This window comes from Candidatus Microthrix subdominans (assembly GCA_016719385.1).
Taxonomy (GTDB): domain Bacteria; phylum Actinomycetota; class Acidimicrobiia; order Acidimicrobiales; family Microtrichaceae; genus Microthrix; species Microthrix subdominans.
The window spans coordinates 1-57671 of sequence record JADJZA010000010.1 but is presented as its reverse complement, the minus strand read 5'-3'; the positions used below and the strand labels follow the sequence as shown (position 1 = coordinate 57671).

The 57671-nt window shown below is 68.8% G+C and carries 47 protein-coding genes and 1 pseudogene (1 of these 48 running past the window's edge); 17 read left to right on the top strand and 31 right to left on the bottom strand.

Features of this window, described 5'->3' with window-relative positions:
• The 9 genes in view from IPN02_17750 to IPN02_17710 are tightly spaced (at most 44 nt apart) and all read right to left on the bottom strand, a layout consistent with a single transcriptional unit that may run on beyond the window.
• Nucleotides 1–701, bottom strand: the 5' portion of a protein-coding gene (locus tag IPN02_17750; protein ID MBK9298630.1) for a sulfotransferase. It extends 235 nt beyond the left edge of the window; only the first 701 of its 936 coding nucleotides appear in the window; the start codon lies at nucleotides 699–701; its stop codon lies off the left edge, out of view.
• Complete coding sequence (locus IPN02_17745; protein ID MBK9298629.1) at nucleotides 698–1705, bottom strand: hypothetical protein; 1008 nt, start codon at nucleotides 1703–1705, stop codon at nucleotides 698–700. The genes IPN02_17750 and IPN02_17745 overlap by 4 nt, the downstream gene beginning before the upstream one ends.
• The gene (locus tag IPN02_17740) at nucleotides 1693–2565 is read right to left on the bottom strand and encodes a class I SAM-dependent methyltransferase (GenBank protein ID MBK9298628.1); all 873 of its coding nucleotides are present in this window, start codon (nucleotides 2563–2565) and stop codon (nucleotides 1693–1695) included. The genes IPN02_17745 and IPN02_17740 overlap by 13 nt, the downstream gene beginning before the upstream one ends.
• A gap of 44 nt (nucleotides 2566–2609) precedes the next feature.
• Nucleotides 2610–3968, bottom strand: a complete 1359-nt coding sequence (locus IPN02_17735; GenBank protein MBK9298627.1) for an acyltransferase — start codon at nucleotides 3966–3968, stop codon at nucleotides 2610–2612.
• A complete protein-coding gene (locus IPN02_17730; GenBank protein ID MBK9298626.1) occupies nucleotides 3965–5098 on the bottom strand; it encodes a hypothetical protein in 1134 nt (377 codons plus the stop codon). The genes IPN02_17735 and IPN02_17730 overlap by 4 nt, the downstream gene beginning before the upstream one ends.
• Nucleotides 5098–6411, bottom strand: coding sequence for a glycosyltransferase (locus tag IPN02_17725; GenBank protein ID MBK9298625.1), 1314 nt, complete (start codon nucleotides 6409–6411; stop codon nucleotides 5098–5100). Before IPN02_17725 ends, IPN02_17730 begins: the two co-directional genes overlap by 1 nt.
• Before the next feature lie 4 nt (nucleotides 6412–6415).
• Entirely contained in the window at nucleotides 6416–7258 is an 843-nt protein-coding gene (locus IPN02_17720) for a glycosyltransferase (protein ID MBK9298624.1), read from the bottom strand.
• Nucleotides 7255–8730, bottom strand: coding sequence for a VWA domain-containing protein (locus tag IPN02_17715; GenBank protein MBK9298623.1), 1476 nt, complete (start codon nucleotides 8728–8730; stop codon nucleotides 7255–7257). The genes IPN02_17720 and IPN02_17715 overlap by 4 nt, the downstream gene beginning before the upstream one ends.
• On the bottom strand, nucleotides 8730–9680 hold the full coding sequence (locus tag IPN02_17710; protein MBK9298622.1) for a MoxR family ATPase: 951 nt from the start codon (nucleotides 9678–9680) through the stop codon (nucleotides 8730–8732). Before IPN02_17710 ends, IPN02_17715 begins: the two co-directional genes overlap by 1 nt.
• A 154-nt stretch (nucleotides 9681–9834) precedes the next feature.
• On the opposite strand from IPN02_17710, the gene IPN02_17705 reads away from it, so the two are divergent.
• The 3 genes from IPN02_17705 (at nucleotide 9835) to IPN02_17695 (ending at nucleotide 12306) form a co-directional block, all read left to right on the top strand.
• On the top strand, nucleotides 9835–10377 hold the full coding sequence (locus tag IPN02_17705) for a DoxX family protein (protein ID MBK9298621.1): 543 nt from the start codon (nucleotides 9835–9837) through the stop codon (nucleotides 10375–10377).
• 65 nt (nucleotides 10378–10442) lie between these two features.
• Nucleotides 10443–11888 carry an AAA family ATPase gene (locus IPN02_17700; GenBank protein MBK9298620.1) on the top strand — a complete coding sequence of 482 codons (1446 nt, stop codon included), beginning with the start codon at nucleotides 10443–10445 and terminating at the stop codon, nucleotides 11886–11888.
• Between the two features lie 49 nt (nucleotides 11889–11937).
• Nucleotides 11938–12306 carry a DUF488 domain-containing protein gene (locus IPN02_17695; protein MBK9298619.1) on the top strand — a complete coding sequence of 123 codons (369 nt, stop codon included), beginning with the start codon at nucleotides 11938–11940 and terminating at the stop codon, nucleotides 12304–12306.
• Here IPN02_17695 and IPN02_17690 read toward each other — a convergent pair.
• Nucleotides 12246–13604 carry a hypothetical protein gene (locus IPN02_17690; GenBank protein MBK9298618.1) on the bottom strand — a complete coding sequence of 453 codons (1359 nt, stop codon included), beginning with the start codon at nucleotides 13602–13604 and terminating at the stop codon, nucleotides 12246–12248. The two genes, IPN02_17695 and IPN02_17690, sit on opposite strands and share 61 nt — an antisense overlap.
• A 206-nt stretch (nucleotides 13605–13810) precedes the next feature.
• On the opposite strand from IPN02_17690, the gene IPN02_17685 reads away from it, so the two are divergent.
• The 5 genes from IPN02_17685 to IPN02_17665 are packed head-to-tail and all read left to right on the top strand — an operon-like array spanning nucleotide 13811 to nucleotide 20722.
• A complete protein-coding gene (locus IPN02_17685) occupies nucleotides 13811–14788 on the top strand; it encodes a hypothetical protein (protein ID MBK9298617.1) in 978 nt (325 codons plus the stop codon).
• A gap of 58 nt (nucleotides 14789–14846) precedes the next feature.
• Complete coding sequence (locus IPN02_17680) at nucleotides 14847–16706, top strand: VWA domain-containing protein (GenBank protein ID MBK9298616.1); 1860 nt, start codon at nucleotides 14847–14849, stop codon at nucleotides 16704–16706.
• A gap of 40 nt (nucleotides 16707–16746) precedes the next feature.
• Complete coding sequence (locus tag IPN02_17675) at nucleotides 16747–17580, top strand: hypothetical protein (GenBank protein ID MBK9298615.1); 834 nt, start codon at nucleotides 16747–16749, stop codon at nucleotides 17578–17580.
• Nucleotides 17577–19841, top strand: coding sequence for a murein biosynthesis integral membrane protein MurJ (gene murJ, locus IPN02_17670; protein ID MBK9298614.1), 2265 nt, complete (start codon nucleotides 17577–17579; stop codon nucleotides 19839–19841). Before IPN02_17675 ends, murJ begins: the two co-directional genes overlap by 4 nt.
• Before the next feature lie 50 nt (nucleotides 19842–19891).
• Nucleotides 19892–20722 (top strand): PspA/IM30 family protein, encoded by an 831-nt coding sequence (locus tag IPN02_17665; GenBank protein ID MBK9298613.1) that lies wholly within the window; start codon nucleotides 19892–19894, stop codon nucleotides 20720–20722.
• A gap of 33 nt (nucleotides 20723–20755) precedes the next feature.
• Here IPN02_17665 and proB read toward each other — a convergent pair whose 3' ends face one another.
• Nucleotides 20756–21859 (bottom strand): glutamate 5-kinase, encoded by a 1104-nt coding sequence (proB, locus tag IPN02_17660; GenBank protein ID MBK9298612.1) that lies wholly within the window; start codon nucleotides 21857–21859, stop codon nucleotides 20756–20758.
• Between the two features lie 24 nt (nucleotides 21860–21883).
• On the bottom strand, nucleotides 21884–23155 hold the full coding sequence (obgE, locus tag IPN02_17655; GenBank protein MBK9298611.1) for a GTPase ObgE: 1272 nt from the start codon (nucleotides 23153–23155) through the stop codon (nucleotides 21884–21886).
• 121 nt (nucleotides 23156–23276) lie between these two features.
• Here obgE and IPN02_17650 point away from each other — a divergent pair, with 121 nt between their 5' ends.
• A complete protein-coding gene (locus IPN02_17650; protein MBK9298610.1) occupies nucleotides 23277–24554 on the top strand; it encodes an HD domain-containing protein in 1278 nt (425 codons plus the stop codon).
• Nucleotides 24555–24771: 217 nt separating this feature from the next.
• Here the strand turns inward: IPN02_17650 and IPN02_17645 are convergent, their stop codons facing one another.
• The 9 genes from IPN02_17645 to IPN02_17605 all read right to left on the bottom strand — a co-directional run bounded on the left by IPN02_17645 (nucleotide 24772) and on the right by IPN02_17605 (nucleotide 34460).
• Nucleotides 24772–25008, bottom strand: coding sequence for an AbrB/MazE/SpoVT family DNA-binding domain-containing protein (locus IPN02_17645; protein MBK9298609.1), 237 nt, complete (start codon nucleotides 25006–25008; stop codon nucleotides 24772–24774).
• Between the two features lie 86 nt (nucleotides 25009–25094).
• Nucleotides 25095–26024: an SDR family NAD(P)-dependent oxidoreductase gene (locus IPN02_17640; protein MBK9298608.1), complete on the bottom strand. Its 930-nt coding sequence runs from the start codon at nucleotides 26022–26024 to the stop codon at nucleotides 25095–25097.
• Nucleotides 26025–26173: 149 nt separating this feature from the next.
• Entirely contained in the window at nucleotides 26174–27622 is a 1449-nt protein-coding gene (locus tag IPN02_17635) for an adenosylhomocysteinase (protein MBK9298607.1), read from the bottom strand.
• A gap of 79 nt (nucleotides 27623–27701) precedes the next feature.
• On the bottom strand, nucleotides 27702–28757 hold the full coding sequence (locus IPN02_17630; GenBank protein ID MBK9298606.1) for an SIS domain-containing protein: 1056 nt from the start codon (nucleotides 28755–28757) through the stop codon (nucleotides 27702–27704).
• Nucleotides 28754–29002 carry a Trm112 family protein gene (locus tag IPN02_17625; protein ID MBK9298605.1) on the bottom strand — a complete coding sequence of 83 codons (249 nt, stop codon included), beginning with the start codon at nucleotides 29000–29002 and terminating at the stop codon, nucleotides 28754–28756. Before IPN02_17625 ends, IPN02_17630 begins: the two co-directional genes overlap by 4 nt.
• 46 nt (nucleotides 29003–29048) lie before the next feature.
• A complete protein-coding gene (locus tag IPN02_17620; protein MBK9298604.1) occupies nucleotides 29049–30416 on the bottom strand; it encodes a phosphomannomutase/phosphoglucomutase in 1368 nt (455 codons plus the stop codon).
• 56 nt (nucleotides 30417–30472) lie between these two features.
• Nucleotides 30473–33106 (bottom strand): hypothetical protein, encoded by a 2634-nt coding sequence (locus IPN02_17615; GenBank protein ID MBK9298603.1) that lies wholly within the window; start codon nucleotides 33104–33106, stop codon nucleotides 30473–30475.
• A gap of 323 nt (nucleotides 33107–33429) precedes the next feature.
• On the bottom strand, nucleotides 33430–34212 hold the full coding sequence (locus tag IPN02_17610) for a CPBP family intramembrane metalloprotease (GenBank protein ID MBK9298602.1): 783 nt from the start codon (nucleotides 34210–34212) through the stop codon (nucleotides 33430–33432).
• An 8-nt stretch (nucleotides 34213–34220) separates the two neighbouring features.
• On the bottom strand, nucleotides 34221–34460 hold the full coding sequence (locus IPN02_17605) for a DUF3499 family protein (GenBank protein ID MBK9298601.1): 240 nt from the start codon (nucleotides 34458–34460) through the stop codon (nucleotides 34221–34223).
• A 127-nt stretch (nucleotides 34461–34587) separates the two neighbouring features.
• Between IPN02_17605 and ftsH the strand changes: the two are divergent.
• A pseudogene (gene ftsH / locus IPN02_17600) lies at nucleotides 34588–36516 on the top strand (ATP-dependent zinc metalloprotease FtsH).
• A 255-nt stretch (nucleotides 36517–36771) separates the two neighbouring features.
• Nucleotides 36772–37671 (top strand): hypothetical protein, encoded by a 900-nt coding sequence (locus tag IPN02_17595; protein MBK9298600.1) that lies wholly within the window; start codon nucleotides 36772–36774, stop codon nucleotides 37669–37671.
• Here the strand turns inward: IPN02_17595 and IPN02_17590 are convergent.
• The 3 genes from IPN02_17590 to IPN02_17580 are packed head-to-tail and all read right to left on the bottom strand — an operon-like array spanning nucleotide 37668 to nucleotide 43940.
• Nucleotides 37668–38105 carry a hypothetical protein gene (locus IPN02_17590; protein MBK9298599.1) on the bottom strand — a complete coding sequence of 146 codons (438 nt, stop codon included), beginning with the start codon at nucleotides 38103–38105 and terminating at the stop codon, nucleotides 37668–37670. The two genes, IPN02_17595 and IPN02_17590, sit on opposite strands and share 4 nt — an antisense overlap.
• Before the next feature lies 1 nt (nucleotide 38106).
• Nucleotides 38107–39720: a hypothetical protein gene (locus IPN02_17585; protein ID MBK9298598.1), complete on the bottom strand. Its 1614-nt coding sequence runs from the start codon at nucleotides 39718–39720 to the stop codon at nucleotides 38107–38109.
• Nucleotides 39717–43940, bottom strand: coding sequence for a glycosyltransferase (locus tag IPN02_17580; GenBank protein ID MBK9298597.1), 4224 nt, complete (start codon nucleotides 43938–43940; stop codon nucleotides 39717–39719). The genes IPN02_17585 and IPN02_17580 overlap by 4 nt, the downstream gene beginning before the upstream one ends.
• Before the next feature lie 111 nt (nucleotides 43941–44051).
• Here IPN02_17580 and IPN02_17575 point away from each other — a divergent pair, with 111 nt between their 5' ends.
• Nucleotides 44052–45725, top strand: coding sequence for a hypothetical protein (locus IPN02_17575; protein MBK9298596.1), 1674 nt, complete (start codon nucleotides 44052–44054; stop codon nucleotides 45723–45725).
• A gap of 125 nt (nucleotides 45726–45850) precedes the next feature.
• Complete coding sequence (locus IPN02_17570) at nucleotides 45851–46759, top strand: GDP-mannose 4,6-dehydratase (GenBank protein MBK9298595.1); 909 nt, start codon at nucleotides 45851–45853, stop codon at nucleotides 46757–46759.
• Nucleotides 46760–46916: 157 nt separating this feature from the next.
• On the opposite strand, the gene IPN02_17565 is transcribed toward IPN02_17570, so the two are convergent.
• A complete protein-coding gene (locus IPN02_17565; protein ID MBK9298594.1) occupies nucleotides 46917–47405 on the bottom strand; it encodes a helix-turn-helix domain-containing protein in 489 nt (162 codons plus the stop codon).
• A gap of 249 nt (nucleotides 47406–47654) precedes the next feature.
• Between IPN02_17565 and gmd the strand changes: the two genes are divergently transcribed.
• From gmd to cofE, 3 genes are read left to right on the top strand one after another with little or no spacing between them, the layout of a single operon-like run.
• A complete protein-coding gene (gmd, locus tag IPN02_17560; GenBank protein ID MBK9298593.1) occupies nucleotides 47655–48635 on the top strand; it encodes a GDP-mannose 4,6-dehydratase in 981 nt (326 codons plus the stop codon).
• Between the two features lie 25 nt (nucleotides 48636–48660).
• Nucleotides 48661–49596 carry a 2-phospho-L-lactate transferase gene (locus IPN02_17555; GenBank protein ID MBK9298592.1) on the top strand — a complete coding sequence of 312 codons (936 nt, stop codon included), beginning with the start codon at nucleotides 48661–48663 and terminating at the stop codon, nucleotides 49594–49596.
• Nucleotides 49572–50330, top strand: coding sequence for a coenzyme F420-0:L-glutamate ligase (gene cofE, locus IPN02_17550; protein ID MBK9298591.1), 759 nt, complete (start codon nucleotides 49572–49574; stop codon nucleotides 50328–50330). Before IPN02_17555 ends, cofE begins: the two co-directional genes overlap by 25 nt.
• A gap of 10 nt (nucleotides 50331–50340) precedes the next feature.
• On the opposite strand, the gene IPN02_17545 is transcribed toward cofE, so the two are convergent.
• Nucleotides 50341–51777, bottom strand: coding sequence for a carotenoid oxygenase family protein (locus IPN02_17545; protein MBK9298590.1), 1437 nt, complete (start codon nucleotides 51775–51777; stop codon nucleotides 50341–50343).
• 100 nt (nucleotides 51778–51877) lie between these two features.
• On the opposite strand from IPN02_17545, the gene IPN02_17540 reads away from it, so the two are divergent.
• Entirely contained in the window at nucleotides 51878–52885 is a 1008-nt protein-coding gene (locus IPN02_17540) for an SDR family NAD(P)-dependent oxidoreductase (GenBank protein ID MBK9298589.1), read from the top strand.
• A 24-nt stretch (nucleotides 52886–52909) separates the two neighbouring features.
• Here IPN02_17540 and IPN02_17535 read toward each other — a convergent pair whose 3' ends face one another.
• From IPN02_17535 to IPN02_17515, 5 genes are all read right to left on the bottom strand, one after another.
• Nucleotides 52910–53332, bottom strand: a complete 423-nt coding sequence (locus IPN02_17535) for a hypothetical protein (protein MBK9298588.1) — start codon at nucleotides 53330–53332, stop codon at nucleotides 52910–52912.
• A gap of 134 nt (nucleotides 53333–53466) precedes the next feature.
• Nucleotides 53467–54483 carry an NDP-sugar synthase gene (locus tag IPN02_17530; protein ID MBK9298587.1) on the bottom strand — a complete coding sequence of 339 codons (1017 nt, stop codon included), beginning with the start codon at nucleotides 54481–54483 and terminating at the stop codon, nucleotides 53467–53469.
• A gap of 10 nt (nucleotides 54484–54493) precedes the next feature.
• Nucleotides 54494–55372 (bottom strand): hypothetical protein, encoded by an 879-nt coding sequence (locus IPN02_17525; GenBank protein ID MBK9298586.1) that lies wholly within the window; start codon nucleotides 55370–55372, stop codon nucleotides 54494–54496.
• Between the two features lie 62 nt (nucleotides 55373–55434).
• Nucleotides 55435–56496 (bottom strand): hypothetical protein, encoded by a 1062-nt coding sequence (locus IPN02_17520; protein MBK9298585.1) that lies wholly within the window; start codon nucleotides 56494–56496, stop codon nucleotides 55435–55437.
• A gap of 60 nt (nucleotides 56497–56556) precedes the next feature.
• A partial coding sequence (locus tag IPN02_17515) for a glycosyltransferase family 4 protein (GenBank protein MBK9298584.1) occupies nucleotides 56557–57671 on the bottom strand: 1115 nt, incomplete at its 5' end.

The following is a 57671-nucleotide window of genomic DNA, read 5'->3' as shown; positions in this document are numbered from 1 at the left end:
GTGGACTCCGCATCGGCCACCATGTCTTCGTAGCGAACCCGCAGATAGCGGTCGCCGCCGCCCCACAGCGCCTCGGCCCCGAGGTTGGACACGTCGTAGTAGATCGCCGCCGACACCGGACCGCGGCGCTCCATCTCGTGGCCGACGCCAAAGCCGAGCTCCCTGCGGCGGCGACCCCACGAATAGGCGGTGGCCACCGGGTGGCGGACGAGATGGAGGAAGCGCAGGTCGAGTTCCGGTCGGGTATCGAGAATCGAGGAGTAATGCGGTTCCTTGGAGGAGTCGACGATCAGCCGAGCCCCGGTGACCTCGGCCAGGTTGCGGTACAGCGAGACGACTCGCTCGGGGTAGGGACCCAGCCGGGCCGGCAGGCGCCTGCGCAGCCTGGGCACCCCCATCAGCGGCAGGTACCGGCTGTCGTAGCGGCGCCGGAGGGCAAACATCTCGTCGGCGACCTCGGCCAAGGCCGCGGGGCGGCCGCACGTCTCGGGGAAGGTGGCCTCGAGCACAGGGCCCCACACCGGACACCGCCCATGGCGCTCGCCACAGGCGCAGCGACCGCCGGCGCGAAGGGCGAACCACAGCCAGGTCACCTCGCCGGCGGCGACGACGCCGGGGACGTTGCCCAGCATCCGATCGAGCACGGTCGACCCGGTGCGCCCGGTGCCCCCCACGTAGAGGATCGGCACCGGAGCGGTCACGGCGTCGGCGCGCCGCCGGGCTCCAAGGCACCCGGGGTGGGCGCGCCGGACTGCGTGTCGGGGGTGGCGGCGCCTCTGGAGGGAACCGTCGTCTCGGCGCCGCCCCCGTCCTCGGTCCCGTCCTCGGTCCCGTCCTCGGACCCGTCCTTGGACCCGTTCTTGCCGCCTTGTCGCGTGCCGACCGGCTCGGTGCTCAGCGGCACGGCCACCACGTCGTCGATGGCGGAGCCGGACGGGTCCCCGGCCCGGACGAGGACGCCGACGCGCGTGCCCTCGCGCAGCTCGGGCACCACCTGGCGGCCGGACTCGATCCCGTTGACGTACACGATCACGTTCTCACCCTCGGTGCGCACCCCGAGCGTCACCTCACCTTCGGCCAGCGCCGAACCGATCTTTGACGGCTCGGCCCGTCGTCCGTCGACGGTGACGCCCAGCTGCACGGTCCCTCCGGCCGGGGCGAAGGTGACGCCGATGAAGTTGTTGGGCCCCTGATACCGGGTCACCAAGCCGGAACCGGCCACCGGGTCGAAGAACGTCGCCTGCACGAACTGGTCGGACACGCCGGTGTCGAGCAACGCCAGCGCATTACCGCCGCCGACATCGGCATCGACCTTGGCGACCGCGCGGCCGCCCTCGACCGACCACTCGCCGGAGGCGACCTGCCAGGGACGTCCGGTGGCCGAGTTCTCCAGCTTGGCGCCGTCCGCTCGGCTGAACGCGTCGAAGCTGGTGCCCCGCACACGCCCCCCGACCTCCGGTTCGGAGGCCTGCAACGTCGACCGGGTCAGCAGCACTGCGATCACCGCCGTCACCGCCGCCAGGGCAATTGCGCCCCCGATCAACTGATAGAGCCAGGTACGGTCCGGGCCGTCGTCGAGTTGCTCGGGCTGCGCCGGGGTCTCCCCCACCGGCGCGTCCACCGGCGATTCGCTCTGTTCGTGTCCGGTGTCGGCATGGTCGGCGTCACCGTCCACCACCCCCCTGGAGCGCATCAGTAGGGCCATTCTCCCGACGGGTTACCGATGAGCTTGGTCACCGCGCCCAGCTTCAGCGTGATCAGCACCTTCACCAGCTGACACCAGGCGAAGTACGGCAGCTGGCCCAGCTGGCGGCCCAGGTTGGTAATCCGCCGCAGGGGCCCCATCCGGTCACGTCGATACTCCGACATCGACTCGGATCGGCCCACGTAGCGGAACTCGCCCGAGAGGAACAGCACGGCGGCCTGAGCCAGCGTGACGCCTACGGCGTTGAAGCTGTCGTGGATCAGCATCGTGCCGCCGGGAGCCACCCGAGCACCCCAGGCGACGATGTCGTCGCGGGCGGGGGCGAAGCGGTGGGCGCCGTCGATGTAGAGCAGGTCGATCGGGCCCTCGACCTGGTCGAGCGCCCGATCGGAGAACTCGCGTACGTGGTGGACGCGGTCGATCACCCCGGCCGCTTCCAGGTTGGACTTGAAGATCTCGTGATCGGAGGCCGCCTCGTCGGCGTACCCGTCAATCTCGTTGGGACCGCGATCGTTTCCCGCGTGCGGGTCGATCGCCACCACCTCGGTGCCCGACGGGGCGCCGGCGGCAAGAACGATCGTGGAACGACCCTGAAACGACCCGATCTCAACGATTCGCTGACCGGGATCGAGTACCCGCGCCGAGCGCCACAACAGAGCGGCCTGCCCAGGGGTCATCCATCCCCGCACCCCGGCGACCGCGTCGGTCACCTCGACGAAGCGCCCCGGCGCTTGGCGGCCGGTCGAATGCCGATCGACCGGGTCGGTCGGGTTCTGCGCGGCATTCGGAGCATGCTTGGCGTGTGGGGCGCTCGCTGCGTGAGCATCGATCTCTGCGTCCTGGGGGGATGCTGAGGTCATGTGGTTACCTCGAAGGTTGGGGTGGGCTTCATCGTAGCGCCGGCTCAACGCCCTTCGGTCGGGTCGGGGGCGGCCTCGGTCGGCCCGGCCAGGGGCTCAGGCGCGGCAGAGACCGGCTCGGGCTCGGATCGGCCGACGGCCGCTCGCCGAGCTTCGGCGCGCCGGCGCCGGCGGCTTGGGTTGAGGTCCATCGCCGGGCGCTCGACGCCCCAGTAGGTCACCGTGGCGACGACGATGCTCGCAGCGAGGACGAACACCAGCTGCCACCAACGACTGCGTGGCACCTCGCCCTCCAGGCCCATCCGGAAGAACAGCTTGACGAAACCCGGGTGCCACAGGTAGAGGCCATAGGAGATGGCGCCGAGTGAGGCGAACACCCACGAGCGCATCAGGGCACGGATGGCGCCCTTGTTTTGATCACCGAGGGTGAGCGGCAACAGCAACAATCCCGCTCCGAGGCCGTGGGCGCCGTGCCGGGCGAGGGACTGGCCCATCGTCGGGAAGTAGATGAAGTAGTAGCGCAGCTGCACCGCCACCCACACCACCCCGACAACGCTCCCCCAGCAGAACCATGGCCTGTCCGACATCCAACGGATCCACCCCGGCAGCGGTACGCCGCGTGCCTGTGCCGCCGCCAGCGCCGAGAAGAACATGCCGACAGCGAACCAGTCGAGCATCGACGGCATCCACACGAGCGACGGATGGGTCGTGTCCCGAAACGTGATGATCAGCACCTTGACCACCAGCGAAAACACCACCTGAGCGCCGACCATGACGTAGACGCCGATCATGCGGTCGCGCACCGAGGTGCCGAAGGCCTGCGCCACCCGCCGGTACAGCAGCGCCAACAAGGGCAGGACGAGATAGAACGCCATCTCGACGCCCAGCGTCCACGCAGCGAAGATCGCCCAGAACTCCCCGCCGGGCACGTAGATCTGGCCAAAGCCGAACAACGCAACCCAGCCGATGGCGTTGGTCGGCAGCTCGACGTCGGGAAAAACGGTGATGTAGAAGAACAGTGCCACCCAATACAGGGGCACCAACCGCAGCAGGCGGCCGATCGCGTAATTCCTGAGGTTTGGAAATGGGGTGTCGTCGAGCGTCGCCTCGATGAAGGGGCGGAACAACAAGAACCCCGACAGAGCGAAGAAGGTGCCGACCGACATGTGGCCGATGTGCTGGACGAACTGATCGCTGGCGCCCAGGCTGGTGTGAAAGACCCCCAGCGTGTGGGTGCAGATCACCAGAAAGGCCGAGACGAACCTCAGCCCGTTGAGGCCCGGGTAGTACGTCCGGCTGATCACCGGCCGGCCGGTGATCCCAGCCGCCGACGAGTCAGTCGTGCCCGCCCCGCCCGCCCCGCCCGCACCTTGGGCAGGCGGCCGCTCGACGGTGGAGGTCATCGGCCGGTATCGCCGGCGGCGGCCGGCGTTGTGCTCGGTGATGCAGCGGCGGTGGTGGGCGTCGCACCCGGCGAGGCACCACCACCCCCATCACCGGTCGCAGCGCCACCATCGGCCGGACCGGGAATGCTCGGCTGGGGCGTCGCCCCGCCCGGAGCGGCGGGCGCCCCGCCGGTCGGAGCGGCGGGCAAGGTGGTCACCGCACCGGCGGGCGGGTCGGGGTCGACCGCTTCGGGCTGCAACTGGCGAACCGTCGGCTCGGCGAACAGGGCGAAGTCGTCGAACTGTGCACCCCGGGCGGCACGGTCGACGCCGACCAACCCGGCGGACTGGTCGGCCTCGGCAAAGGTGTCGTCGCGCACCCTGGTCGAGATCGAACCGTCCACCCACACGCTGAAGCCGCCGTCTTCGAAGCGCACGGTCACCAGGGTCGCCCCGAAGGCGTTCATCGAGTTCTTCTGGGTTCGTCCCACCTCCTCCGGCTCGCCGTTGACCACCCGGAGGATGCGCAACGATTGCTCGCTCTCCTGCGGGTCGGCGACGACCGCCCAGTAGTCGTCGACCGAGGCGATGCGAAAGGCCAGCCCGGCGTTCACCTGGGGTCTGGTCAGGCGGGCCTGGACCGCCGAGATCGGTACCGCCCAGCCCAGCGCCGCCATGGCGGGAGCGTCTGCGTCGACGTCGATGATCGCCGCCTGGCCGGCGTTGATCCCCCAGATGCCGCCGTAGATCGACCAGCGATCGGCCTCGTAGAACGGGTTGATCGACTCCTTGGAGTCGGCGATGCTGCCAAGTTCGTCGCTGGCGATGCCACGATCGAAGCTGTCCATGCGCACGGTGGTCTCCATGCCGTCGATCACCTCGGGCGGTACGACGTAGGCGTTGATCAGCACCGCGGCGGCGCCGAGCACCAACGCCACAGCGACGACGATCAGAAACTGGCGGTTGAGGAACGGCAGCCGGTCGGACGCGAACAGTTCCCGGGTGCGTTCGCCGAGTGACCGCTCATCGACCGGGTCGACCCCGCCGGCCTCCGGGGAACCACCGACGCCGGTTTCGTCGGCCTCACCATCACCGTCCTCGTCATCGCCCGCTCGGTCGCCCGCATTGATCTGCTCACCGATGCTCATCAGTCCAACGAGGTCCTTTGCTGCGAGGTGCGGAGCGTCTGGTGACCCCCGCTGCGGCGTCGCCCCGCCCCGGGGCCGGGCGCACCGCCAGCGATGCTACGCCGACCGACCGCGTCGGACAGAACGGCCTCGTAGCCGTCGATCGTGCGCTCCCAGGTGAACGTGGCGGCGCGACGACGTGCGGCGGCGCTCAGCCGGCGGCGTTCCAGCGGATCGGCGGCCAGCGAGGCCAGCGCGGCCCGCAGGGCGACCGGATCGCGGCGCGGCACCACGCGTCCGGTGTCGCCCACCACGTCGCCCAGGCCGGGCAGGTCGGTGCTGACCGGCACCAGACCCGCCGACATGCCTTCGAGCAGCACCATGCCGAATGCCTCGAGCTCGTTGACCGACGGCAACACGATCACATCGTGGCTGCGATAGGCGGCCAGAAGTTCGTCGTGGGGCACCCGGCCGGTGAACACGGCGTTGGTCAACCCGAGCCGGGCCGCCCGGTCTCGATAGGTCGCCTCCTCCAGACCGCCGCCCACCAGGGTCGCCTCGACCCCGTCGAGTCCGTCGAGCGCATCGAGCAACACCGGTATGCCCTTGTACGAGCGCATCTGCCCGACGAAGAGCACCCGGAGCGGCCGATGGTGGCCGACATCGCTCCGACGAACGTCGGCATGGTCCGGGTGATCGTCGCCATCCCCCGGGGCGTCATCGTCGATGGGGTCGACGGCATCGACCCCCCAGGGGATGACGTGGGCACCGGGCACCCCTGCGTGGGCCATGATGTCGGCGTAGGTCGGGGACGTCACCACGACCGCGTCGGCCACCCGGGCCAGGCTCTCCTGGGCGGTGTTGACGGCGACCTGCGCCTGGCCGAGCACCGCTCGACCCCGCCCCGCCGCCTCGACCATCACCTGGAAATGATGGGTGTAGACCACCGCCGGCCGACGTCGTGCCAGGGCGATGCGAGCGAGAAACAGCTCGGAACAGAACGGCGACGGCCCATGCAGGCCGACGACGTCGTAGCCGTCGACGAAACGCGCCAGGCGGGCGAAGCGGCGCGCGATGAAGTGCACCCGGTATTCGCCGAAGGTGAGGCCGCGATCGGCCAGGGCCGACACGGCATCCACCCGATGGCCCCGCTCCTCCAGCCCCCTCCGCAGCCGGTCGACCGATCGGGCGACCCCGGAGGTCACCGGGGGCAGTTGCGAGGCGAGGAGCAGGATCGACAGGGGTCGATCAGCCTGCACCGGCTGGTCCTGGGCCGGCGCGTCCCGGGCCGGCTGTCGTTGAGCTGACTGGTCGTGCTCAGCGCGCTCGGTCACGGGGTCAGGGTTCGTTCCGATCGAGGAACTCGAGGCCCTCGACGCGGGGCGTGGGCGGTTGGGGTCCCCAACCCACGCGGGTGCTCCACCACAGCCCGACCAGGTGCTTGATCATGTTCCAGCCCTCGACCAGGGTGCTCTTGGTCTGGCCGTCCTGGCGGGTCTCAAATCGGTAGGGCACGTCGACGAGCACCTCCCACTTCCCCCGCACGAGGATCTCGACCAGCATCTTGTACCCCTCGGGCGCCAAGGCGGCACCGTCGAGCACCTCGGGACGGATGGCGAACAGGCCACCGCCCGGATCCGACGATCGACGGGTCTCCCGGAACATCGCCTGCACCAGCCAGCGCGACCCGACCGACGCCCAGTGACGCCAGCGGTATTCGAGGCCTTCGGCGGAGCCGCCGGCCGCATAGCGGCTGCCGACGGTCACCTGGGCCGGCCCATCGAGCAACGGCGCCACCATCGGCTCGGCCACCTCGGGCGGGTGCTGGAGGTCCCCGTCCATGACGATCACCGCCCGGCCGGCCGCCCGGGCCATGCCCAGCGTGAGCGCCCCGGCCAGCCCACCGTCGCGCCGTCCGGCGGGCCGATGGATCATGCGCACCGGTTCGCCCGCCGCCGAGGCCGCCCGGACCAGGTCGGGCGTGTCGTCGTCGGAGTCGTCGACGAACAACACCTCGTAGCTACGCCCGGTCTCGCTGAAATGCGCCGACAGCCGGGACAGGAGCCGATTGATGTTGTCCCCCTCGTTACGCGTCGGCACGAGCACGGTCACCGCAACATCCCGGAGCCGATTCTCCCCGGCCAAGCTGTTCGTCTGCGCCTCGGCAGCTTCGCCGCTCACGCGAGGTGGTCGACGAATGTTTCGAGCTGGCGCAGGTTTCGACACTCGAAAGCGCCGTCGCAGTACACCGCATAGTCCGACACGATCGAGTCGCCGGTATCCCAGTAGCTCTTGGGCTCGGGGTTCAGCCAGTACAGGTGTCGGGCCCGGTGGGCAATCTCCTTGACGACCCAGCTCTGGCTGGCGTGATAGTTGTTGCGGGCGTCGCCCAGGATGATCACGGTGCTCTTGGGGCTGATCTCCCGGCCCGCACGCTCCCAGAACGCCTCGAAGGCGTGCCCGTAGTCGCTGTGCCCATCCACCCAGACCACGTCGGCCTCGGTGTTGACCCGGTGGATAGCCTCCATGATGTCGTCGGTGCCCTCGAACAGGTGGGTCACCTCGTCGATGCCGTCGATGAACACAAACGAACGGACGCGGCTGAACTGGCCAGACAGGGCATAGACCAGGTGCAGGGTGAAGCGGGCGAAGGCCGCCACCGACCCGGAGATGTCGGCGATCACGAAGATCTCCGGCTTGTGGGGGCGCGGCGGGCGGAACTGCGGGTCGGCGGGTACGCCGCCGGTGCTGAGCGAGTGGCGGACCGTCGAGCGGAAGTCCAGGGGGCCTCGCCGGCCGCGACGCCGCTTGCGGGCCAGGCGCACGGCCAACTTGCGGGTCAACGGGTGGATCGCCTGGCGCAGCAGCTTCAGCTCGTCGCGGCTGGCATGCATGAAGTCGATGTCCTCGGGCAGTGGCTTGCGCAGCGTGCGCGACATCGCCTCGACGCCCCGGTCGGCCACCAGTCCCCGGCGGATCTCCGCCTCGATCTCGCCCTTCAGCGCGTTGATGCGATGCTCGTACTCGTCGGCCTCCAGCCGCGCATCGAGGCTGTTCTGATCCTCGGGGGCGGCCTCCCTGGCCGCCTCGAGCAGCTTGGACAGCACACCGTCGAGGTCGAGCTGGCGCAGCGTGCGATACAGGTAATAGGTGCCGCCGACCGGTCGGCCGGGCTCCATGCCGGCGTAACGTCGCACCGCCTGGCGGGCGACCGCCCGCATCTGCGCCTCGTTGCCCTGCAACAGCGACTGGTACAGCGCCTGGGCCAGCTCCTCGGGGGTCATCGCCTCGCCCCCGGCCCCCCCTGCGCCCTGCTCACCCTCGCCGGAGGGCATCTCCATCTGGTCCTCGAGCTCGGCCAGCGCAGCCGCAGCGTCCTCATCGAGGACGTGGGCGGAGCTGCGGTGGCTGAAGTACACCTCGAAGACGGTCTCGAACACCCGCCAGTGGCTGTGCGTCTTCACCAGCGTGGCCGCCAGGGCGTACTTGAACGCGTCGCGGTCCTCGAGCGGGATGTGCCCAACCGCCTCCATCGCGTCGAGATTTTCGGTGAGGCTCACCGGCAACCCCGCTTCCCGCAGGGAACCGATGAAGCCACCGAGCAGGTCGAGGAACGGCTCGCCGGTGACGGCGAGGGATTCAGTGGGCACGATTAGCCCAGCATCGACTTGGCGGCGGTTTGGCCACCGTCCTTGGCGAATTCGCGGGTGGCCTTGGCGATGTCGGAGTGGTACTTCAACAAGATGTTGGCCGTATCGGTGGCCACCTTCTCGTCGACCTTCTCGACACCGAGCAGCATCAGCGTGCGGGCCCAGTCGAGCGTCTCGGACACCGATGGCGCCTTCTTCAGCTCCAGCTGGCGGATCGAACGAACGATGCGTGCCACCTGGTCGGCCAGCGCCTCGGTGATGCCCGGCACCTTGGTCAACACGATCTCGCGCTCGCGCTCAAGATCGGGGTAGTCGACGTACAGGTACAGACAGCGGCGCTTCAGCGCCTCGGACAGCTCGCGGGTGGCGTTGGATGTGAGGAACACCAGCGGGATCTGGCGGGCGGTGATCGTGCCCAGCTCGGGGATCGACACCTGGTAGTCCGACAGCAACTCCAACAGCAGCGCCTCGGTCTCCACCTCGACCCGGTCCACCTCGTCGATCAGCAGGACCACCGGGTCCTCGGCGCGGATCGCCTCGAGCAGCGGGCGGGTGAGCAGGAAGTCCTCCGAGAAGATGTCCTCCTCCAGCTCACCCCACCCCGACGCCTCGTTGTTGCCTTCGATGCCCGCCGCCTGGATGCGCAGCAGCTGCTTCTTGTAGTTCCATTCGTACAGCGCCTTGGCCTCGTCCAGGCCCTCGTAGCACTGCAGGCGGATCAACCGACTGTTGGTGATTTTGGCCACCGCCTTGGCCAGCTCGGTCTTGCCGGTGCCGGCGGGCCCTTCGACCAGGACGGGCTTGCCCAGGCGGTCGGCCAGATAGAGGATGCCGGCGATCCCGTCGTCGGCGAGGTACTCGACCTCGCCCAGGCGGGCTCGCACCTCGTCGACCGCATCGAAGCGGGGCTCGGTCTTGGGCAGTCCGTCGTTGCGCGCGCTTACCGTCGTCATCGCCGCTCAGACTACCGATCGGCGGGCGAGTCGCCCCCAATCCTTTGATCCTCGGGTTTTGGGGACCCACTCGTCCGGCGAGCCGCCCGTCGGGTGACCGGTTGTCTGCCGACTCGGTCGTTTGGCGACCTGCGGTCGTGGGAACATCGGAACCATGTTGTTGCGACGTATTGCCCGACCCCTGATCGCCGGCGTGTTCATCAGCGAGGGCCTCGCCATCGCCCGCGACCCCGAATCGAAGGTGGAAGCGGCCGCACCGGTGCTGGCCGCAGTCAAGGACATCACAGGCCTCACCGCCGACGACGTCGCCCTGGTCAAGGCCAACGGCGCCATCATGTTCGGCGCCGGAGCCCTGTTCGCCCTGAACAGGCTCCCCCGTCTGTCGGCCATTGCGTTGGCCGGCACCCTGGTGCCGACCACGCTCGCAGGTCACCGGTTCTGGGACGAGGAGTCCAACAGCGAGGCCCGCACCCGGCACCGCATCCAGTTCACGAAGAACGCCTCGATCCTGGGCGGGTTGATGCTGGCCGCCGCCGACACAGAGGGCCGGCCCGGCCTCGGGTGGCGGGCCCGCCGGGCGGCCAAGGACACCGAGCGGATGGTCAACACCGCCCAGCGCGAGGCCAAGCTGGCCAGCTCGCTGGCCCAGGCCAAGATCGAGGCCGCAACCGCACCGGTGGCCGCTGCGTTGAAGTGATGACTCCTCGGCGCATGGTCCCCCGAGGAACGGCCGACTGAACTGGTCGTGGCACACTGGTGCTCATGAGCCGGACTCAGGGCACGGCCCTGCTGGGTGCAGCGGTCGATCGGTTCTGCGCCGGGGTGACCGCCTCGCTGCTGCACGTCACCGAAGCCGGCGACACGGGCGTCGACGTCTCCGACAGCGATCTCGCCGGGGATGTGGCCGTCGAGGCCTACCGAATCGCTTGCGCCTTCATCGACAGCGACGGACGCCACTCCGATGACGAGCTGTTGCCCCTGATCGCCACCTTCGGCGGCCGCTTCGACACCCAGCTCTCGGGCGCCACCCCCGGCCAGGTCCGAGATGCCGCGTTGCTGCGCGGCGCTGCTCGATGGCTGGATCGGCCGAGCGACCTGTTTGAGATCCTGCTCGGCGCCGACCGCGCCGAGGGTTCCGACCACGCGCTCGGCTACTACCGGCACGCCATGGGGATCGCCCACACGATCGTCGCCCTCGACGTGATCAGCACCGAGGGGGAACTGGCCGCGATCGAGCGATACCGGGACACGTTGCTCGCCCGAATCGGACCTGCGCGGTCGTCGGGATCGGCCCCCGTCGGCGGCGACGACCACTCCGACCCGGCCCGGGGTCAGGCGGACCCGGTCGAGCCGGACGGCGCTGCCGAGCCACTCCCCCCGCCGCGCCCGCTCGAGGAGCTGATGGCCGAGCTCGACGACCTGATCGGGCTCGCCGAGGTCAAGGCCGAGGTGCGACGCATCACCGACCTGATCCGGGTCGGCGAGCTGCGGGCCCAGGTCGACCTGCCGGTGGCCGAGCGCTCAAACCATCTGGTGTTCACCGGCAACCCGGGCACCGGCAAGACGACGGTGGCCCGCCTGCTCGCCCAGATCTACCGCACCCTCGGCGTCGTCGAGCGCGGCCACCTGATCGAGGTCGACCGTTCGTCCCTGGTGGCCGGCTTCGTCGGCCAGACGGCACCGCTGGTCACCAAACGCTTCGACGAAGCCGACGAGGGGATGCTGTTCATCGACGAGGCCTACTCGTTGATTCGGGGTTCGGAGAGTGACTTCGGCCGGGAGGCGGTCGACACCCTGGTGAAGCTGGTCGAGGACCGGCGGGACCGGGTGGTGGTCGTCGTCGCCGGATATCCGGACGAGATGACGGCGTTCCTCGACGTCAACCCCGGCCTGCGCTCGCGCTTTCCCCGCACGGTGTTCTTCCCCGACTACTCGACCGACGACTTGGTGGCGATCTTCGAGCTGCTCGCCGACAAAAATGGCTACGAGCTGGCCGACGATGCCCGCAGCCGGCTCGCCGAGGTGCTCGACGCCGTGCCTCGCGAGCAGGGCTTCGGCAACGGCCGGCTGGCCCGCAACCTGCTCGAGGAGACGATGGCGGGCCACGCCGGCCGGGTGGTGGCGCTGACGGACCCCACCCGCGACCAGCTGGCCACCATCGTGGCCGCCGACATCCCCGACGAGCCCCCCGGCCACCGCCGGGGTTAGCTTGCTGTCGAGGGGACGAGCCTTTGACCGAGACGACGGGGGAAGCGCGATGAGCGACCGGGTCTGGATTCGCAGGGCCTACGACGAGCCCACGAACAACGACGGCTACCGGGTGCTCGTCGACCGTGTGTGGCCCCGGGGGGTGTCCAAGGAGGACGCCCAACTCGACGAATGGTGCAAGCAGATCGCGCCGTCCACCGAGCTGCGCAAGTGGTTCGGCCACGATCCAGAGCGCTGGGACGAATTTCGATCGCGGTACCGAGGTGAGCTCGAGGACCGGGACGACCTGGTCGACGCTCTCGTCGAACGCACGACGGACGGGCGGGTCACCCTCGTCTTCGGCGCCAAGGACACCGATCACAACCAGGCGGTCGTCCTCGCCGAGCTGATCGACGAGCGCCGCCGCTCCGCTGGGTGATCGCTGCGGTCGCCGGCATCCCCGGTCCTCGGGTGGGTAGCGGACCTTTGGTGCGCCGGGGCCACCGGCGAGGTCGGACCGATTCGGGCGACCACCGCCGCCGCCAATATCCCCAGGGCGATGGCCACGGAGCGATAGGTGAACCAATAGTGGACCTGGCTGTGGTTCCGGAGAATCTCGTACCAGAGGAGAGGGAGGGCCGCTGGGGTTGCCAAGAGCGCCCGATCCGTCCACCTCACGTCAACCCCTGGGGCGCCCGAGCCGGTGGACCGCCGCCACACCACAACCCCACAGGTCAGCACCAACGCGACCAGAACAAACCTCGAGAGCGGCATCTCCCACCAGGTCTCGACGTTCCGTTGGATCGACGCTAGCCACCGTTGTTCGACGGCGACCTGTTCGCCGTCCACCCGAAGCTGAACCTGCGACGAGATGTTGTCCCTCACCGTGCCGAAGCCCGCGACGAGGCCCGCCAGAACCCATTTGCTGAGCCACATCCAGCCGTATCCGAAGGCCCAGAACACCGTTGCAACGCCCAGCCGTGCGCTCAAGGCTCGCCCACGGTGGACGCCGACGGCCGCTAGTCCGATGAGCGCTGTACACAGAGCCCAGCCGCCAGGGGGCATGGTCAGAAAGTCGGCGAAGACAACCAGGGCTCCGGCGATCATCGAGGCGGTGGCAATTCGACTGATCGATGTGTCTCGGGCCACGACCTCGAACGCACACCAGCTCGAGCCAAGAATGGCCATCACCCCGATCGCATGGGTGAATTCGGTTCCGAGGTCGATGAAGTCCGTCGTGAGAACGAACGGAAGGAACAGCACGGCGGCGGTGACCGCTCCATGGCGACGGACCACCGATCGAGCGAGGCCCGCCATCATTGCGATGAGCGCCATCGTCGACAGCAACCGGAGGCCCGCCAGGCCGACGACGGCCAGCAGCGGGCGGCTGATCACCGCGTAGCCATGCCAGTACCGGTAGTAGTCGTACGATCGCTCGAGCCCGTCACCGGCGAGATACGTGTCGATGCGCTCGGTCGTGCTCTCGCAGTTGCCCAGCGTGGGACTTCTGATCGCCGATTCGAGCGGGTTGGTGCCGATGGGGTTGCCAAGCCCCACGGTGGTCCCGATGCACTCGGTGAACTCGTCGATCTGATTGCCGTACGCAGACTGGTCGTACTGCTCAGGGCTCAATCGGCCGGAGGATTGATCCTCGACCAGTTGGTCGACGATCGGTTTGCTCGGCACCAGGTCCGCCACAACGACGAGGAGCAGACCGATGGCCGGAAGGGCGACCATAAGGATCGCGACCCTGCGGAGAAGGGTGACCCACTCGGCTCTTGATGACGCAGAGCCGTCGTCACTCGCCGGTGCTGACGCCTCTGCGGGTGCCGGAGGCTCAGCGACTTCCATGCTCGGAGTTTGTCATAGGTTGAAGCGTCTCGTGATGGCTGCCCCCTGCCGGCGGCCTCTCGGCCGATCACAGCCGGTAGCATGGTGCGCTCGTGGTCGCACGCATCCTGGCCTTGGTGGCCGCAGTGGGGTTGGTCGCCGGTGCTGTTGCGCTGCGCGGCGCCATCGAGGGCGACGATGCCTCCGCCGGCGACGATGCCCGCATCGCGATCTGGTGCGATCCCCTGCTCGCTGACGCCTGCACCAGCGCTGCGGACGGCGCCGAGGTGGAGATGATCGAGCCGGGCGACGCCTTCAAACGCTTGGCCGACCCCCAGAACGACGGTCCGGCACCGTCGCTGTGGGTGACCGCCGGCGACTGGCCGGCCGCGCTGGCGGCCGCCAACCCCAACACCGAGATCCCCACCTTCGGCGCAGCCACGCCGGCCGCCTCCAGCCCGCTGGTCGTCGCGGCCAAGGGCGCCAACCTGGCCCTGATCGACTCCGCCTGTGGCCAGAAGGTCACCTGGACCTGCCTGGCGGAGTCCGCCGGCCGACAGGCGACCGACCTGGGGGGCTCGGCGCCCTTGGGCGAGTTCCGCCTGGGTCACGTCGTGCCGCCGTCGTCCCTCGGGCTGGCCACGCTGGCCGCGCTGTTGCCGACGGTCGCCGCCGACCCCGACGCCCCCAACCGCGGCGACGTCGACTCCCAGGCCTATCGCGGCCTGCTCGACCGGGTCGACAGCGGCGAGCTCGGCATCGCCACCGGCGCGGCGGTGAGCAAGTTTCTCACCCAGCCGGGCGAGGCCTCGGTGTTCATCGGGCCCGAGGCGGCGCTGGTGACCAAGGCCGAGGCGCGCGGCTTCGAGCTGGTGACCGTCGAGCCCTCCGCAGCGCTGACCGCCCAGGTGGCGCCCCTGAAACGCGACCCCGCAGGCGACGGCGAAGCCCCGTCCGCCGATGCGGCCGCCGGGTTCGCCGGCCGGCTGGGCGACCGCCTGAGCGCCGATGGCTGGGGCGAGCCCGCCCCGGGAACCGGCACCGATCCCGGCGTGCTCGCTGCGCTGCTCGATGCCTGGAACGACCGATGATCCCCCGAGCGGGGACCGAACCCCGACGCCGCCACCCGAAGCCGAACCGGAGGCATCCGTGATCCACGCCCACCGCACCCGTACGACGGCGCCGAGGCGCCGACCCACCGCACGCGCCGGAGCCGGCCTGATTGCGCGCGCCGGAACCGGCCTGATTGCACTGTGCGTCCTCGTCGGCGCCTGCGGGTTTGGCGGCGGCGACGAGGACGCCGCCTCCGACGACGACTGCACCCGCGTGCCCGCTGCGGTCAGCTCGGAGAAGATCCAGCTGATGACCGAGCTGGGCGACGACTTCGCCCGGTCGTGGGACGGGTCGGGCTGCGTTCGCGTCGAGGCCAAGTCGGTCCCCTCCGGTCGGGCGGCGGTGGCGCTGGCCGAGGGGTGGAACGCCGACGAGCTCGGGCCCCAACCCGTGTTGTGGTCGCCGGCGGCCAGCAGCTGGGGGGCGATCCTTAACCAGCGCAGCGCCGAGGCCGACGGCGCGCTCACCGTGCCCACCGACCCGCCCAACTTCATGCTGACCCCGCTGGTCATCGCCATGCCCGAGCCGATGGCCGACGCGCTCGGCTACCCCGACAAGCCGGTCGGCTGGTCCGACCTGTTGTCGCTCGCCACCGAGGAGAACGCCTGGGAGAAGCGGGGCCACCCCGAATGGGGCCAGTTCAAGCTGGGCAAGACCAACCCCAACTTCTCCACCTCCGGCCTGTCGGCGCTCGTCGCCCAGAACTACGCCGCCGCCGGAACCGACAACAACCTGTCGGCCGAACAGCTGAAAGCAAAGAAGGTCGTCGACTTCAACAAGGGCATCGAGTCGTCGGTCGTGCATTACGGCGACATCACGATGACCTTCCTCAACAACTGGTTCCGGGCCGACCAGCGCGACACCGCCCTCACCTACGCCTCGGCGGTGGCGGTCGAGGAGAAGTCGGTGATCGACTACAACGCCGGTAACCCCGACGGCGTGCTCGAGCCCGGGGAGAAGCCGAAGAAGCCCCGCGTTCCGCTCGTGGCGATCTATCCCACCGAGGGCACGCTGTACTCGGACAACCCGTTGTACGTCGTCGGCGGATCGGCGGGCCAGAAGCAGGTGGCCGAGAAGTTCATCGAGTTTCTTCAGGAACCGACCAACCAGAAGAAGGTACTCGGGTTCGGCTTCCGTCCCGGCAACCCCGAGGTGCCGGTCGGCAACCCGATCGTCGCCAAGAACGGGGTTGATCCCGATCAGCCGTCGACCACCCTGCCGGTGCCCGATCCCCAGGTGCTCGACGCCATCCTCGGTGCCTGGGACACCCAGCGAAAGGGCGCCAGGGTGCTGATGATGCTCGACGTGTCCGGGTCGATGAGCGAGCCGGCCCGCGCCGACGATCCGGGCGGGCCGACCAAGCTCGACCTGGCCAAGCAGGCCGCCGCCACCGCCCTGGACCAGTTCAAGGCCGACGACAAGGTGGGCCTGCGCACGTTCACCACCGACGAGGACACCGGCCAGCCGGTGTACGACGACCTGGTCGAGGTCGAGGCGTTGGGCGCCAACGCCGAGGGCCTGCGCACGGCATTGCGAGGGTTGATCCCCCGCAACGGCACCCCGCTGTTCGGTGCCGCCGCTTTGGCGGTCGACGAGATCGAGGCCGGCTACGACCCCGAGCGGATCAACGCGGTGATCCTGTTGACCGACGGCATCAACGAGGACGGCGTGCCCGACGACGACGATGCCCAGTTTGCGCAGCTGACCGATAAACTCCGCTCCAGCACCGAGGGCGAGGCGTCGACGCCCGTTCGGGTCTTCACCATCGCCTACGGTGAGGACGCCTCGACCGGTCAACTTTCGGCCATCGCCGAGGCATCCAACGCGGCGGCGTACGACTCGAGCGATCCCGATGCGATCGATCAGGTCTTCACCGCTGTGGTGTCCAACTTCTAACCCGCTGGACCCTCGACCGACGGAGCTTCGCCAAGCCGCCATGAGTTTTCGTGACCGCTTCTATACCCCGCAGGTGGCCAGGGCGATGACGAGCCCCAGCGGCATCGTCGCCGGAGGCGCGGGCGCTGCGATCGGCGTGCTCGTCGGGCTGGGCCCGGTCGGAGCGGTCATCGGCGCAATCGTCGCCTGGGTGGCGCGCGTCGGCGTCGCAGTGCCCCGTCGGCAGCGGGCGACGAGCAGCCGGATCGACCCGTTCTCCCTGGGCGACCGTTGGAACCGGCTGGTGCGCGACGCCCAGCAGGCCCAGAAAAGCTTCGACCAGGCGCTGCGCGGCACCCCGCCGGGACCGCTGCGCGACCGCCTCGACGAGATCCGCACCCACCTCGTGGAAGGTGTGGTCGAGGTCTGGGAGATCGCCAAGGCCGGTAACGCCGTCGAGTCCGGCCGTTCCCAGATCAACCGTCCCGCCGTCGAGGCGGAGCTGACCGAAACCCGAGCGCTCCGCGCTGCGGAGGACACCCCCAGCCTGGCGGCGACCGAAGAGGCGCTGCTGATGCAGTTGGCGACCGCCGACCGCATGGACGCCACGGTTCGCAACTCCGAGAGCCGCCTGCGCCTGCTGAACGCCCGTCTGGACGAGGCGGTCACCCGGGCGATCGAGTTGTCGGTCAGCCAGGCCGATTCCACCTCGACCGGCGCCCTGCGGGCCGATGTGGCCGGCATCGTCGACGAGATGGAGGCGCTGCGTCAGGCGATGGCCGAGGTGCGGGCGTCGGATGCGACCGTGCCCAAGGAGATCCCCGACCTCGGCGTCGGCGACACGACTCCGCCCAGCGACGCAGCCGGCGAAACACCCTCGGGGAGCGTCGGATGACCACCGGAACCGTTCCCGACGGCGACACGGTTCCGGACGACGATGCCGGGCCCCCCGAGGAACGGCCCGCATCCCGCCGCAGCCGCACCTGGGTGAGCGACGAGGGCTCGCCGATCGGCTGCCGATTCCTCGTGCCACCTCCCCGCGTCGAGGGGGTCGATTGGGTGCCCTCCGGCCTGGTGCGTTTCGCCGGCCGGGAACGGGCCGACCGGCGCCAGAGCGCCACGCCGTCGTCGAGGGCCGGTGCCACCTCGGCGACCTCGTCGTCGATCCGGGCGCCACAGCCCGAGATCGTCGGCCCGATCGGGGTCGGCGATGAGCCCGGGGCCGAGGGTGCCTCGATGAACGACGTCATCCTCAGCGACGATGACGCAGCCGACGACCAGGACATCGAACGGGACGAGGGCTTCACCCCCCTCGGCGGGGTGCCGGTCGAGGAGGACCCCGAGATGATCGCGGCCGGCGAGCGCGACCTGGTGCGAGCGGCCGCCAACCCGGCGCTCGGCACGGTGCTGTCGCGGGCGACCGGGGTGCTGCGCTGGGGCGCGATGGCCTATGCGCTGGGCCGTACCGGCCTGGCCGACGCCTACGGCATCGCCAACAACACGCCCAACATCATCTACGAGCTGGTCGTCGGCGGCGTGCTGTCCTCCACCCTCGTGCCGCTGTTCGTCAACACCCGGCGACGGACCAAGCGGGGCGAAACCGACGACGGCGCCTCGGCGATCATCACCGTGTCGTCGATCGCCCTGGTCGTCCTGTCGGTCGCCGGCGTGCTGGCCGCCCCGTGGATCGCCAAGGCGTACACCCTCGGCCTGGAACCCGCGGCCCGCGCCGCTCAGCTCGAGCTGTCGGTCCCGCTGATGCGGCTGTTCCTGCCCCAGATCTTCCTGTACGGCATCGTCAGCCTGGCCACCGCCGTCCTGCACAGCCAGCACAAGCTGTCGATCCCGGCCTACACGCCGATCGCCAACAACCTCGTCGTCACCGTGATGTTCGTCGCCGCACGCCCGCTCATGGAGCGGGTCGACGCCGGCACAACGTCGTCGCAAGTGCTGTTGTTGGTGCTGGGGATCGGCACGACGCTGGGCGTGATCGCCCAGGCGCTCCCGCTGATCGCCCCGATGCGCGAGGGCGTCGTTCGCTTTCGCTGGAACTTCTCCCCCACCCACCCGGTGGTCAAGCGCCTGATCCGCCTGTCGGGCTGGACGATGGGCTACGTCATCGCCAACCAGGTGTCCCTGTACGTGGTGACCAACCTGGCCAACTCCGGCCCGGAGGGAACGGTCGCCACCTATCAGTACGCGTTCGCCTTCTTCCAGTTACCCCATGGGTTGATCGCCGTCAGCCTGATGACCGCCGTGCTGCCACGGCTGGCCACCGCGTTCGTCGACAGCGACCTCGACGCCTTCCGGGCCAACTTCCGCGAGGGCATGAACGTGCTGTTCACCGTGGTGCTCGCCGCGTCGGCCGGGTACGTCATCGTCGCCAAACCGGTGGTTCAGGTGGTGTTCGAGCGGGGGGCGTTCAGCGCCTCGGGCACCACCGAGACCGCCCGTACCCTCATCGCCTTCGCCGTCGGCCTGCCGGCCTTCTCCGCCTACCTGTACGCCATCCGTGCCTTCCACGCTCGCCAGGACACCCGCACCCCGTTCTGGATCAACGTGCTCGAGAACACCCTCAACATCGTGCTGGCCGTCGTCCTCACCACCCGCACCGCGTCCGGGCTGGCCGTCGCCTTCAGCGGCGCCTACCTGATCGCAGCGGTCATCGCCGTGCTCGTGCTGAACCATCACGTCGGCGGCCTGATCGATCGCAACCTGTTCACGATGATGGGCAAGGCGGCCGTCGCTGCGGTCGCGACCATCGTCGGCGCCCTCATCCCCAGCCTCCCGCCGCTGTCGTCGCTCGACTGGCCGCCGGCACAGCTGCTGTTGCGGGTGACGCTGGGCGGGATCGCCTTCTTCGTGGCCTTGTCGTTCCTGCGCATCGAGGGCCTCGATCGCTACGTGTCGGTGCTGCGGCGCAAGCTGACACCGCTGCTGCCCGGTGGCGTGGAACGCCGGTTGGCCACGCTCGGCCGGGCCCCGGCCTCGCCGTCGACCCAGGTCACCCCGAACCCCGATGCGCCTACCGGCTCGGCGCCCGAAAAGAGTCCGACCCCCAACACGATCCCGGTTCCCGACACCGGCTCGGACCCCGAAACCAGCCCGGACCCCGGCCCCGGCTCGGAATCGACGACCGGCCCCTCGAAGCACTAGTCGGCGCCCTGCGGTTCGGCCCCGCGCCGCCAGGCTCTATGCTCGGCGACGTGTTCAAGTCGATCAAGCGCTTCTGGAAGTACCTGACCGCCAAGCTCAACATGAGCTTCGATGAGAAGGCGGACCCCAAAGTCCAACTGGAACAGGCGATCGCCGAATCCCAGCAGCAGCACAAGCTGCTCGTCGAGCAGGCCGCCTCGGTCATCGCCAACCAGAAGCAGACCGAGATGCGCCTCGACGCTCGGATGAGCGAACTGGAGAAGCTGTCGGCCAACGCCCGTCAAGCGGTGTTGATGGCCGACGAGGCCACCCGCGCCGGCAACGCCGACAAGGCCACCGAGATGACCTCGGCCGCCGAGGCGTTCGCCAACCAGCTGATCGCGCTGGAATCGGAGATCACCGAGCTCAAGGGCATGCACCTTCAGGCAACCGCAGCGGCCGAGCAGGCCAAGACCGCTGTTGCCCAGAACAGCGCCCAGCTGCAGAAGAAGCTGGCCGAGAAGCAGCGCCTGCTCAGCCAGCTCGACCAGTCGAAGATGCAGGAACGCATGAACGACGCGATGACCAACCTTTCGGCCACGGTCGGCGACGATGTGCCCACGCTCGACCAGGTGCGGGAGAAGATCGAGGGGCGCTACGCCAAGGCCCAGGGCATGTCGGAGCTGCAGGGCCAGTCGGTCGAGTCCAAGATGCTCGAGGTGGAACAGGCCACCCGCAACGTCGAGGCCCAGGCCCGGTTGTCGCAGATCCGCAGCCAGCTCGGCCTCGACACCGGCGCGGCCGACACCACCGTCACCGAGGGCGGCGACGCTGCGACCGACGATGCCACCTCCGCCGGGCCCGACGAGGACTCCGGCACCACCCAGACCCCCGCCGGGTAGCTCGACCGGCGGGAACACCCGACCGCAGCGCCCTCAGCCGTCGGGGAGCACGACCAGATCGTCGCGGTGGATCGCCACCGGCGACACGTCGGCCGGCAGCTCGGCGCTGCGGCGGCCCACGACCGAATCGAGGATCTCCGCAGGGATCCGGCTGATGCCCTTGGCGAATGGAACGCCGCTGCGATCGACCACCTCGACCGCGTCGTCAGCGTCAAACCCGCCGCTGGTCGAGACCACGCCAGCAGGCAGCAGCGACGAACCGCCGGACAGCAGTGCTGCGCGTGCCCCGTCGTCCACCATGACGGTGCCGACGGCCCCGACGGCGAATGCGATCCACACCTTGCGCGCTGGCAGCCTGCCCCTGCGGGCCCGCACGGTGGTGCCCACACCGGCGACGCCGGCGACGGCGTCGGCCAGCACCCCCGGCCGCTCGGCGGCTGCGATCACGGTGCGCACACCCGACCAGGTGGCCATCTTGGCGGCGGCCAGCTTGGAGGTCATCCCCCCGGTGCCGCGGTTCGAGCCCGAGCCGCCCGCCAACGCCTCCATCTCCCGGTCGACCTGGGCGATGTCCTCGATCAGCGACGCCGACGAGTCCAACCGGGGGTCGGCGGTTAACAGCCCGGCCTGGTCGGTCAACAGCACGAGAACGTCGGCGGCCAGGGCCTGCGCGAGCAGCGCGGCGATCCGATCGTTGTCGCCGAAGCGCAGCTCGTCGTCGGCCAGGGCATCGTTCTCGTTGACGATGGGCAGTACACCCATCGTCAGCATCGCCTGCAGCGTCGCCCGGGCGTGCAGGTACTTGTCCCGGGCGCCAAAGTCGGCCGGGACGACCAGCAACTGGCCGACGACCGTGTCGTGGGCGTGGGCAAAGATCGAGGCGTAGCGCTCCATCAGGCGCACCTGGCCCACCGACGCCACCGCCTGCAGCGCCCTCGGGTCTCGGGGACGGGCCGCGCCACTCAGGCCAAGGGCCGGCAGCCCCGCAGCGACGGCACCGGAACTGACCAGCACCACCTCGTGGCCGGCACCCCGCACGGTGGCCACCTCGGCGGCCACCGCCTCGATCGCTTCGCTTCGCAGCTCACCGGCCTCGTCGGTCACCGACGAGGTGCCGATCTTGGCGATCACCCTCATGGCCGCACCCTCACGACAGCACCCTCACGCCAGGTCGTCCTCGCCGTATTCAAAGGACATGGTGCCGATGTGCACCAGGTCGCCCTCCTTGGCGCCCGCCCGGCCCAGCGCCCGGTTCACCCCCAGCTTCTTCAGGCGCCGCTGGGCCTCGGCCAGCGCCCCCGGGTTGGTCAGGTCCGACAGGGCGATCGCCCGTCGGGCCTCCCGGCCGATGACGCGCAGCGATCCGTCGAGCTCCCGCTCCACCCGGATGCCCTCGGGTTCGGGCCGGTGGACCACGTATGCGCTCGGATCCTCGCTGGTCTCCCGGGCCTCTTCGACCGCCCGCCGCATGGCCCCGATCAGCTCCCTCGTGCCCTCGCCGGTCACCCCCGACACCGGCAACCAGCCGTCGACGGCGGCCTCCGCTGCAGCGTCGGGTGCCAGGTCGGCCCGGGCGGCCACCCGGATCTTGGCCCGCTCCAGCAACTCGGGTCGATAATCCAACAGCTCGCCGAGCAGCACGCGCTCCTGTTCGTCGCGGTCGGCCTCGTACATGCGGGCCTCCGGCGGGGCGATGTCGGCCATGATCACCAGCACCCGCGCCCGTTCGATGTGACGAAGGAAGGCGTGGCCCAGGCCCCGACCGGTCGCTGCGCCTTCGATCAGGCCGGGAATGTCGGCGACGACCATTTCGAAGCCATCGTCGGTGCGCACAACGCCCAGGTTGGGGACCAACGTGGTGAACGGGTAGTTGGCGATCTCCGGCTTGGCCGCCGAGATCGCAGCGATCAGCGTGCTCTTCCCGACGTTGGGGAACCCGACCAGCGCCACGTCGGCCATCAGCTTCAGCTCGAGGACCAGGAACTGCTCCTCGGTGTGTTCCCCCTGCTCGGCAAAGTCGGGCGCCCGACGCTGGTTGGAGAGAAACCGTGCATTGCCGTGCCCGCCCCGCCCCCCCTCTCCGGCCAGCCAGCGATCGCCGTGGGCGACGAGGTCGGCGAGCACTTCGCCGTCCCGCGAGCGCACGATCGTGCCCTCGGGCACCGGAACGAACAGGTCTTCTCCGCCGGGGCCGTGTTTGCCCTTGCCGCCGCCGTGGCGGCCGCTGGTCGCCTTCCGGTGCGGGTGGTCGCGAAAGGCGAGCAGCGAGGCGACGTTGCGGTTGGCGACAAACCACACGTCACCGCCCCGCCCGCCGTCGCCACCGTCGGGCCCGCCCCTGGGGGTATGGGCCTCTCGCCGAAACGAGACCGCGCCGGCACCACCCTCGCCCGCCTTGACGAACACACCGGTCTCATCAACAAAATCGCTCACCGCACCAGCGTAGGAGCCGACCCGCTCCCGGCCCGCAACGGTCGAGCCCGGCGACGAAAGGTAGACGCGACGACGGAGGCGGCGGGTTGGATGTCACCGCGGCTCCATAGGATCGTCCTCCATGAGCACCTCTTCCACGACGGACTCCCAGCCGTCGATCGCCGACGGCGAACGCACCCGTCGCTGGGCGGCCACGATGGGTGGGCACCGCGTCGCCGCCGATCCCGCCGACACACCGGGCCACCACGCCGACGGCCTCGAAACGGACGCCGAGCAGGTGCGGTCCGCTCACGCGGGCGGCACGCTGCGCATCGCAGCGCCCGACGGCAACCCCTCCCCCACGAAGCGAGCCGACCGCGTCGCCCGCGAACGGGCCGAGCACGCCTGGATGACCGACGGCGCCACCAGGGCGCACGGCGCCGGCGACCGGCTCCGCCCCGAGGAACCCGACGCCGAGCGGACCTGTTTCGAACGCGACCGTGACCGCATCCTGCACTCCTCCGCCTTTCGTCGCCTGGCCGGCAAGACGCAGGTGTTCATCTTCCCCGACGACCACCAGCGCACCCGACTGACCCACGCCCTCGAGGTGGCCCAGGTGGCGGTGGCGATCGCCGGTGCTCTGCGGCTCAACGTGGCGCTCACCGAGGCGATCGCGCTCGGCCACGACTGTGGGCACGGCCCCGGGGGGCACGCCTCCGAGGATGCGCTCAGCCCGTATGTCAGCGAGGGCTACGACCACGCCGTCTGGGGCGCAAACGAGGTGCTTCTACCTCTCAACCTGTGCGCCGAGACGCTCGACGGGGTCCGCAACCACAGTTGGTCACGACCACGGCCGGCCACGCCCGAGGGCCTCGTCGTCAGCTGGGCCGATCGCATCGCCTATACCGCCCACGACTTCGAGGATGCGGTCTCGGCCGGCATCGTCGACCGCTCGGCCCTACCCCAACAGGTCGCGGCCTACGGCGGCGGGGTCCGCTCCGGACAGCTGCGGGCCTTCATCGCCGACGTCATCGAGGTGGGGCGCAGCTGCGGGGTGATCGCGATGACCGGCCAGGCCGCCGATGCCCTCGCTGCCTTCCGTCGCTTCAACTACGACAACATCTACCTGCGGCCGGCTTCGGTGGCGGCGGGCAACTCGGTGGTGAGCATCCTGTCCGCACTGGTCGAGTACTACGCCGACCGTCCGGGAATGCTGCCCGTCGATCTCTTCGGCAACGATGCCGCAGAGCGGGGTCAATCCGGCGCACGGCCGGCGGCCGGCTCGACCGAGGCGACGAGGGCGGCCGTGCGCTGGGTGGGGGGCATGACCGACCGCTACGCCTGTGGTCAGGCTCTTGCCAGGCTCGGCTGGGACCCGGCCAAGCTGCCCACCGGGATCGACACCCTTGGGCTTCGCTAAGCGTGACCGGTGGCGCAACCCCTACCTCACCGGATCATCTCAACCTCAACACCGAGCGTCGCGTACGTCGCTGCAGCGCTGTTGTCTCGGCTGAGGAGGCCCAGCCCATTGTCGAGGGCGGCCAGCGCAACCAAGCCCCTCGAACCTGCCGGCGGGACGTGTGAGCCTGCATGATCAGGGGGACGGCGACGCTCGTATCCACGGCGACTTTCACTCATCATCTCCGTCCCGCATCGATCAGGCCAAGCACCGTGTCATCATCGATGACTGTGTCCGACCCGGCGACCAACTGTCCGTCCACCGTCTGCAACCGAGCCGTCCTGCCTTGGGGAACGAGCTGAAGGCCAGGACCGTACAGGCTGATGTCGACCGTCGAGCCAGCTTCGAGCCCGAGCGCTTCTCGCAGTGGCTTCGGCACGACGAGGCGTCCAACAGCGTCAATGGTTGCTTCCATTCCCCATGACGCTACCAGTCAGTTCCCAATTTCACATGCCACATTTCGGGCCGGGCGGGCCGTGTTGATCACGACGAGGCCACCGGTCAGTCGGTCGGCGTGTCCTCAGGGCCCACCGCGTCGTCGGTGAGATCAACGCCGGGGATCTGCAGTTGTGGGTTCATGCCGGCGAAGGCGCCGCGAGCCCGCTCCGCGGCCATGGCGATCCAGTCGTCACCGGTGAACACCCAGAAGCGACGTTGCAGCACGGCCGACCACACGAGGTCGGCCACGTCGGTCGGTTCCATGCCCGACTCGATCAGCCGGCTGACCACGTCACCCATTCCGCTCGCCGCCGCGTCCCCCTCGCCTGCCTCGGCGAACGATGTCGGCCCGCCGTGCCGCGCCGGCCGGTTTCGGCCGGCCTCGTGGATGCGGGTGCGCACCCAACCGGGGCAGAGCACCGAGGCGCCAACCTCCGGGTGGGTAAACGACAGCTCGTGGTACAGCGCCTCGGACAGGGCCACCACGCCGTGCTTGGCCACCGAATAGGGCGACATGAACGGCGGCGAGGTCAGCCCCGCCATCGACGCGGTGTTGACGATGTGGCCGCCGCCCGATCCGACGATCAGCGGTACGAACGTGCGCACGCCGTAGACGACGCCCCACAGGTTGACCTCCATCACCCATTGCCAGTCGGCCAATGGCACCTCCCAGGAGAGTCCACCCGCCGACACCCCGGCGTTGTTGCACACCAGATGCACGCCACCGAATGCGTCCATCGTGGCCTCCCCGAGCGCCGCAACGTCGTCGGCCGACGCAACGTCGACCGCGATCGGTATCGCACGGGCGCCGCCGACCAGCACGCCATCCTCGGTGAGGTGGGTGGCCACGTCGGCGGCCGCGACCGCGTCGACGTCGGCGACGACCACCGACATGGCCGCCTCGGCGAAGCGTCGGCACAGCGCCGCCCCGATGCCCGACCCGCCGCCGGTGACCACGGCCACCTTCCCCGCCCAATCACTCGCTTCGGTCATCGCTCTCCCCCTCGGCCGGACTGTACCGAACCGACGGTGACCAGGCGGCGAGAAAGCGGCGATCGGAGTCGCATCAAAACGGACGTGACCCGAGAGGATCAACTCTCGGGCCACGCTCGAAACCAGAATCGCCGAAGGCGAAGAGGGTTCTAGTACTTGTAGTGGTCGGGCTTGTAGGGCCCGTCCTTGGGGATCTCCAGGTACTTGGACTGGTCGTCGGTCAGCGTCGTCAGGCGCACGCCGAGGGCGTCCAGGTGGTAGCGGGCGACGTCCTCGTCGAGCTGCTTGGGCAGACGGTGCACGCCCAGCGGGTAGTTCTCAATCGACTGGTGCAGCTCCATCTGGGCCAGCACCTGGTTGGAGAACGAGCAGCTCATCACGAAGCTGGGGTGGCCGGTGGCGTTGCCCAGGTTGAGCAGGCGCCCCTCGGACAACATGATGATCGAGTGCCCGTCGGGCCAGGTGAACTCGTCGACCTGCGGCTTGACGGTCACCCGCTGAATGTCGGAGCTGCGCAGCAGCCCGGACATGTCGATCTCGTTGTCGAAGTGGCCGATGTTGCCGACGATCGCCTGGTGCTTCATGGCGGCCATGTGATCGAGGGTGATCACGTTCTTGTTGCCGGTGGAGGAGATGAAGATGTCGGCGGTGCCGATCACGTCCTCGAGGCGGGCGACCTGGAAGCCCTCCATGGCGGCCTGCAGCGCGCAGATCGGGTCGATCTCGGTGATGATCACCCGGGCGCCCTGGCCCTTGAACGACTGGGCGCAGCCCTTGCCGACGTCGCCGTACCCGGCGACGACTGCGGTCTTGCCGCCGAGCATCACGTCGACGGCGCGGTTGATGCCGTCGATCAGGCTGTGACGGCAGCCGTACAGGTTGTCGAACTTGGACTTGGTGACCGAGTCGTTGACGTTGATCGCCGGGAACAGCAGCTCGCCGGACTCGAACATCTGGTACAGCCGGTGCACCCCGGTGGTGGTCTCCTCGGTGACGCCGTTGATGCCGGCACCGATCTTGGTCCAGCGGTTGGTGTCCTCGGCCAGCGACGCCTTGAGCGAGGCCAGGATGACCTTCCACTCGTCGGGGTCGTCCTCGTCGGCCTCGGGCACCTCACCAGCGGCCTCGTACTTGGTGCCGTTGTGCACGTACAGGGTGGCGTCGCCGCCGTCGTCGAGGATCATGTTGGGGCCACCGGTCTCGGTGCCGGGCCAACGCAGCGCCTGCTCGGTGCACCACCAGTACTCCTCGAGCGTCTCGCCCTTCCATGCGAACACCGGCACACCGTCGGGGGCGTCGGGGGTGCCGTTGGGGCCGACGGCGATCGCGGCGGCGGCGTGGTCCTGGGTGGAGAAGATGTTGCAGCTGGCCCAGCGCACCTCGGCGCCCAGGGCGGTCAGCGTCTCGATCAGCACTGCGGTCTGGATCGTCATGTGCAACGAGCCGGTGATCTGCGCGCCCTTCAGCGGCGCCTCGTCGGTGAACAGGGCGCGGATGGCCATCAGGCCGGGCATCTCGTGTTCGGCCAGCTCGATCTCCTTGCGGCCAAATCCGGCCAGCGAGAGATCGGCAACCTTGTAGTCGTCGGGGGTCAGCATGTAAGTCTCCTCATGATTGCGAATGGGTGCGCAACGACGTCGAATCGCTGCGGGGTTGGTCGGGCAGGCGGCGAACCACCTAGTTGGCCAGGTAGGCCTTCAGGTCGGCGATGGCAGGGATCGGGCCAGGATCGACGCCGGCTTCCACCGCCATCCACAGGCTGACCAGGTCGCCGAACGCTGCCAGATCGTAGAAGCGGGCCAGCGCCGAGTCACCTTTGGCCCGCACCTCGAAGATCTCAGCGACCACTTCGGCGGTGATCTGGGCGAGAAAATCGAAGCGGCGGGCGACGTTGGGGTGCTCACCGTCGTGGCGCAGGTACACCATCGAGTTGACCTGGCGGGTGACGTCGCCGTGTTGGCCCCAGGCGCAGATCTCGTTGTGGCACACCTCGGGGACGCTGCCCCAGTAGGCGGGTGCCTTGGCGTTCTCGTTGACCTGGGCCTTCCAACGGTAGGCGGCAAGTTCGCCGACCCGTCCGCCCCCGTAGATGATCGGCTGGGTGCGCTCGATCCGGCGTGCCAGGGTACGGGCGTCGTTGACGGTGCCCTGCGTGAAGCCGGCGTTGGCCTCCAGCCGTGTGGCGGCCGCCTCGATCGCCGAGTCGACCGCGCCGGCGGTGTGGTCCATCAGGCCCATACGGGTGGCGAGCACGATCGGCGCCAGGCCGACGGCGCCGATCGCCGCACGCGGCAACGGGATACCGTCGGGAAGGCCACAGACCGCGCCCCCAGCGGCAGACACCATCTCACCCAGCCGGCCTCCGGTGGTCACTGCGACCACCGGGGCGCCGGCGGCGATGGCGGCCTCGGTGGCAACGACGGTCTCCTCCGTCCCGCCCGAGAAGGACACCGCCATCACGAGGGTGTTAGGCCCCACGTACGCCGGCAGCTCGTAGTGACGGCTGACGTCGATGGGTACCCGTCCGTGGTCGGTGGCCACCAGCGACACGACATCGCCCGAGATACCCGATCCGCCCATGCCCACCATCAGCAACGAGGTGATCTTGGACGCGTCGGGAAGCCCGTCGACGGCCGACGCGATTTCGACCGCAGCGGCCATCTGGTCGGGCAATCCGAACGCCGCGTCGAACATGCCGACCGTGTCGAGCACCAAGGCGTCGGGCGAGCTCACTGACCGGAGGTTTCGGGGAAGGTGGGCGAGATGCCGTCAGCGTCGATCTTGGCCGTGATGCGTTCGGCCTCGGCGGCGTCGACGGTCTCGGCCTCCTCGATCAACATGATCGGGATGTCGTCGGTGATGTGGTAGCGGCGGGTGAGGCGCGGGTTGTACAACGCGTTCTCATCTTCCAGGTAGTACAGGGGGCCTTTGTCCTCGGGACAGGCCAGCACCTCCAAAAGCACGGGGGAGAGCGCCATGTGGTTGGCTCCTTTCAGGGTCGTCTCAGTGTGATGGAACGGTAGATCACGATTCCTTGCCTCGAATCAGCGTCAAAACCTCGGCGGAATGCTCGGCTACCGCCTCGTCGTCGGCCGCCTCCAGGTTGAGCCGCAACAGCGGTTCGGTGTTGGAGGACCGAAGGTTGAACCACCAATCACCCAAATCGACGGTGAGGCCGTCGAGATGATCGCGGTCGGCACCCATGTAGGCCTCCTCGACCCGGGCCATCGTTCCGATCGGGTCGGCGACCACCGAGTTGATTTCGCCGGATGCGGCGTAGCGCTCGAAGGGTTGGCGCAGCTCCGAGAGGGGTTGACCGCTGCGGGACATTTCGGCGAGAACGACCATGGCGGCAATCAGGCCGGAGTCGGCCCGGTAGTTGTCGGCAAAGTAATAGTGGGCCGAATGCTCGCCGCCGAAGAGGGCGTCGTGCTCGGCCATGACCGCCTTGATGTAGCTGTGTCCAACCCGGGTGCGAACGGCGACGCCGCCCCCCTCGGCGATCACCTCCGGCACCGCCTTCGAGACGATCAGATTGTGAATGATCGTCGCACCGGGGTGTTCGCGCAGCATGGCGGCGGCGATGATCGCCGTCGTTGTCGAACCCGACAGACCCTGGCCCTGCTCGTCGACCAGAAACACGCGGTCGGCATCGCCGTCGAAGGCCAGGCCCACATCAGCACCCACCTCGAGCACCCGGGCCCGGAGGTCGGCCTGATTCTCGGGCTGCAGCGGGTCGGCGGGGTGGTTGGGGAAGCTGCCGTCGAGCTCGCCGTACATCACCTCCAGCTTCGGGTTGAGGCCCTCGAACGCTGCGGGCACGACCAGGCCACCCATGCCGTTGGCAACGTCGGCGACCACCGAGAGGGGGCTGAGGCGGTCGACGTCGACGAAGCTGCGCACGTGGTCAACAAACTGCTCGAGCACGTCGGCGGTCGTCACCAAACCGGGCTCGCCCATGGGCTCGAGGTCGGCGCGAGCGTCGTCGCGAACCCGATCGAGGCCGCTGTCGAGCCCCAGGGGACGCGCCCCGGAGCGACAGAACTTGATGCCGTTGTATCCCGCAGGATTGTGCGACGCCGTGAACATGGCCGCCGGTGCGTCCATCGACCCGCTGGCGAAGTACACCTCGTCGGTGGAACACAGGCCGAGGTCGACGACATCGAGGCCTTGGCTGGTCACCCCGCGAGCGAACGCTGCGACGAAGCCGGGTCCGCTCGGGCGCATGTCGCGCCCGACGAGGACCCGAGACGGGGCCACCTCGCCCTCGGTCCCGCCGATGAGAAACCGGGCGTACGAAGCGCCGATCCGCTCGACCAGCGGCTCATCGAGCTGGTCGGGAACCAGGCCTCGCACGTCGTAGGCCTTAAAGATGCCGTCCAAGTCTGCCACGGGCGGCAACACTAGTGCTGAGCCGGGGTGACGACCCACGTGGCGGGCCGTCGCGATCAGCGGTCGTCCCCCTGCCCGGGGTCGTCGGCGACGTCTGCCGGTGCCTGCGCCTCGACAATCCAATCGGGCGATGGCTCCAACGTGGCGTCGGGGTCACGGCGGCCCGAGGGCCCGGCGGACTCCGGTGTCGCGTCGGGCCCCGGCATTTTGCGGCGGCTCGATGACCCCTTCCTCGTCCACGGCCAGGCGCGTGCGTAGTACCGCCTGGCGGTCGGCGCCCCGGGATCGCTCGTCTCGGCGTCATAGGCGAACTGCCAGGCCCGCCGAAAGCGGGGAAGCTTCAGCGCGAGCAGCGAGACGACGATCACCAGGCCGAGCAGCGACAGCGCCGCGCCCAGCACCTCCACCCAACTGCGCCCGTAGGTCAAGGTGACGTCGTTCTCGGTGGGCACGACGACCATCAGGTTGGGTGCGACGCGATAGGGGCCCTCGGCCCCCTCGGCCCGCCAGTTGGGAAAGTAGCTCATCTTGACCAGGACCGGCTTGCCCACCTCGTCGACGGTGAACGACATCGACTGCTGCTCGACGACGATGTCGCTCACCTCGGCCGGGGTCACCGGTTCGCTCGGCTCGACCCCGTCGCAGACTCGCCCGTAGGGCTCGTCCACGCTCACCTCACCAGGCCGCTTCCCGCAGGACACCCGTGTCCACTCCTTCGGCCCGTCGGCGGCAAGGAACGTGGACCAGGCGCCGGAATCGTTGTACCAAGCGACGGTCGGGTCCAGCCAGGCGTCGTGGTTGGAGGCGACGTCGTCCATCACGACCGGCTGGTGGTCGAGGCCGCTCACCAGCTCGGAGTTGGCCACCTCGAAGATGACCCACGGCTGTTGTTCAACCTCGGTGTCGTCGGCGAGCCCCTGCGAGGGAACCTCCGCCACCTCGGTGAGCATCGCGTCGGGCCCCTCGGTGAGCGCCCGGGCCTGGTCGGTGGCCGCCTTGCTGCGGCTGAGGTAGTACTTCACGCCGTACAGCTGGAGGCGCTTGACGCCCTCCTCGACGTTGAGGCCCTGATAGGGCATGTTGCGCATCGCGCGGGACGGATTGGCGGAGAGGAGCGCCTGGTTGAGGAAGTGGAACGGCGTGGTCATCGACGCCTCGAAGTACAGGCCCTCCATCGAGCCGATACAGCCGTCGGTGAAGTAGGGCAACATCATCGGAGCCATGGGCGTGCCGTAATCACCGAGCTCCTCGTAGTACTCCCACATCGCCCGACCGCAACCCCGCTCCTCGCCGATGCGGCGCATCGTCGTTATCAGGTTGGAGAACTCCGGGTACCGGTCCTTGGCCTCGAGGCCAGCGAAGTTCCAGGTTGCCCAGCTGCTGGCCACGTTGGATTGGGTGGACAGGAAGGGGCCGAACTGACGGCCGTCGAGCTGGGTCACCGAGGTCTGGCTGACGACGACGGTCGAGGCGTTCACGACGGTGGACTTGGCGGTGGGTGGCAGCCCCAACGGGAGCGCGACCGCCAGGAACACCGTGATCACCGATGCTCCGGCGAGCACCCCGGTTGCGGCAGTCCGCCAGTGCGGTTGCGACGCAACGAAGGACGCCAGGGCGCCGATCAGCAAGGTGACGCCCACGGCCGCGAGCAGGTCGAGCGACAGGATGTAGAACGGCAGGACCCGGGCGTTCCAGAACCGTCCCTGCGGCAAAACCAGGAACATGCAGGCGCCGAGGACGGTCCAGACGAGGAAGGTGAGGCCGGCCCGGTTGGCTTTGACGATGCTGAGCACCGCGCCTATGACCGCCAGACCAATGATGATCTGGTGGTAGGGCATCGTGTTGGGAAGCAGGTACTGCCAGAAAGTGGCCGGCTTGTCATCGACAGGCGGGCCGAGCCTCTCCCAGCCCATATCGTTGAGGTAGGCGCGCCGCAGGAAGAACGGCACGATCCAGAACGACGCCAGCAACGTGCCGGACACCCCGACGGTGGCCACCCAGGCGAGCTGACGCCACCCGAAGCGCAGCACCCACAGTGCGAGGGCGCCGGCGATGGCGTAGGACGTCGGAATGACGTGACAGGTGGCGACCAGGCCGAACAGAACGACCGCCAACGACGCATGGCGGCCGGTCTCCAGGCCGCGGGCGACGACGCCGAGGAAGACCAGCGCCAAGGCGAGCGCGATCGAGAACGAAAATTCCCCCGCCATCGTCGACGCCGCGTTGCCGCCGTAGATCGTGAAATGCGAGTCCCAGACGAAGACCAGCGCGGCCATCACCATCATCATCGGGCCGGGAAAGCGCAGCCGCAGCGAGGTGCCCAGAAAGTACGCAGCCCAGGGCATCGCCAGCAGCCCCGACACCGTCACCAGCTTGAACGCGACGTTGGGGTCGAGGTCGATGCACAGCGGGATGATCACCACCGCTGCGACGACCATCGCCGCCCGTGCCAGCCGATGGGTAAAAAGCGACCAGCCGTAGACGAGGGCGCCGACGCTGAGGGCCAGCAGCGGGATGCCCACCAACGGGGGAAGGCCAACGTCGAGTGCGACGATCGCCAGCGCCGGCACGACCATGTAGAAGGTGTAGACGGGGAACCCGGCGTACCAGTCCTGGCTCCAGCCCGACAGCCGGAACGACGCCAACAGGGTGTCCTTCAAGTAGGCGGGGCCCCACACGTGGGCGCCCATGTCCCCACCGGTCGGGGTGGCGCGACCACAGCCCGCCGGCCCGGTTGAGGGACACGAAGATGAAGACGGTCGCCGCCGTCAGCACCGCGTAGTTGGCCGCCTGCGCCGGCGAAAAGCCCCCGGGCCAGCGGCGACCGATCGACGGCTTGGCGGAACGACCGGCGCTCGGGCCGGCGCCACCCGAGCGCCCATCGGCCAGGGGTGTCGGTTCGGACAGACCGGCGTGGTCGGTGAGGTGCCCGGGCGCGGGGGAATCAGCCAGGTCGGTCATCGCCCCATGGTGCCATGACGGCACACCAACTCCTCATCGACGGGCGGGCGAACTATCCGGCCAACAGCGGAGTTGAGACGCCCCACAGCACCAGCAGGCTGCACAGGTTGAACACCCCGTGGGTAACGATGGATGCGCCCAGCCGATCAAATCGCCAGGTGAGGGTGCCGAGCACCACCCCGACCAGCACCAGACCGGGCACCTGGATCAGGTCGGCACCGGAGTTGATGTGGCTGAGGGCGAAAAACACCGCCACCGCCCCGATGCCGATCGCCGCACCCAACGCGCTGCGCCGGTTGACACACGGTGCGGCCGTGCCGCCCGCCAGTTCGACCGCAGTGCGCTGGGCGACGCCGCGGTAGTAAAGCTCCTCGACCAACGGCGCGCCCACCGACACCATCACGACCAGCGTCACCTTGCCGAGTACGCCGGGCGACGCCTCGACCAGCTTGCGGGCCGACTCGGACGGGTCTCCCGAGACACCGACGCTGTCGAGCGCCCGGTACAGCAGGTTCACGCCCCAGTGCAGGCCAAAGCCGGCGACCAGACCGACCAGGGCGTCGGGGGGCTTGAAACCCCAGCGCACGAAGGGCCCGAACCGCTCTCCCTCCCGTCGGGAGATCCAGTACAACCCCCCGACCGTCGCCGCCCAGAACGGCACCTGGGTGATCACCAGGCGTGCCGGGTCGAGCTGTGCGCCCTCGCCGAGGAAGGGCGCTGCGATCACTCCAGCGATCAGCCGCGACCCCAGCCACAGGGCTGCGAGCCAGACCAGACGCGTCAGCACGGGGTCGGGGGTGGGCTTGGCGGCCTCCCGGCGCGAACGTTGGTTCATCGGTTGAGCTAACCGACGGCGAGCTGGGAAACCACGGCATCGCTTCTGCGGCGGTCGACCACGCGCCATCCCTTGGGCACGGTCACGGCGTCGGCGTGCAGCTCGCACAGGTCGTGCACCATCGGATGGGAATCCACCGTGAGGTCGTCCAACCACACCGACCCGGACTCATAGGCATACGACAGGGTGGCCGCTGCCACCTTTGAGCAGTAGGGGCGGGCACATATTCTGCTCCCGGTGCGACTCATGTTCACACCGTACCGGCCGGGGACGAGCAGCTCATGGACCCTCTCGTGACCACGATTACCTGGGATCCCCCACAGTGTGCCGGGGCGTGCGTCGCCGATGGTGGTGGCACCCCGTAGACTGCCTGCGATGCCAGAGCAGACCCGACCTCCGCAGCCCTCAGGCCAGGGCCCCCAACGTCAGGGCTCCGGTGGCTCGTCCCCGAGTGGCTTCCTCGGCGGCAAGCTTCCGAGCTGGTCGATGTTCGTCCTGCTCGCGATCGTCATCGGCTCGGTGTTGTACTTCTCGAGCGCCGAGGCACCCTCCGATGAGCTGCGGTACGACCAGCTGGTCGCCCAGGTCAAGCAGGACAAAGTGAAGTCCATCACCTGGGACAACACCACCGGCAAGATCGAGGGCACCTTCAAGGGCGACGGTGACAAGACCTTCACGTCGACCGGCCCGGCCGAGAACCCGCAGGACCTCGAGGTCCTCCTGAGGGACAACAACGTTGAGTACACCTTCGAGACTCCCCAGCAGAGCGGCCTGTTGTCGCTGCTCTCGATCATCTTGCCCTTCGCCCTGATCCTCGGTTTCTTCGCCTGGATGCAGCGCCGTGCGTCGGGCCAGATGTCGGGCGTCATGTCGATCGGTCGCTCCAAGGCCAAGACCTACTCGTCCGAGCGTCCGGGCACGACCTTCGCCGATGTCGCCGGATACGACGGCGTCAAGATGGAGATCCGGGAGGTCGTCGACTTCCTCAAGGAGCCGGACCGCTTCGCAGCGATCGGTGCCCGCGTGCCCAAGGGCGTGCTGCTGGTCGGCCCGCCGGGCACCGGTAAAACCCTGATTGCCCGGGCGGTCGCCGGCGAGGCCGGGGTGCCGTTCATGTCGGTCACCGGTTCGGACTTCATGGAGATGTTCGTCGGCGTCGGCGCCAGCCGGGTGCGCGATCTGTTCGAATCGGCCCGCAAGGCCGGACGGGCGATCATCTTCGTCGACGAAATCGACTCGATCGGCCGCAAGCGTGGGGCCGGCATGGGCGGCGGGCACGACGAGCGGGAGCAAACGCTCAACCAAATGCTCAGCGAGATGGACGGCTTCGAGGCCACCGAGGGCATCGTCATGATGGCGGCGACCAACCGCCCCGACATCCTCGATCCCGCCCTGCTGCGTCCCGGCCGCTTCGACCGCCAGGTCGTCGTGCCGTTGCCCGAGCTCGAGGATCGACGCCGCATCCTCGAGGTGCACGTCAAGGCCAAGAAGATGTCGCCGGACGTCGACCTCAACCTGGTCGCCCGCGGCACTCCTGGCATGTCCGGCGCCGATCTGGCCAACCTGGTCAACGAGGCCGCCCTCTTCGCCGTGCGCGAAGGCGCCTCCGAGATCCATGCCCACCACTTCGAGGACGCCCGTGACCGGGTGATGATGGGCCAGCGGCGCGAGTCGATGGTGCTCAGCGACACCGAAAAGGAAGCGATCGCCTACCACGAGGCCGGCCACGCGGTGTGCGCTGCGGTGCTCCCCGAAATGGATCCGCTGCACAAGGTGACGATCATCCCGGCCGGCATGGCGTTGGGCGTCACGATGACGCTGCCCGACGAGGAGCGCCACATCCACCGCCAGAACTTCATCGAGGACCGCCTGGTGATGATGCTCGGCGGTCGCACCGCCGAGGAGATCACGTTCGAGATGGTGTCGACCGGCGCCGCCGACGACCTGGTCAAGGCCACCCAGCTCGCCCATTCGATGGTGAAGGAATGGGGCATGTCCGAGCGGGTTGGGCCGATGGCATGGGGATCCCAGGGCGCCGTGTTCCTCGGCGACGACCTGATGAGCACCAAGGAGTACTCCGACGAGATGGCCCGGGTCATCGACGAGGAGACCGAGAAGATCCTGCGTCGAGCCCAGAGCCGATGCCGCGAGCTGCTGCGCACCGAGCGCAACGGCCTGGATCTGGTGGCCCGCCAGCTGCTCGAGCACGAAACGATCGACGGTGCCGAGGTGCTGCGCCTGGTGAAGGTTGGACGCACCGGCGAACCGGGCCACCCGCCCGACCCTGGTTCGGCCCCGCCAGCCGATTACCTCGGCAGCTTCACCGCCAGCGAGCCCGCAAGCGACTCGGTCGTTGGCTCGGGCGATGACCGATCCGACACCCCGTCCCACGACACCGCCGAGGTGCACTGAGGGCTTCGCCGGCAAGGCCAACCTGTCGGCGTACACCACGGGGGCTGTGATGGCGTTCTTCGCGCTTCACGGCGTTCCGCGGCATTCCGGACAACACGGCGCTAGGGTCGCCTCGTCCGGTCAAGAACACTGAGAGAGGCTATGACCATGCGTGTACGAACCCGCTCACCGCTTGTCGGCGCACTGATCGGCGGGTTGGTGGCATTCTCGCTGGTGGCCGCCGGCTGCGGAAACGACACCGACGAAGCGGCCGGTGACGACGTGGTGCAGGAGAGCGACTTCGTGTTCGAATCCGTGACGGCGCCCGGCCAGGGCGCCTTCACCGCTCCCGTCGACGTCGCACCGGACACCGGTCCGGTCTTCCAGGGCTTTGCCGGCGCCCGGCAAGGCGGCGGCTGCGACAAGGAAATGCTGAAGGACGAACTCGATCAGCGCCCGGAGGCCAAGGCCGCCTATGCCGAGGTGTTGGGCATGAGTCAGGACGATGTCGATGGTTACATCGACACCCTGGAGCCGCAGGTGCTGGGCGAGGACACGAAGTTCACCAACCACGGGTTGAACGATCAGGGCAAGCCGTTCCCGGTCGCGTCAAACCTCGAGGCCGGAACAGCGGTGCTCGTCGACAAGGACGACTCGGGCAAGTCGGGCGGCCCACGACCGGTGACCCGCTGCCGGTGTGGCAACCCGCTGCTCCCAGCACCCGAGATCGGCGCCAAGCGGCCCGAGTGGGTCACCACCACCACCGGCGATCCGACGACGTCCTCATCCTCGACCAGCAGTTCCTCGACCAGCAGTTCAACCACCACCAGTTCCTCGTCGACCTCCACGTCGACCTCCACGTCATCGACGACGTCATCGATCCCCGAGGATGAGACCACGACATCTGGTGACACGGACGGCGGCGGTGACAGCGGTGACGGCACGGGGACGGATGGCCCCGCCACCGACACCGGCGGCGTCGTCGTCGACGGCGCGTCCGACCAGGGAACAGCGCCCAACGGGGACAGCCCCGCCACGGACGACCAGGTCACGATCGCAAACGGCTAGCCCTCCGGGCCTTCGATCGCTGCCCGGGCCGCCGCGACCGCGTCCCACAACTGGATCGTCTGCACCGGTCCGAGGAAGCTGTCGACCACCGTGCCGTGCGCATCGGCGATGATCGTGGTCGGCACCCCATCGATGCGGTACTTGGCATGGGTCTCGGCCTGATCTTGCACGGGGACCGCCGCCACGGCGACCTCGGGCGAGTCCAATGGGGCGGCCCGCTCGACGACACCGGCGCAGCTGTCACAGGTCTCCGAGGTGAACACCGCCACCAGCCACGGCCGCTCGGGGTGCTCGAAGTCGTTGCGCGCCACCCGCCCAGGCACGGTGAACCCGCTCGGGGTCGGGGCGGCATCACCACCGACGCGGCGGGACGCGATCGCCACCCCGATCGTCACCGCCACGATGACGGCGACGATCACCAGCTGAACGATCACCTCAACCCGACGATCCGACGACGTCGGCCAGCGACACGACCGTGCTCGCATCGGGTATGGCGGGTCCCGAGGAGTAGTCGCCGGCAGCGGCGCTGACCAACCGTTGCTCAACCTGTACCGGAGCCGTCGACCGCAACTCGACCAACGCTGCCGCAGGCAGCTTGAGGCTGCGGAGGTCGATGGCCAGCTGGCCCCCGGCCTCGATCTTGAAGTCGTCAAGACCTTCGGCCGCCTCCACCTTGCCGTCCCCGTGGACGAGCAACTTGATCGACGCCGAGTCGGTGCTGGACGGGTTGTCGACCAACAGCCAGCCCTCATCGTCGCCGGACAGAGTGATGCCACCGGACCACCAGCGGTCGGCGGCCAGGGGCATGCCCGGTGAGATACTGATGCCGGTGGCCGGCTTGGGACGCAGCTGGTCGCCGGACGCCGTGGAGTCCTTGCGCTCATCCACGCTCACCAGCACCCGAGCGCTGGCCACGCCCCGGTCGGCGATCACCAACCCGTGGTGGAACCCCTCTGGGGGGATTCGCTGTTCCTGGTCGAGCGAGATGGTCTCGGCGCGGCCCGGCGGGATCACCTTGGCCAGCGGCTCGATCCCGTCACGCGGCTGCCCGTACGGCGTGATCCAGATCGGCTGGACGTCGGCGTTCTGATCCGATGGATTCAACACCACGTACTGCTCGATCACCCCACCTTGGGTGAACCCGTCGACGAACCCGGCATGGGTGGTCGCTTGCGGGCTACCCGACACGAGCGCCACGCCTCGTCGTTTCACCGGCTGCTCGCCGATCTCCTCCTTGTCCACCTTGCCGTCGCCGCCCTCGCCCGAGGACAGGTTGAACTCCAGGTTGTCCTTCGAGAACGTCTGCACCACCTCGGCGATCAGCAGCCCGGATCTGGACCGCACGCTCACCGACAGGCGGTCCCGGCGGGGGGCACGCTCGTTGAGGTTGATCACCTTCACCTGACCGGGGGGAACGCTCTCACCGCTGAGCTCTGCGGGAACCCGCACGTACTCGGTGGTCGACAGCGTGACGTCAACGCTCACCGCAACCGGGTAGGGGTTGAACAGAAACAGCCGGGCCGTGGCGTCCTTCTCGGTGTTGACGTACGGGAAGTCCCACGAGCCCGACGGGCGGGAGGTGCACGGCGCCTGTGAGCTGCCCGTGCCGTTGGTCAGCCGGTGGGAGACGACCACCTCGCCGGAGCGAACCTCGACGACAACCGCCGCCGACGACTCCTTCGACAAGGTGGACGCATCGAAGACGACCACGCTGTTGGCGGCCACCTCCAGCTTCTGAGGAGGTTGCACCTTGGCCTTCGTGTTCAGCGGGACGGCCCGCAGCTCGACGTTGACAGGCTCGTCGGAGCCGTTGGAAATCAGCACCTCATGTTTGCTGCTGCCGGCCTCCAGCACCCGGGTGGCCGCGCAGTACCAGGTCGAGTCGAGCGTCCCGGCGGGGTCGGCGGTCACCATCTCGTTGAGGAGGCCGAGGCGCTGTTCCACCTGCTCCCCGGCAGAGTCCGCCCGTCGACCGTCCAAGCTGACGGCGGACAGTGCGGCCAGCACCGCCAACACCGCGGTGATCACGCCCATTCGGACAAACTTCACGGCCGCTCCTCGTTCGGGTCGTCACCGGTTGGCTCTCGCTCCTCGCCCGGTGTGCGGCCCTCCTCGCCGTTGCGACGGGAGCGACGGCGTCGCACGACCGGCGGCGGTGCTTCCTCGTCTGTATCGCCCGTCTCCGACACCGCCGGGCCACCTGCCGGCTGGGCCGCATCGGGCTCGTCAGCGTCGCGCTCATCGGCCGCATCGGGCTCGTCAGCGTCGGGCTCATCGGGCTCATCGTCTTGACGGCCGCGCACCAACCGCAGCCGTGGCCGCTGGCGGCGCCCGCGCCCGCTGCCTGCCGGATGGTCCTCAGAACCGGCGACGGCTGCATCCTCGTCGCCAGGCCCTTCAGCGTCGGAGCCCCCGCCGCCGAACGGGATGACATCGGGCTGCTCCTCCCCGGACGGCTCGACGACGGCCTCGGTCTCGGTTTCGCCGGGCAACACGACGTTGCGGCGACGACGACGGCGGCGCACCGCCGGCGGCTCGGCCATCCACTCGGGCTCCAGCTCGCCGGGGTCCCACTCGGCCTTGTCGTCGAGCAGTTGGGGCTCGTCGGCCAGCCCGGTGTCCTCATCGCCCTCGGTCGTGGCACGTCGGTCAGCCTCGGACGTCTCCCGGGTAACGGTCTCGGGCGGGGCAGCCGGCGCAGCCTCGGGCCGAACCTCGGGCGCAGCCTCGTCGTCCCCATCCCGAGGGGTGGGTCGAGCCGGGCCGTCCGGCGTCGTTGGGCCGTCACGATCGGAAGCCACGGGCGCAGGGCGAGCAGCATCCGGCTTGGCATCGGCGTCGAACCCCGGTTGCGCTTCCTCATCGAGGCCCGCTGGGGCACCGCTGTCGAGGCTCGGCTCCTCGTCGTCATCGAAGGACCAGTCGCTCTCGGGCGGCTCGTAGGGCACCTCCTCCCCCTCCATGGTGAACGTCGGAAGCTCCGAGGTGGGGAGCAGCGGTCCGTCCACCTCTGGCTCCTGTTCCCGCCGCAGCTTCCGCTCGGCAACGAGCTCCCGTCGGTCGGCCAGCATCCGCTTGAGGCCGCCCACCTTGATCACCCCGGTCCTGCGTCGGCTGACGATGTTGATCGCTGCCACCAGGGCAAGCAGCTGCACGATGACCGCCAGGTTGCGCACCAACGGCGGCGAGTACACCAGCCTGGCATCGCCGCCCGAGGAGATGCTCGCCTGGGACGCCCAGCCGAAGGCAGGGCGCTGCTCGACCTCGGCATCGCCGACGGTGAGGGTCCAGTTGGCATCGTGGGTTCGAGCAACGTACAGCTCGACGTCATCGGCCAGCTCACCGGACCCGTCGGCAAACCGTCCCCGCTCGGGAAGCGCCGCCTTGGCCCCGCTCAGATCGGTGGTCAGGATCGCTGCCAGGTCGCTGCCCGCCTTGTCGAGCGCACCCGACGGCAGCTCGGCCACCTCGGGAGTGAATGCCGAGTTGTCGTAGATGAACACGGACTTCGACACCGACAGGCGGGCCAGGTCGAGCTGCTCGTCGAGGGCGTTGACCGTGCTGTCAGGGGGCTTGACCACCGCCTTGCCCTTGTCGTAGGCCAGCGGCGCTCCCGATTGGGCGACGACCACGTACTTGATGCCCATCGCCCCCAGCAGGCGCCCCAGGCGGGTGGTCTTGCCGGCCACCGCGTCCTCGAGCGCCTCCTTGAGCGTGTCGGTGCCCTTCGACGAAGGTCCTTCGAACCAGTCGCCAATGCGGGGGAACAGGCCGGAGGTCGTCGCAAAGCTCGATCCGTTGGACAGCGTCCATGAGCCCATCGGTAACACGTCGGCGTCTCCGAGCCACAGCGTGCGGTACTCACCCTCGGGTGCCTGGGAGGTCAACGTGCCGACCACCGCCAGGTTGCCCTCCTCGGGCAGGCCCCAGCGTCCGTTGGCCGAGCGTGCCACCCAGGCGACCGACGCCACGACCATCAGGGTGGCGGCGACCATCGAAAACACCTGCCGGAAGCCGAAGTCGCTGCCGGCGACATCGCGTTCAAATGCGGCCAGGCCGGCACCGATGGCCAACGACAACCCGATCACCGGCAGCATCAGCGTCACCTCCGGTGGAGGCAGCACCGGCCCGATGCGCGCCTCGCCCATCCAGGCGAGCACCCAACCGACCAGAGCGATCGCCCATCCCTGCGTGGCCAGTCGAAACCGCCACTCCCGACCGACGAGGATGGCGAACGCGCCGGCAAGGTGCAGCCCGACCAGCACGAGCCCGAAGCTGTTGGGGCCGGAGTCGAGCCACACCAGGTCGCGCAGCGCCACCGGGCCACCAGCGGTGCTGACCGGCCCGACGATCTCGCTCCAGGACGGGAGCGGCAAGAGCAGCCCGATCGCCCAGGGCAGGTGCAGCACAAAGGCGATCGCCGAGGCGCCGATCGCGGTGGGCACCGCCCGCTCCCACCGGGCCAGGTCGGAGCGGTCGAGCGTGCCGACCGCCGCCATCAACAGCGCAACGATCACCATCAGCAACGGTGCCAGCGGCAGGACGGTGGTGACCGCAGCGGTCACCAGCCCCAGCGCCACCGTGGCCCGCAGGCCTTTCAGCGTGGGGAATTCCGAGCCGGCGAAGGGCATGGCCCCGGCCGAACGACCGAGCAGGCCCACCATCCACGGCAGGCCCGCCCACAGGCCCAACGCCCCCCAGCGGCCCTCGGCGATGGCGTTGTAGGGCACCGGGGTGATCACGTAGGCCACCATCATCAGCGCCCGCGTCTTGCTGCTCGAGCCGCCCCGCGCCATCCACCAGGCGCCGGTCACACCGGCGGGCAGGCACCCGACGATCAGCAGGTTGCGGGCCAGCCCCTCGCCGCCGAAAAGCAACGTGGACAGCGATCCGACCAGCCCGACGAGGGTCGGCGTCGGGGCGGTCGCACCCAGCCCGGTCGTGCGCCAGCCATCCCAGTACTCGCGCAACATCGACGACCAGGAGGTGCCGGTGCCGGAGAACTCCCGGATGATGGGGATGTCGCCCAGGATCACGCTGCGGCTGCCGATGATCAGCACCAGGGCGATCAACACCGATGCCAGGGCGGCCACCTGGGATGGACCCTCCCGAAGTCGCTGTACGACGGTGCGCGACTGCTGGGCACCGGTGTTGAAGCGCGCTGCGCCCTCGCCAACCGTGCCCCGCACAAATGCGGTGACCCGGGCCGATCCACCGACCTGGAGCTTGCGGATCTCGGTGTCGGGCGATCGGCGGAACCCCTTGACCTGGCGACGGATCGCCAGCGACCTCGGCAGGTGGGCCACATTCCAGGTCCACGCCAGGGCCACGTCGGCCGCCCGCACCCAACGGAACGCCAACAGGTTGAGGATCAAGTCACCCAGCGAAAACAACACCGCCTGGGGCAGCACACGGGCCAGGTGGGCGCCGGAGTAGTTGGTCAGCACCATCCGGGCCCGGTGGGCGTACTGGCTGCGCAGGCGTTCGGCGGCGGGGACCTCGCGCAGCGTCGCCTCCCGGTGGCGCACGACGGCGTCCGAGGTGACGATCACCCGGGCGCCGGCCAGGTGCACCCGCCAGCACAGGTCGGTGTCCTCCTCGTACGCGCTGAAGTCCGATGGAAACCCGTCGACGGCCTCGAAGAGGTCGGCGCGCACCAACATGGTGGCGCCGTTGACCGAAAAGGTGTCCCGCACGGCGTCGTGCTGGGCCTGGTCGAGTTCCCCCGGCTCGGTGACCGGTGCCGGGAAGGCGAACTTGTCGATCGCCCGACCCACGTCGAGCAGCATCTCGGGCTCGTCCCAGTCGACGAACTTCGGGCCGACCACCCCGGCGTTCGACCGGAAGGCCTCGGCCACCAGCGCCGACACCGTGTTCGGCTCCAGGTACACGTCGTCGTGGCAGAACAGGTAGAAGGAGGCGCCCTTGACCACCGCCGGCGCACGGTTGGCAGCGGCGCCGAAACCGCGGTTCGCGGCCAGGCGCACGACGTGTGCGTCCGACAGGACGGCCTTCACCCGGCCATCGACCGGCTCGTCGCTGTCGTTGTCGAACACGAGCACGGCCTGGTTTGCGTAATCCTGGGCTTCGAGCGACGCCAGCGTCGTCTCGAAGGTCTCCTGGGGATTGTGGGTCACCAGCACGACGACCACGGCGGGCGCGCCGGTGCCCGAGGTGGTGGCGCGCGGCGCCTGTGCGCTCTGGTTGTCTTGGGGGTTCTTGGCCCGGGTCGAGATAGTCAGACCTCCACGTGCGCGGCTCGACGTCATCGCACCGCCCGGCAGAAAGCGAGACTAATGCACCCAGGAGTGGGCCATGGACCGCCGGTGATCGCCCCCTCCACAGCCTGCGTACCAAGCCTCGCGCACTAGGTTCCCATCGTGCAGGAAGTCGAAGCCGCGCCTGTCACCGACCTCAGAGCGAAGCGCTGTGTGCTGAACGCCAAGGCGGTCGCCGGTTTCTTCGCTGTCAGCGCGTTCATTCCGAGGATGCTGACCGCCGGCCACCACCTGACCTACGACGAACTGGTGTGGATGCGGCGGACGGTCCGGTACTCGGACGCGCTCTCCACCGCCAACCTGGCCGGCATGACCGCTGCGACGGGCGATCAGGTGGCCACCTTGCCGGGGGTGCCCACGATGATCGTCGGCTCGATCGCTCGGGTCTTCTACGGCGCCGGCCAAAAGATCGGGGTCGTTTCCGATGAGCCCTTCGCTCAAGCCTGGACGGGTCTGCAGAGTGCCCAGATCGCTCTGGCAATCGCTACCAGCCTGCTGATCGGGCTGCTCGTGTGGCTCAACTGGCAGTGGCTCGGTGCCATTCCGTCCATGACCGTCGGATTTTTCATGGCGACCGAGCCCCTCCTCGTGGGGCACGGTGCCGTCCTCCACACCGACGAACTCCTCGGGCTCCTTGCAGCCTGCACCGTGGTGTTGCTCGCTCGCTTGTTGGGACGCGGCGGACCTCCCCTCGAGCGCCCCGTAGCGACCGCCGTGGTTGCCGGCATTCTGGCGGCGCTGACCGCGCTGACGAAGCTCTCGGCCGTGGCGTTCATTCCTGGGGCGGTTTTGTTGATCTGCTGGGTCGCCTGGCGCCGGGTTGTCAGTTCCCGGCGGGCAGGGGGCCGTTGGCAGGACGGGCTGGGATCCGTCCTCGAGCCCCTGGCGATCATCATCCTCGCCGGCGCCGCCACCGTCGCCATCCTGTGGCCCGCGATCGTCGTTGCCCCCGGTGATCAGTTGGGCGTGCTGCGCAAGTCGGCGAGCCTCGCCGACGCCGGGCAATTCAGCGTTTTTCAGGGCGAGATCACCTTCGCTCCGCCCGGCCTGTTCTACTTCGTCACCACTCCGTTTCGGATGACGCCGTGGTTCATGCTCGCAGCCGTGATCCTGGTCCCGATCGGCCTCACCGATCGCCATCGGCGACGACAATTCCTCACCATCGTCGTCTTCATCGTCACAACCGTCACCGTTCTGACGCTGACCCCGAAGAAGATCGACCGCTACATCATCGAAGTCCTGCCGCTGCTGGCGGTCGCCACCGGAATCGGTGCGGCGAGGTTGGTAGAGCACCTCCGCTCCGGTCGCTTCGGCCCGCTCGTGGCCGGATTTGTTGATAGGTATCCAAGGACGCTTCCCATCGCTGCAGCGGCGGCTCTCGTCGCCGCAACCGGGTATGCCGTTCATGTCAGCCCGTGGGGCGGGATCTACTTCAACCCGCTGCTCGGCGGTTCAGACCGGGCCGAGGCACTCTTGGTTGTTGGCTGGGGGGAAGGCATCAGGGATGCCGACGACATCATCGCCAGACGCGAGGCCGGCAACTGCGACAACATCAGGGTGGCGATGGCATTTCCCTACTTCGACCAGGCGATCACCTGCGGTCTGGCCACCAAAGTCGGAAATGCGGCCGATTACCGGATCATCTACATCAACGATCGCCAACTGGACCTGTCTGGAGAGGTGGCCGAATTCAGGGTGGGCAACACGCCGGTCGGGATCGTCGAGGAGCGCGGAATCGTGCTGGCGGAGGTCTACGACCTTCGCCCGGCTGCCTGACCACACGGACGGCCACCCGCCCGGGCAAGCGCTGGCTGACCGCAGGAGGGCCCGCACTCCTATGCTGTCGCCGTGCCTCGCTTTGTGCCCACCTTCTCCGCTTTCGGCCCGGCGCCGCAACCCCGGTGAGGGCGCTCGTCACCGGTGCCGGCGGCTTCGTCGGCGCCCACCTCACCGCCCATCTCGAATCGTCCGGCGACGAGGTCATCGGTTGGGACCGCACGCTCGAGGGCATCGATATCACCGACGGCCCCGCCGTGACGGCAGCCATGGCGGAGCTCCGCCCCAACGCGGTGTACCACCTGGCCGGTGATGCCGATGTCGGTGGCAGCTGGGATCACCCGGCGTCCACGTTTCGGGCTAACGCCGAAGGCACGCTCAACGTGTTGCTCGGCTGCCGCGACGCAGGGGTCGAACGGGTTCTGGTCGTCGGGTCGGCCGACGTGTATGGCCGGGTGCACACCGATGATCTGCCGATCACCGAGCAGTGCCCGCTGCGACCGGTCAGCCCATACGCGGCCTCCAAGGTCGCCGCCGACTTCCTGGCGGTCCAAGCGGGCCTGGGCTACGGGCTCGAGGTCATTCGGACCCGCCCGTTCAACCACCTCGGCCCCGGCCAGTCGCCCCGCTTTGTCGCTCCGGCACTGGCACAACGCGTGGCGCAGGCCGAAATCAACGGCGGCGGAGAGATCCCGGTGGGCAACCTCACCCCGAAGCGCGACTTCACCGACGTTCGCGACGTGGTGCGGGCCTACCGGTTGCTGGTACTCGATGGGCAGCCCGGCGAGGCCTACAACATCTGCTCGGGCGCAGCGGTGGCGGTGCAGGAGTTGGTCGATTCCTTCATCGCCATGGCCACGGTCGACGTGCGGCTGACCTCCGACCCCGACCTGCAACGTCCGGTCGACATCCCCGTGCTGCTGGGCGACAACTCCAAGATCGAGGCGTCCACCGGATGGCAGCCCGAGATACCGCTGTCGCAGACGCTGGCCGACCTGATGGGCACCGCCCGCTCACGCGTCGCCGACGCCTGAGGCCCCCCACACCCAGGCCGGCGCTACACAACCACGAACTCGGGAGCCCAGCGGGCGCCCTGACGGTCTTCTGCACTCCCGAGTTGCCGGTGCGCTGCGAACTCGGGAGCCCAGCGGGCGCCCTGACGGTCTTCTGCACTCCCGAGTTGCTGGCTCGTCAGGACCCGGCGAGACGCCCCACCCGCCGCCGAGCCTCGGCCAGCTGGTCCCGGCAGCGTCGATCCAGCGTCCGCTGGGCCAGCGACTCCAGGCGAACACGCCACTCACCCAGTACCTCCCGGGTGAGTTCGGGCGATTCGACCCGTGCCAGCCACTCCAGGTCCCGGTCGAGAAGCGCCAGCTGAAGGTCGATCTCGGTGTGGCGCGCCGCGACCAGGGGCAGGCGGTCGCTCTTCTGGTGGGGATAGCTCGTGTTGGCGACCAGTTGGTGGGGTTCGGTGCCGAACACCCCGGCGAGCAACACCACCGTGCGCTCCGAGGGGATCGATCGGCCCGATTCGAGGTTGGACACCGCCACCCGCGAGATCGCCACCCGTTCGGCCAATTCGGTCTGCGTCCACCCCAAGTCACCGCGCAGAGCTGCGATCCGCCCCCCAAGATTGGAGGGAAGCGACGCGTCCGGGGGCTCACTCACAGCAGCAAAGATACACCCGCTGGAAAAGGGACCGGAGGGGCGCCGCCGGGGAGCGGCAAAACGGAGCCAGAGGCACCAGCGGAGGCGGTGAGGTACCGGCGGGTAGGTGACCCAGCCGAGCCGGCGGGGGCACCGAAGGTGGAGCCGGCCAGGAACATAGCGGAGCGGTTCCTGGCCGGCTGCCGCCTTTGGGGCCCCCGCCCACCAGCGTGTCAACTGAGTAGACAGACACCCCCGAGCGGGTGGACTACAACTACACCCATGACCAAGCGTGCGCTTATCACCGGAATCACCGGCCAGGACGGCTCGTACCTGGCCGAGCTGCTGCTCGACGAGGGCTACGAGGTCATCGGCATGGTGCGCCGCAGCTCGACGGTGACCTTCGAGCGCATCGCCCACCTGCAGGATCGCATCGCCACGGTCAACGGCGACCTGTTGGACCAGGCCAGCCTGATCGAACTGCTGCGTACCTACCGCCCCCACGAGGTGTACAACCTGGCTGCACAGAGCTTCGTGCAGACGTCGTTCTCCCAGCCGGTGCTCACCGGTGAGGTGACCGGCCTCGGCGTCACCCGCTTGCTGGACGCCATCCGAATCGTCGACCCGGACGTCCGCTTCTACCAGGCCTCCAGCTCGGAGATGTTCGGCAAGGTGCACGAGGTGCCCCAGCTGGAGACCACCCCGTTCCACCCCCGTTCCCCCTATGGCGTCGCCAAGGTCTACGGCCACTGGATCACCCTGAACTACCGCGAGAGCTACGACCTGTTTGCCTGCTCGGGCATTTTGTTCAACCACGAGTCGCCCAGGCGCGGCCTGGAGTTCGTCACCCGCAAGATCACCCACGGTGCAGCCCGCATCAAGCTGGGCATGGACACCGGGCTGGCGCTGGGCAACCTGGACGCCAAGCGCGACTGGGGCTTTGCCGGCGACTACGTCGAGGCGATGTACCTGATGCTGCAACAGGACGAACCCGACGACTACGTGGTCTCCACGGGCGATACCCACTCGGTGCGGGAGTTCTGCCAGGTTGCCTTCGACCGGGTCGGGCTCAACTGGGAGAACCACGTGACGGTCGACGAGAAGTTTTTCCGGCCCGCCGAGGTGGACCTCCTGGTCGGCGATCCGGCCAAGGCCCGCAAGGTGCTCGACTGGACGCCCAAGACCGACTTCGAGCAGCTGGTCCACATGATGGTTGACGCCGACATGGCGCTGCTCTCGGGGAAGCTCGATCATCTCGCCTGAACCGTCGGCCCCGACGGTCGCCGTGATCTCGGGTGGCGTCGGCGCGGCGCGCCTACTGGCGGGGATGGTGCAGGTCACCGACCCCGCCAGGATCGCCGCCGTCGTCAACGTGGCCGACGACACCGAGTTCCACGGTCTGTTGGTGTGCCCGGACCTCGACACGATCACCTACACGCTGGCCGGTGCGGTCAACCCGGACACCGGGTGGGGTCTGGCCGGGGAGACCTGGGCTGCGCTCGGGTCGCTGCGTCGCCACGCCAAGGCCAACGGCCGGGCAGACATCGGCTGGTTTGCGCTGGGCGACCTCGACCTGGGCACCCACCTGTGGCGTGGCCATCGACTGGCCGAGGGCGCCCGCCTCACCGAGGTGACCGCCGAGATCACCCGCACGTTTGGCTTGGGCCTTCGGCTGCTGCCGGTGAGCGACGACGCGATCCGCACCAAGGTGACAACCCACGACGGGGGGACGCTGACCTTTCAGGAGTACTTCGTTCGAGCGCAACACGATGTGGACGTGGCGACCGTCCGCTTCTCCGGCGCCATCGAGGCGCGACCCACCCCCGAAGCGACCGTCGCCCTGCGGGACGCCGCTGTGGTGGTGATCGCCCCGTCCAACCCGATCGTCTCGGTCGGTCCGGTGCTGGCCGTGCCGGGCATCGGCGAGGCACTGTCCCTCAGGCGAGAATCCGTGATTGCGGTGTCGCCCATCGTGGGCGGGGCGGCCCTGAAGGGACCCGCAGCCCGCCTGATGACCAACCTCGGCGAGGAGGCCTCGGTCGTCGGCGTCGCTCGGCGGTACGCACCATTCGCAAGCGCGCTGATCATCGACACCGTCGACGCCGACCTCGCTGGTGCGGTGGCCCAGGCCGGCATGACGCCGGTGGTGGCGCCGTCGATCATGGACACGCCCGAGCGGGCCGCCGAGCTGGCCCGGGTGTGTCTGGCCGGCGCTCCGAGGTGAACAGCCTGGAGCTGCTGCCGATTTCGGGCATCCCCGAGGTTCGGCCCGGCGATGATCTGGGCGCCCTGGTCGCCGACGCTGCGCTGGCCTCGATCGGCTTCGAAGACGGCGACGTGGTTGTCGTCACCCAGAAGGTGGTCAGCAAGGCGGAGAACGCACTGGTGGCGATCGATGCCAACGACCCCAACGCCCACCGGGCGCTGGTCGCCGGGCAGTCGCGGCGCATCCTTCGCCGGCGGGGCGATCTGGTGATCTCCGAGACCCATCACGGCTTCGTCTGCGCCAACGCAGGCATCGACCTGTCGAACGTGGAAGCTGGAACCGCCGCCCTCCTGCCCGAGGATCCCGATCGTTCGGCCCGCCGCCTACGCGACGTGTTCGTGCACCGCTATGGCGTCACCTGCGGCGTGATCATCTCGGACACGTTCGGGCGGACGTGGCGCCGGGGGGTGACCGACATAGCCCTCGGCTCGGCGGGTATCCGACCCATCCTCGACCTGCGCGGCACCAACGATGCGCTCGGCCGCGAGCTGGCCGTCACCGAGGTGGCACTGGTCGACGAGGTGGCGGCCGCGGCCGACCTGGTGATGGGCAAGTCGGCTGGGATCGCCGCAGCGATCGTCCGCGGCGTTGATCCCGCCTGGCTCACCGACCCGGCCGATCCCGACCTGTCCGCCTCCGGGGGCGTCGTCGCCGACCTCGTCCGCTCCCCCGCCGAGGACCTTTTCCGCTAACGCCAAACCCTCAGCGGAGCGGGACCCAGTTGCCGTGGAAGCCGAGCGGCACGCGCACCGGCAACTGCACCTGGGCGACCGGTCCGCCGGCCGGGTCGGCGGCGCTCACCACATCCAGGCTGGAGGTGCCGTCGGTCCGGTTGCTCACCAGCATCAGGTACCAGCCGTCGTCTTCGGCGGCATCGGCGCTGCGGGGCACGAACACCGCCTCGCCGGGCGCCCGGTCCGGCCCGAGCGGAATCTCGAGGGCTTCGCCGCGTTCCAGGTCGTATCGGACCAGGCCGGAATCCCCCCAGCCGATATCGCCACCCGCACCTGGGGAGCCGTCGCCCACCGCCAGAACGTTGGCCAGCCCGTAGCGGACCGTCCGCCCCACCCGGCGCTCGTCCACCCGAGGAAACTCGACCGGGCGGTCGTCGAGCTGGGACTCAGCCACGGGCCCGAGCGGTTGACCATCGGCGCCGAGGCGCAACGTCCAACGGCATAGCGTGGGCGCTCCCTCGTTGGGCCCATGGGGATCGGTACGAAACATCGAGGGGTGGCGCACCACGTTGAGCACGATCTCGAGTGTTCCGTCCTCCCGGCGCCGCTCCTCGGCGGACATTGGATGGAAGACGTAACACGGCTCTACCTCGAACCAGCGCACCTCCTCCGGCTGCCCCCCGAGGGGCATCACCCCCACCCGCGCGCCGTACGCGTCGTCCCACACGTAGGGGAACGAGGCGCCGGATGCGGCCACGTCGAGGTTGAAGGTGACCGGCAAGTCGTAGAGCACCAGATGCCCCTCGGTGATCGAGCAATCGTGGACCATCGGGTTGCCGGGCACCGGCACGTCGACCCGGTGGACCACCCGGCCGGAGGACGGCTCGATCACCGTGTACTCCAACACGTTGGGCCGGGCCCAGTAGTAGCCGACCGCATGCAGGAGCCCGGTCGCCGGGTCGACCTTGGGGTGGGCGGTGTAGCCGTGGGGCAGGCTGCCGCCGAGGTCGGAGTGACACAGCGTGTCGAGGGTGTCGCTCAGCTCGACGGGACGGGCGCCGGCCTCGACGATGGCCATGGTGCGGCCACCGAGGTCGATCACGTTGGTATTCGCCGTCTCCATGCCGCCGTGGCGCTCGCCGGGGGCCGGTGGCTCACCCAACGCCTCGCTCACGTTGGTCGAGCGCACCCAACGGTTGCGGTACCACTCGGCCCGACCGTCCCGCAGGCGCAGGCCGTGCACCATCGCGTCGCCGGTGAACCAGTGGTAGGTGGCCGGGTCGACCGGCCCGAGCGGGTTGGGGCCGTTGCGCAGGTAGCGCCCGTCCAACTCCGGCGGCAGGGTGCCGGTGACGACCAGGTCGGTGAGCGTCACCTCCTCGGCGACCGGCGCATAGGCGCCCTCGAGGTACCGGTTCGGTAGTGGGGCGCTGGGACGGGAGTTGGCTGTGACGGTGTCGGCCATGCCTCACGGTACGCCCGGGGAAAGGCCGTGTCATTCGGTGTGTTGCGTCCCGTGGAGCCGTCCGAGAAGTTGGGGACGGCCGATCATCTAGCGTGCCCCCATGGTGTCTCCCCCCTCCGGCCCGGCCTCCGTGGCGATCGACCACCCGCCCTCGCCCGAGCGTCTGGACGGCTCCGTGGCGTTGATCACCGGCGCCAACTCCGGCATTGGGTTGGAGACAGCAGTGGCGTTGGCAACGCGTGGAGCGACGGTGATCGGCGCCGTCCGCAACCGGGCCAAGGGGGAACGGGCGCTCGAGCACATCATCGCCAGGTCGGGCAACGAGTCGGTGGAGATGTTGCCGCTCGACCTGGCCGACCTGGCGACGGTGAGCGCCCTGGCCACCTCTCTTGAGGGTCGCACCATCGACCTGTTGATCAACAACGCCGGCCTGATCCTGGGCGAACGCACCGAGACCGCCCAGGGGTTCGAGACGATGTTCGGGGTCAACCACCTCGGCCACTTCTACCTCACCCGTCGCCTGCTCCCTCGGCTGCGCGGTGTTGCCGACCCGGAACCGGACGACTACCTGATGCGCCGAGCCATCCCGAGCCGGGTGATTAACATCGCCTCTGCGGCCCACCACCTGGCTCCCCGCGGCATTCCCTTCGGACGCCTTGCTCACCGCCGCATCGGCCTGTGGAATGCGTTGGGTGTCTACGGGGAGTCGAAGTTGGCCAACGTCGCCTTCACGCGTTCGTTGGCCAACCGGCTCGACCCGACCCGGGTGGTCGTTCACTCAGTCCACCCGGGCAGTGTCGCCAGCGAGTTCGCCATGGACGGCGACGTGTCCAGTCGCATGGAACGGTGGCTGCGCCCGATCGAACAGCGGGTGCTGATCACCGCCGGACAGGGCGCTGAAACGCCGGTGTTCGCCGCCACGTCGGTGCTGTGCGGTCGGTCGAGCGGCACCTATTGGGTGCGAAAGCGCCCGGGCACGGTCGGCCGCCGGGCCCGATCCACCGTGCACGCCGAGCACCTCTGGCAGCTGTCCGAGCGGCTGTTGGCCCAGGCGGGCTACCCCGTTCCGCCGGTGCCCGAGCTGAGGGCGCCGGTCGTCGTCGGCTGAGCCTCAGTCGGGCCAGGCGATCCGCTACCCCCGGAGCGGCTGGCCGTGTCCCTGAGCGGCTCCGATGGATGCCATCAGCACCGGGGCAGCCGCCACCAGGAAGCCGATTTCGGTGGCCAACGCCGGAAAGCCCTCGGTCCAGTGCGCCCACACTCCCGATTCGTTGAACCCGGGGAGCCCGGTCGTGCGGCTGACCAGGAAGCCCACGATCATGCCGGCCGAGAGGGCTGCACCGAGGAGCCAGGCGCGGCGGTCGTCGTGCTGCCACAGGTAGGCGGCCAAGCCGATGCACAGTGGCACCGACAGTCCGAACAGAAGGCCGATGTACAGCTTTTCATTGACGTACTCGAGGGTAATGAACCCATGGAGCAACCCCGCGCCGATGAGGCAGGCCGCGGCCGCCCCTCGTCGCAGGTCGGATGCTCCGGATGCTGTACGTGTTGACATGGGGGGTCCCTTTCAGGCCGCCGCTCGTTGCGGCGTCGATGCACCCTCACACCCAACGTGCCAGCGCAAGCCCAGGGCCGGGTCAAGTTTTGGCAAAGATGGGGACCAGCTCGGAGGTGACCGTCGGCCGAGCCTCAGTCGGGCCAGGCGTCCTTCACCGGCCGAACGTCGCCCAACAGCACTGCACCGGGTTCGACCTTCTCGCCGAAGCCGATCACGCTCAGGTCGGCCACGGTGGCGCCTTCGGAGATCGTGGCGGTGCCACCGATGAGCGACATGGTCACCGTGGCGTTGGCGCCGATGCTCGAGCCGGCGAACACGACCGAGCGTTCGACCCGTGCGCCGGCCTCCACGACCGACTCGGCGCCGATCATCGAGTCGACGACGACCGCATCGGGGTGCACGCGGGCCGACGGGTGCACCGCATCACTGCCGAAGGCCCGCTTGCCGGCGAGCACGTCGAGGTTGGCCTGCAACAGGGTCTCGGGTGTACCCGCATCGAGCCAGTAGGCGTCGCTGCGCAGGGCGTAGAGGGTGCGGTCACCGGCGAGGGCCGGGAACACCTCCCGCTCGACCGACACCCGGCGGCCATCGGCGATGCGCCCGATCACCGAGGGCTCCATCACGTAGGTGCCGGCATTGATGTAATTGGTCGGCGCTGTGCCGGGGTCGGGCTTCTCGACGAAGTCGATCACCGAATGGTCGTCCCGGGTCGGCACGACGCCGAAACGGGACGGATCCTCGACCGGCGTCAGGGCGATCGTCGCCTCGGCCCCACAGCGCTCGTGATGGTCCCAGAGGGCGCCCACATCCAGATCGGTCAGGACGTCGCCGTTGACGACGAGGAAGCGCTCGTCCAGCCCGGCCTCCAGCGCCGCAAAGCGGATGGCACCCGCCGTGTCGAGCGGCTCAGGCTCCACCGCATAGTGCAGCGTGACGCCGGCACAGGACCCGTACGGATACGCCTCGACGAAGGTGTCGGGCCGGTACCCGAGCGACAGCACCACCTCGGTCACACCCGCTTCCGACAGGCCGCCGACCACGCGCTCGAGCATGGTGGTGTGGGCCACCGGCAGCATCTGCTTGGGCAGGGTCAGGGTGAGGGGGCGCAGGCGAGTGCCGAAACCTCCAACCAGGACGATCGCTCGCATGGCGGCCCGATCAGCCCGCAGCCGTGGTGACCGGCGCGGTGGCGTCGGTCGTGGGTGCCGTTTCCCCGGTCGTGGGTGCAGGATCGTCGCCCGCCGGAACGGTGACATCGGTGGGGATGTTCTCGCCAGGATTGGCCGGGAGGTCTCCCTGGCCAGGCTCCTGTTCGTTGTCGGGGTTCTTCAGGGCTTCGATGCTGGGGGGCAACAGGTCGCCCTTGCGCTTCTCCGCCACGTTGTCGATCTGCTTCTCGGGGAGAAAGGCGAGCGTCCAGGCTTGACCGTCGGTGCGCACCGGGAGCTCACCAAAGTCGTCGGTGTGCACGATTGGCTCGGTATCGGGACCGGCCTGGGCCGGGTACTCCAACAGCACCCACTGGCCCTTTTCCTTCTTCGCGTCCTTGCCGTCACCCACCTTGCAGGTGGTCGTGCCGCTCGTCCAGGTCTTTTCCTTCGCGTCTGCGCCCTCGGGGAGCACGACCACGTCCGGCGTCGCCTCGAGGCCGACCGCATCAAAGAACTTGCCGATCACCGCTCCCGACCCCGCCGAGCTCGGCTGCGAGGGGTGGATGTGGATCAGACCATCGTCGTGGGAGTGGATCCCGGTGGTGTCGGTCTTGACGTCGGCCAACGGTTCGATAAAGCGGTCGCACAGGTAGATCCCGAAGGCATTTCGATAGCGGTCGCCTTCGGCCGTGTCCGACGCCATACGCGGAGCGGCGCCCGAGACGTCTCGGTAGGCCGATCGAGCGAACGCGGTGAGGACCAGGCCGACGATGACGATGACGACCAACAGCAACGTGAAGCCCACGGGGCGCCGTTGTCCCGCAGCCCGGGTGACCCCGGCCCGCTGGACGCGCTGAATCTTTTTGAGGGAGCGCTGAGAGTCCATGAGCCGGACACGCTACTACTCCCAGGAGGTCGATCCACTAGCGCCCATCCCAAGACGACCCGCTACTGGCGACGTTTCCCCGTAAGTAGGCCGAGCAAGTCAAACCAGAATGGCGCTCCCATAGCCAAAGCCATCGCAGTAATCAAAAGCCCTGCACCATGGGTAACACCCCCGAGCAAACCGCCTTCAGTCCAACTGTCCAACCAGCGCTGCCACGACCAGTTGCCCAGGATTGGAATGCGTAGCTGTTCCAACTTTCCTACTGCTTGGCTAGCACAACGCAGGTCGATGTAGTCCGCTGTGCCACTGTCCCCGTCGGAGGATGTTCCGGATGTCTCGGCAGGCTCGGCAGGCTCGGCAGGGCGGGTGCACATTGCTGAAACATCGCTACCAGCGACGCTGTCAGCCACAAGGGCCAGGGCGGTACGAGTCTGGGTGTTTTCCTTCAGAGCGATGCCCATCTCGATAGCGTCGGCATTTAGGCCTAACGCCACCACGAGACCGATGACAAAGAGGATGAGTGTTGCCCAGCGCTTATATACGGCGGTTAGGCGGGTCATTTGAGCGTCAAACCATCCGCCCACTTGGTCGACGAAGCGGTCGACGTCGTCGCCCACTCCTGCTGCAATAGTCGCTAGGTACTGGGCCAACGGTGCATCACCGTACTCCGTGGTTAACTTCCTGATGCGAGCTGCGACGCTTCCGGACTCACCCTTGATTTCGGCCAACTCCAACAAGGCTGCAGCAAAGACGCGCGGCGGCAATTGGGCCACCTGTGTGGGTTTCTTTGGATCGGCCGTCGGATCGAACGCTCGGACGGAGGGCGTCATCGCCAAATCGGTAGTGATTGTATGATTCCCACCCTGAGCACCAGTCGGCCGAGGGTCGTTTGTGACCATCTTGAGGCCGGCAGCGAGCCCGAAGTCGGTGGATGTCCCTTCGGGGGGACCATAGGTCTTTACGGCTGGCGGATTAAGCAACCCAGCCAGCGACTTCCAGAGCGTCTTAGCACGCACCCTGAAAACCTTGGACATCAATTCGGTCAGCGCCGAAGCCAATGTTGCTAGCACCAAGAATATCAGCGCCAACCCAACCGCCACCTGAACTACGATCGAATCGCCCATGAGAACCCCCCGGTTCAGGCTTGGCGACAATGTACTGCCAGAAGCCTTCCTATACAAGGGTCAGTTGTGTTGAGTGATCAGCCGCTCGAACAGCTCCTCGTAGGCCTCGGCGACCGCGGCGGGCGAGAGCCAACGCTCCACCCAGCTGCGCCCGGACGCCCCCATCGTCGCCCGGCGGGCAGGGTCGTCGACCAGGCCGACGATCGCCTGGTGCAGCTCGTCGACGGCGCCGGGCGCCACCGAGACGCCGGCCCCGGCCTGATCGAGCACCCGGGTGACCTCGGTGTCGGGATCGACGGAGGCGACGACCGGGCGGCCCGCTGCCAGGATCGAGTACATCTTGGAGGGCACCGAGGACCGGGCCAGGCCGTGGCGCAGGAGGATCGTGTGGATGTCCGCCGCCGCCAGCACCTCGGAGAGCCGCTCTCGCGGTTGCATGGGGACAAACACCACGTTGTCCAGGCCGGCGGCCGCACGTTGCACCGACTCGAGGGAGGAGCCACCGCCGTTGACGACGAAGACGACGTCGCGCCGCTCGACCATGCGCCGGGCCACCTCGACCAGCAGCTCGACCGGCTGGGACAACCCGACGTTGCCGGCATAGGTGACCACCGTGCGGTCGCCCAGACCGAACTCGCGCCGGTAGGCGACGTCGGTACCCGATGGCTGCACCCGTTGGGTGTCGACGAAGTTGGGGATCACCTCCACCTTTTCGTCGCCGCCGGGCCCCAGCTTGTCGGCGACGTTGCGTCGGAGGTCCTCCGACAGCACGGTGACCGCATCCGCCCGTCGGTACAGGAACCGCTCGGCCAGCGACGCAACCTTGATGACCGTCGGGTTGGTGATCGCCCCGATCTCGACGGCGACGTCGGGGAAGACGTCCTGGATGTTGAACACGAACGGGATGCGTCGCACCGCCCCCACCAGCGCGCCGGGGAAGCCCAGCGGCAGCGGCGGTGACATGGCCAGGACGGCGTCGGGACGGTGGCGGATCGCCAGGCTTCGCAGCGTGACCAGGGCAGTGAACCCACCGAAGGCCAGGGCGCGAGCAGGAATGTTCGACTTTTCGGTCGGGAACGGGTGCAGGCGGCTGATCGCGCCCCACTCGGTCGCCTCGGTGCGCACCAGCTTGCCGCCCCAACCGTCCTCGACCCGGTGGCCGCGGTACCAGGGCA

Bases quoted from the DNA above. Each gene is read 5' to 3' on its own strand.
- IPN02_17745 (MBK9298629.1), bottom strand. From the start codon at position 1,705: ATGGCCCTACTGATGCGCTCCAGGGGGGTGGTGGACGGTGACGCCGAC.
- IPN02_17740 (MBK9298628.1), bottom strand. From the start codon at position 2,565: ATGACCTCAGCATCCCCCCAGGACGCAGAGATCGATGCTCACGCAGCG.
- IPN02_17735 (MBK9298627.1), bottom strand. From the start codon at position 3,968: ATGACCTCCACCGTCGAGCGGCCGCCTGCCCAAGGTGCGGGCGGGGCG.
- IPN02_17730 (MBK9298626.1), bottom strand. From the start codon at position 5,098: ATGAGCATCGGTGAGCAGATCAATGCGGGCGACCGAGCGGGCGATGAC.
- IPN02_17710 (MBK9298622.1), bottom strand. From the start codon at position 9,680: ATGACGACGGTAAGCGCGCGCAACGACGGACTGCCCAAGACCGAGCCC.
- IPN02_17705 (MBK9298621.1), top strand. From the start codon at position 9,835: ATGTTGTTGCGACGTATTGCCCGACCCCTGATCGCCGGCGTGTTCATC.
- IPN02_17700 (MBK9298620.1), top strand. From the start codon at position 10,443: ATGAGCCGGACTCAGGGCACGGCCCTGCTGGGTGCAGCGGTCGATCGG.
- IPN02_17695 (MBK9298619.1), top strand. From the start codon at position 11,938: ATGAGCGACCGGGTCTGGATTCGCAGGGCCTACGACGAGCCCACGAAC.
- IPN02_17690 (MBK9298618.1), bottom strand. From the start codon at position 13,604: ATGGTCGCCCTTCCGGCCATCGGTCTGCTCCTCGTCGTTGTGGCGGAC.
- IPN02_17675 (MBK9298615.1), top strand. From the start codon at position 16,747: ATGAGTTTTCGTGACCGCTTCTATACCCCGCAGGTGGCCAGGGCGATG.
- murJ (MBK9298614.1), top strand. From the start codon at position 17,577: ATGACCACCGGAACCGTTCCCGACGGCGACACGGTTCCGGACGACGAT.
- proB (MBK9298612.1), bottom strand. From the start codon at position 21,859: ATGAGGGTGATCGCCAAGATCGGCACCTCGTCGGTGACCGACGAGGCC.
- IPN02_17650 (MBK9298610.1), top strand. From the start codon at position 23,277: ATGAGCACCTCTTCCACGACGGACTCCCAGCCGTCGATCGCCGACGGC.
- IPN02_17645 (MBK9298609.1), bottom strand. From the start codon at position 25,008: ATGGAAGCAACCATTGACGCTGTTGGACGCCTCGTCGTGCCGAAGCCA.
- IPN02_17640 (MBK9298608.1), bottom strand. From the start codon at position 26,024: ATGACCGAAGCGAGTGATTGGGCGGGGAAGGTGGCCGTGGTCACCGGC.
- IPN02_17635 (MBK9298607.1), bottom strand. From the start codon at position 27,622: ATGCTGACCCCCGACGACTACAAGGTTGCCGATCTCTCGCTGGCCGGA.
- IPN02_17625 (MBK9298605.1), bottom strand. From the start codon at position 29,002: ATGGCGCTCTCCCCCGTGCTTTTGGAGGTGCTGGCCTGTCCCGAGGAC.
- IPN02_17615 (MBK9298603.1), bottom strand. From the start codon at position 33,106: ATGGGCGCCCACGTGTGGGGCCCCGCCTACTTGAAGGACACCCTGTTG.
- IPN02_17610 (MBK9298602.1), bottom strand. From the start codon at position 34,212: ATGAACCAACGTTCGCGCCGGGAGGCCGCCAAGCCCACCCCCGACCCC.
- IPN02_17605 (MBK9298601.1), bottom strand. From the start codon at position 34,460: ATGAGTCGCACCGGGAGCAGAATATGTGCCCGCCCCTACTGCTCAAAG.
- IPN02_17595 (MBK9298600.1), top strand. From the start codon at position 36,772: ATGCGTGTACGAACCCGCTCACCGCTTGTCGGCGCACTGATCGGCGGG.
- IPN02_17580 (MBK9298597.1), bottom strand. From the start codon at position 43,940: ATGACGTCGAGCCGCGCACGTGGAGGTCTGACTATCTCGACCCGGGCC.
- gmd (MBK9298593.1), top strand. From the start codon at position 47,655: ATGACCAAGCGTGCGCTTATCACCGGAATCACCGGCCAGGACGGCTCG.
- IPN02_17545 (MBK9298590.1), bottom strand. From the start codon at position 51,777: ATGGCCGACACCGTCACAGCCAACTCCCGTCCCAGCGCCCCACTACCG.
- IPN02_17540 (MBK9298589.1), top strand. From the start codon at position 51,878: ATGGTGTCTCCCCCCTCCGGCCCGGCCTCCGTGGCGATCGACCACCCG.
- IPN02_17535 (MBK9298588.1), bottom strand. From the start codon at position 53,332: ATGTCAACACGTACAGCATCCGGAGCATCCGACCTGCGACGAGGGGCG.
- IPN02_17530 (MBK9298587.1), bottom strand. From the start codon at position 54,483: ATGCGAGCGATCGTCCTGGTTGGAGGTTTCGGCACTCGCCTGCGCCCC.
- IPN02_17525 (MBK9298586.1), bottom strand. From the start codon at position 55,372: ATGGACTCTCAGCGCTCCCTCAAAAAGATTCAGCGCGTCCAGCGGGCC.
- IPN02_17520 (MBK9298585.1), bottom strand. From the start codon at position 56,496: ATGGGCGATTCGATCGTAGTTCAGGTGGCGGTTGGGTTGGCGCTGATA.